General features: G+C 69.6%; 49 protein-coding genes, 1 tRNA gene and 2 pseudogenes (1 of these 52 running past the window's edge). 28 read left to right on the top strand and 24 right to left on the bottom strand.

The window, feature by feature from the left end:
- Positions 1 to 1,545, bottom strand: partial view of a bifunctional metallophosphatase/5'-nucleotidase gene (locus ACNPQM_RS12880; protein WP_418084082.1) — the 5' portion only. Its footprint begins 255 nt before the window's first position; 1,545 of the gene's 1,800 nt are visible here — the first part of the coding sequence; the start codon lies at positions 1,543 to 1,545; the stop codon falls past the left edge of the window.
- A gap of 157 nt (positions 1,546 to 1,702) precedes the next feature.
- Here ACNPQM_RS12880 and ACNPQM_RS12875 point away from each other — a divergent pair.
- The 4 genes and pseudogenes from ACNPQM_RS12875 to pyk all read left to right on the top strand — a co-directional run.
- Positions 1,703 to 1,894 (top strand): annotated as a pseudogene (locus ACNPQM_RS12875) (SIMPL domain-containing protein); the annotation flags it as partial.
- A gap of 580 nt (positions 1,895 to 2,474) precedes the next feature.
- Entirely contained in the window at positions 2,475 to 3,305 is an 831-nt protein-coding gene (locus ACNPQM_RS12870) for an SAM-dependent methyltransferase (protein WP_418084081.1), read from the top strand.
- 471 nt (positions 3,306 to 3,776) lie between these two features.
- Positions 3,777 to 4,087, top strand: a pseudogene (locus ACNPQM_RS12865) (SIMPL domain-containing protein); the annotation flags it as partial.
- 132 nt (positions 4,088 to 4,219) lie between these two features.
- A complete protein-coding gene (gene pyk, locus ACNPQM_RS12860) occupies positions 4,220 to 5,653 on the top strand; it encodes a pyruvate kinase (RefSeq protein WP_418084080.1) in 1,434 nt (477 codons plus the stop codon).
- 8 nt (positions 5,654 to 5,661) lie between these two features.
- Here pyk and ACNPQM_RS12855 read toward each other — a convergent pair whose 3' ends face one another.
- Positions 5,662 to 6,438, bottom strand: coding sequence for a transcriptional regulator (locus ACNPQM_RS12855; protein ID WP_418084079.1), 777 nt, complete (start codon positions 6,436 to 6,438; stop codon positions 5,662 to 5,664).
- 110 nt (positions 6,439 to 6,548) lie between these two features.
- Positions 6,549 to 6,623 (bottom strand) — tRNA-Leu (locus ACNPQM_RS12850).
- A 97-nt stretch (positions 6,624 to 6,720) separates the two neighbouring features.
- Between ACNPQM_RS12850 and ACNPQM_RS12845 the strand changes: the two genes are divergently transcribed.
- Positions 6,721 to 7,380, top strand: coding sequence for an ANTAR domain-containing response regulator (locus tag ACNPQM_RS12845; RefSeq protein ID WP_418084078.1), 660 nt, complete (start codon positions 6,721 to 6,723; stop codon positions 7,378 to 7,380).
- Positions 7,381 to 7,459: 79 nt separating this feature from the next.
- Here the strand turns inward: ACNPQM_RS12845 and ACNPQM_RS12840 are convergent, their stop codons facing one another.
- The 7 genes from ACNPQM_RS12840 to ACNPQM_RS12810 all read right to left on the bottom strand — a co-directional run bounded on the left by ACNPQM_RS12840 (position 7,460) and on the right by ACNPQM_RS12810 (position 16,756).
- Entirely contained in the window at positions 7,460 to 8,176 is a 717-nt protein-coding gene (locus ACNPQM_RS12840; protein ID WP_418084077.1) for an ABC transporter ATP-binding protein, read from the bottom strand.
- Positions 8,173 to 9,075 (bottom strand): ABC transporter ATP-binding protein, encoded by a 903-nt coding sequence (locus tag ACNPQM_RS12835; RefSeq protein WP_418084146.1) that lies wholly within the window; start codon positions 9,073 to 9,075, stop codon positions 8,173 to 8,175. The genes ACNPQM_RS12840 and ACNPQM_RS12835 overlap by 4 nt, the downstream gene beginning before the upstream one ends.
- A gap of 5 nt (positions 9,076 to 9,080) precedes the next feature.
- Positions 9,081 to 10,874, bottom strand: coding sequence for a branched-chain amino acid ABC transporter permease (locus tag ACNPQM_RS12830; RefSeq protein ID WP_418084076.1), 1,794 nt, complete (start codon positions 10,872 to 10,874; stop codon positions 9,081 to 9,083).
- 5 nt (positions 10,875 to 10,879) lie between these two features.
- Positions 10,880 to 11,809 (bottom strand): branched-chain amino acid ABC transporter permease, encoded by a 930-nt coding sequence (locus ACNPQM_RS12825; RefSeq protein WP_358860792.1) that lies wholly within the window; start codon positions 11,807 to 11,809, stop codon positions 10,880 to 10,882.
- 110 nt (positions 11,810 to 11,919) lie between these two features.
- Positions 11,920 to 13,128 carry a branched-chain amino acid ABC transporter substrate-binding protein gene (locus ACNPQM_RS12820; RefSeq protein ID WP_418084145.1) on the bottom strand — a complete coding sequence of 403 codons (1,209 nt, stop codon included), beginning with the start codon at positions 13,126 to 13,128 and terminating at the stop codon, positions 11,920 to 11,922.
- Between the two features lie 635 nt (positions 13,129 to 13,763).
- Complete coding sequence (locus ACNPQM_RS12815; protein WP_418084075.1) at positions 13,764 to 14,234, bottom strand: PaaI family thioesterase; 471 nt, start codon at positions 14,232 to 14,234, stop codon at positions 13,764 to 13,766.
- A 245-nt stretch (positions 14,235 to 14,479) separates the two neighbouring features.
- Positions 14,480 to 16,756: an FdhF/YdeP family oxidoreductase gene (locus ACNPQM_RS12810; RefSeq protein ID WP_418084074.1), complete on the bottom strand. Its 2,277-nt coding sequence runs from the start codon at positions 16,754 to 16,756 to the stop codon at positions 14,480 to 14,482.
- A 158-nt stretch (positions 16,757 to 16,914) separates the two neighbouring features.
- On the opposite strand from ACNPQM_RS12810, the gene polA reads away from it, so the two are divergent.
- Positions 16,915 to 19,626 carry a DNA polymerase I gene (gene polA, locus ACNPQM_RS12805; RefSeq protein ID WP_418084073.1) on the top strand — a complete coding sequence of 904 codons (2,712 nt, stop codon included), beginning with the start codon at positions 16,915 to 16,917 and terminating at the stop codon, positions 19,624 to 19,626.
- A 34-nt stretch (positions 19,627 to 19,660) separates the two neighbouring features.
- Here the strand turns inward: polA and ACNPQM_RS12800 are convergent, their stop codons facing one another.
- Complete coding sequence (locus ACNPQM_RS12800) at positions 19,661 to 20,530, bottom strand: DUF4184 family protein (RefSeq protein WP_418084072.1); 870 nt, start codon at positions 20,528 to 20,530, stop codon at positions 19,661 to 19,663.
- A 209-nt stretch (positions 20,531 to 20,739) separates the two neighbouring features.
- Here ACNPQM_RS12800 and ACNPQM_RS12795 point away from each other — a divergent pair, with 209 nt between their 5' ends.
- The 3 genes from ACNPQM_RS12795 to ACNPQM_RS12785 all read left to right on the top strand — a co-directional run bounded on the left by ACNPQM_RS12795 (position 20,740) and on the right by ACNPQM_RS12785 (position 23,814).
- Positions 20,740 to 22,413, top strand: coding sequence for a lytic transglycosylase domain-containing protein (locus ACNPQM_RS12795; RefSeq protein ID WP_418084071.1), 1,674 nt, complete (start codon positions 20,740 to 20,742; stop codon positions 22,411 to 22,413).
- A 240-nt stretch (positions 22,414 to 22,653) separates the two neighbouring features.
- Positions 22,654 to 22,791 carry an SPW_0924 family protein gene (locus ACNPQM_RS12790; protein WP_266986840.1) on the top strand — a complete coding sequence of 46 codons (138 nt, stop codon included), beginning with the start codon at positions 22,654 to 22,656 and terminating at the stop codon, positions 22,789 to 22,791.
- A gap of 12 nt (positions 22,792 to 22,803) precedes the next feature.
- Positions 22,804 to 23,814 carry a DUF3068 domain-containing protein gene (locus ACNPQM_RS12785; protein WP_418084070.1) on the top strand — a complete coding sequence of 337 codons (1,011 nt, stop codon included), beginning with the start codon at positions 22,804 to 22,806 and terminating at the stop codon, positions 23,812 to 23,814.
- Here ACNPQM_RS12785 and hrpB read toward each other — a convergent pair.
- On the bottom strand, positions 23,801 to 26,311 hold the full coding sequence (gene hrpB, locus ACNPQM_RS12780; RefSeq protein ID WP_418084069.1) for an ATP-dependent helicase HrpB: 2,511 nt from the start codon (positions 26,309 to 26,311) through the stop codon (positions 23,801 to 23,803). The two genes, ACNPQM_RS12785 and hrpB, sit on opposite strands and share 14 nt — an antisense overlap.
- A 90-nt stretch (positions 26,312 to 26,401) precedes the next feature.
- Positions 26,402 to 27,214 carry a class I SAM-dependent methyltransferase gene (locus ACNPQM_RS12775; protein WP_418084068.1) on the bottom strand — a complete coding sequence of 271 codons (813 nt, stop codon included), beginning with the start codon at positions 27,212 to 27,214 and terminating at the stop codon, positions 26,402 to 26,404.
- 396 nt (positions 27,215 to 27,610) lie between these two features.
- On the opposite strand from ACNPQM_RS12775, the gene rpsA reads away from it, so the two are divergent.
- From rpsA to ACNPQM_RS12755, 4 genes are all read left to right on the top strand, one after another.
- Complete coding sequence (rpsA, locus tag ACNPQM_RS12770; protein ID WP_358860801.1) at positions 27,611 to 29,116, top strand: 30S ribosomal protein S1; 1,506 nt, start codon at positions 27,611 to 27,613, stop codon at positions 29,114 to 29,116.
- A gap of 254 nt (positions 29,117 to 29,370) precedes the next feature.
- A complete protein-coding gene (locus tag ACNPQM_RS12765) occupies positions 29,371 to 30,309 on the top strand; it encodes a PAC2 family protein (protein WP_358860802.1) in 939 nt (312 codons plus the stop codon).
- Positions 30,310 to 30,373: 64 nt separating this feature from the next.
- Complete coding sequence (gene coaE / locus ACNPQM_RS12760; RefSeq protein ID WP_418084067.1) at positions 30,374 to 30,988, top strand: dephospho-CoA kinase; 615 nt, start codon at positions 30,374 to 30,376, stop codon at positions 30,986 to 30,988.
- 91 nt (positions 30,989 to 31,079) lie between these two features.
- Positions 31,080 to 31,448, top strand: a complete 369-nt coding sequence (locus ACNPQM_RS12755; protein ID WP_037691838.1) for a tetratricopeptide repeat protein — start codon at positions 31,080 to 31,082, stop codon at positions 31,446 to 31,448.
- A gap of 70 nt (positions 31,449 to 31,518) precedes the next feature.
- On the opposite strand, the gene ACNPQM_RS12750 is transcribed toward ACNPQM_RS12755, so the two are convergent.
- Entirely contained in the window at positions 31,519 to 31,797 is a 279-nt protein-coding gene (locus ACNPQM_RS12750) for a DUF6343 family protein (RefSeq protein WP_358860804.1), read from the bottom strand.
- Positions 31,798 to 31,873: 76 nt separating this feature from the next.
- On the opposite strand from ACNPQM_RS12750, the gene ACNPQM_RS12745 reads away from it, so the two are divergent.
- The 3 genes from ACNPQM_RS12745 to ACNPQM_RS12735 all read left to right on the top strand — a co-directional run bounded on the left by ACNPQM_RS12745 (position 31,874) and on the right by ACNPQM_RS12735 (position 34,304).
- Complete coding sequence (locus tag ACNPQM_RS12745) at positions 31,874 to 32,992, top strand: ADP-ribosylglycohydrolase family protein (RefSeq protein ID WP_418084066.1); 1,119 nt, start codon at positions 31,874 to 31,876, stop codon at positions 32,990 to 32,992.
- 83 nt (positions 32,993 to 33,075) lie between these two features.
- Positions 33,076 to 33,771 (top strand): class I SAM-dependent methyltransferase, encoded by a 696-nt coding sequence (locus ACNPQM_RS12740; protein ID WP_358860806.1) that lies wholly within the window; start codon positions 33,076 to 33,078, stop codon positions 33,769 to 33,771.
- Between the two features lie 89 nt (positions 33,772 to 33,860).
- Positions 33,861 to 34,304, top strand: a complete 444-nt coding sequence (locus ACNPQM_RS12735; RefSeq protein WP_418084065.1) for a DoxX family protein — start codon at positions 33,861 to 33,863, stop codon at positions 34,302 to 34,304.
- Positions 34,305 to 34,400: 96 nt separating this feature from the next.
- On the opposite strand, the gene ACNPQM_RS12730 is transcribed toward ACNPQM_RS12735, so the two are convergent.
- On the bottom strand, positions 34,401 to 34,745 hold the full coding sequence (locus tag ACNPQM_RS12730; protein ID WP_358860808.1) for a hypothetical protein: 345 nt from the start codon (positions 34,743 to 34,745) through the stop codon (positions 34,401 to 34,403).
- Positions 34,746 to 34,950: 205 nt separating this feature from the next.
- Between ACNPQM_RS12730 and ACNPQM_RS12725 the strand changes: the two genes are divergently transcribed.
- The 3 genes from ACNPQM_RS12725 to ACNPQM_RS12715 all read left to right on the top strand — a co-directional run bounded on the left by ACNPQM_RS12725 (position 34,951) and on the right by ACNPQM_RS12715 (position 40,199).
- Positions 34,951 to 35,904, top strand: coding sequence for a slipin family protein (locus tag ACNPQM_RS12725; protein WP_418084064.1), 954 nt, complete (start codon positions 34,951 to 34,953; stop codon positions 35,902 to 35,904).
- Between the two features lie 99 nt (positions 35,905 to 36,003).
- Positions 36,004 to 38,910 (top strand): DEAD/DEAH box helicase, encoded by a 2,907-nt coding sequence (locus tag ACNPQM_RS12720; RefSeq protein WP_418084063.1) that lies wholly within the window; start codon positions 36,004 to 36,006, stop codon positions 38,908 to 38,910.
- On the top strand, positions 38,907 to 40,199 hold the full coding sequence (locus ACNPQM_RS12715; protein WP_418084062.1) for an SWIM zinc finger family protein: 1,293 nt from the start codon (positions 38,907 to 38,909) through the stop codon (positions 40,197 to 40,199). Before ACNPQM_RS12720 ends, ACNPQM_RS12715 begins: the two co-directional genes overlap by 4 nt.
- A gap of 32 nt (positions 40,200 to 40,231) precedes the next feature.
- Here the strand turns inward: ACNPQM_RS12715 and ACNPQM_RS12710 are convergent, their stop codons facing one another.
- The gene (locus ACNPQM_RS12710) at positions 40,232 to 40,831 is read right to left on the bottom strand and encodes a TetR/AcrR family transcriptional regulator (RefSeq protein ID WP_418084061.1); all 600 of its coding nucleotides are present in this window, start codon (positions 40,829 to 40,831) and stop codon (positions 40,232 to 40,234) included.
- Positions 40,832 to 40,911: 80 nt separating this feature from the next.
- On the opposite strand from ACNPQM_RS12710, the gene ACNPQM_RS12705 reads away from it, so the two are divergent.
- Positions 40,912 to 41,460 (top strand): HXXEE domain-containing protein, encoded by a 549-nt coding sequence (locus tag ACNPQM_RS12705; protein WP_418084060.1) that lies wholly within the window; start codon positions 40,912 to 40,914, stop codon positions 41,458 to 41,460.
- A 34-nt stretch (positions 41,461 to 41,494) separates the two neighbouring features.
- On the opposite strand, the gene ACNPQM_RS12700 is transcribed toward ACNPQM_RS12705, so the two are convergent.
- Positions 41,495 to 41,926, bottom strand: coding sequence for a DUF3574 domain-containing protein (locus tag ACNPQM_RS12700; RefSeq protein WP_418084144.1), 432 nt, complete (start codon positions 41,924 to 41,926; stop codon positions 41,495 to 41,497).
- A gap of 183 nt (positions 41,927 to 42,109) precedes the next feature.
- Here ACNPQM_RS12700 and ACNPQM_RS12695 point away from each other — a divergent pair, with 183 nt between their 5' ends.
- On the top strand, positions 42,110 to 42,613 hold the full coding sequence (locus ACNPQM_RS12695; RefSeq protein ID WP_418084059.1) for a RidA family protein: 504 nt from the start codon (positions 42,110 to 42,112) through the stop codon (positions 42,611 to 42,613).
- Positions 42,614 to 42,730: 117 nt separating this feature from the next.
- Here the strand turns inward: ACNPQM_RS12695 and ACNPQM_RS12690 are convergent, their stop codons facing one another.
- Together ACNPQM_RS12690 and ACNPQM_RS12685 are read right to left on the bottom strand one after the other, a co-directional pair.
- A complete protein-coding gene (locus ACNPQM_RS12690) occupies positions 42,731 to 43,384 on the bottom strand; it encodes a C39 family peptidase (protein WP_418084058.1) in 654 nt (217 codons plus the stop codon).
- Positions 43,381 to 44,592: a pyridoxal phosphate-dependent aminotransferase gene (locus tag ACNPQM_RS12685; RefSeq protein WP_418084057.1), complete on the bottom strand. Its 1,212-nt coding sequence runs from the start codon at positions 44,590 to 44,592 to the stop codon at positions 43,381 to 43,383. Before ACNPQM_RS12685 ends, ACNPQM_RS12690 begins: the two co-directional genes overlap by 4 nt.
- An 85-nt stretch (positions 44,593 to 44,677) precedes the next feature.
- Between ACNPQM_RS12685 and ACNPQM_RS12680 the strand changes: the two genes are divergently transcribed.
- From ACNPQM_RS12680 to ACNPQM_RS12670, 3 genes are all read left to right on the top strand, one after another.
- Positions 44,678 to 45,364: a winged helix-turn-helix transcriptional regulator gene (locus tag ACNPQM_RS12680; protein WP_418084056.1), complete on the top strand. Its 687-nt coding sequence runs from the start codon at positions 44,678 to 44,680 to the stop codon at positions 45,362 to 45,364.
- A 187-nt stretch (positions 45,365 to 45,551) separates the two neighbouring features.
- Positions 45,552 to 46,004 carry a cupin domain-containing protein gene (locus tag ACNPQM_RS12675; protein WP_358860818.1) on the top strand — a complete coding sequence of 151 codons (453 nt, stop codon included), beginning with the start codon at positions 45,552 to 45,554 and terminating at the stop codon, positions 46,002 to 46,004.
- 290 nt (positions 46,005 to 46,294) lie between these two features.
- Positions 46,295 to 46,942: a uridine kinase gene (locus ACNPQM_RS12670; RefSeq protein WP_418084055.1), complete on the top strand. Its 648-nt coding sequence runs from the start codon at positions 46,295 to 46,297 to the stop codon at positions 46,940 to 46,942.
- A 1-nt stretch (position 46,943) separates the two neighbouring features.
- On the opposite strand, the gene ACNPQM_RS12665 is transcribed toward ACNPQM_RS12670, so the two are convergent.
- Positions 46,944 to 47,840, bottom strand: a complete 897-nt coding sequence (locus tag ACNPQM_RS12665) for a carbohydrate kinase family protein (protein WP_418084054.1) — start codon at positions 47,838 to 47,840, stop codon at positions 46,944 to 46,946.
- Complete coding sequence (locus ACNPQM_RS12660; protein ID WP_418084053.1) at positions 47,837 to 48,817, bottom strand: pseudouridine-5'-phosphate glycosidase; 981 nt, start codon at positions 48,815 to 48,817, stop codon at positions 47,837 to 47,839. The genes ACNPQM_RS12665 and ACNPQM_RS12660 overlap by 4 nt, the downstream gene beginning before the upstream one ends.
- Before the next feature lie 239 nt (positions 48,818 to 49,056).
- Between ACNPQM_RS12660 and ACNPQM_RS12655 the strand changes: the two genes are divergently transcribed.
- A complete protein-coding gene (locus ACNPQM_RS12655) occupies positions 49,057 to 49,419 on the top strand; it encodes a cupin domain-containing protein (protein WP_358860822.1) in 363 nt (120 codons plus the stop codon).
- 87 nt (positions 49,420 to 49,506) lie between these two features.
- Here ACNPQM_RS12655 and ACNPQM_RS12650 read toward each other — a convergent pair whose 3' ends face one another.
- From ACNPQM_RS12650 to ACNPQM_RS12640, 3 genes are all read right to left on the bottom strand, one after another.
- A complete protein-coding gene (locus ACNPQM_RS12650; RefSeq protein ID WP_418084143.1) occupies positions 49,507 to 50,760 on the bottom strand; it encodes an MFS transporter in 1,254 nt (417 codons plus the stop codon).
- A 138-nt stretch (positions 50,761 to 50,898) separates the two neighbouring features.
- A complete protein-coding gene (locus tag ACNPQM_RS12645) occupies positions 50,899 to 51,468 on the bottom strand; it encodes a methylated-DNA--[protein]-cysteine S-methyltransferase (protein ID WP_358860823.1) in 570 nt (189 codons plus the stop codon).
- 57 nt (positions 51,469 to 51,525) lie between these two features.
- Positions 51,526 to 52,452: a glycerophosphodiester phosphodiesterase gene (locus ACNPQM_RS12640; protein ID WP_418084052.1), complete on the bottom strand. Its 927-nt coding sequence runs from the start codon at positions 52,450 to 52,452 to the stop codon at positions 51,526 to 51,528.
- A gap of 214 nt (positions 52,453 to 52,666) precedes the next feature.
- On the opposite strand from ACNPQM_RS12640, the gene ACNPQM_RS12635 reads away from it, so the two are divergent.
- The 3 genes from ACNPQM_RS12635 (at position 52,667) to ACNPQM_RS12625 (ending at position 56,431) form a co-directional block, all read left to right on the top strand.
- Positions 52,667 to 53,554 carry an MHYT domain-containing protein gene (locus ACNPQM_RS12635; protein WP_418084051.1) on the top strand — a complete coding sequence of 296 codons (888 nt, stop codon included), beginning with the start codon at positions 52,667 to 52,669 and terminating at the stop codon, positions 53,552 to 53,554.
- 40 nt (positions 53,555 to 53,594) lie between these two features.
- Entirely contained in the window at positions 53,595 to 55,724 is a 2,130-nt protein-coding gene (uvrB, locus tag ACNPQM_RS12630) for an excinuclease ABC subunit UvrB (RefSeq protein ID WP_418084050.1), read from the top strand.
- Positions 55,725 to 55,852: 128 nt separating this feature from the next.
- Positions 55,853 to 56,431 carry a TerD family protein gene (locus tag ACNPQM_RS12625; protein WP_358860827.1) on the top strand — a complete coding sequence of 193 codons (579 nt, stop codon included), beginning with the start codon at positions 55,853 to 55,855 and terminating at the stop codon, positions 56,429 to 56,431.
- Positions 56,432 to 56,504 lie beyond the last annotated feature (73 nt).

Here is a 56,504-nt window from a genome sequence, read left to right as displayed (position 1 = left end):
ACCATTCGGCTTCGCAATGTCGATCTCATACGTCAGACCCGACACCGCGTCATAGTTGTAGTCCGGCGTATTGCCCGCATTCGTCAGCTTCGCCGTATCCACCGGAGCACCCGCAGCCGTCTGCACGTAATACCGCGCCGAGAACTCCAGATAATCCTTCAGCTGCGCACCCGTCAGCAACCGTGCCTCAAGCGTGTTCTCGAACGGATACAGCCCCGCAGCATCCTTGATCGTCACATTCCCCGCCGGTATCTGCGCCGTACGGGAGAAACACGACGCCTGCGACAGCACCGGCAGCGACGCGTACGCACCACCCGCCAGAGCCGCCTTCACCGTCTCCGCCTGAACCACATTGATCAGATCAATGATCGGCTCGTCCTTCCAGGCCGCCTCCGCCGTCGTCATCGCCGCCGTCGACGTGCCGATCACCTGATTGACGTACGCCACAACCTTCTTGTGCTCATCCGCCAACAACCCCGTGATCTTCGGATCCTCAGCCACCGTGTTCGAGTTCAACACCCGCGAACCCGCACGCTCCACCACCCAGCGGCCCTTCTCCCACACCAGATCGAAGTCGAACAGCGTCAACCGCTGCCCCCACTTCAACGGCTCGGAGAGCACCACCTTCTTGCCCGTCTCCTTGTTCTCCACGAAGTACTCGGGGATCTCCAGGTGAGCATGACCGACCAGAATCGCATCGATACCCGGCACCTGCTCCGCCACCAGCGCCGCCGCGTTCTCCACGTACGGAACCTGATCACCGTACGACGACGTCCCGCTCGTCCCCGAGTGCGCCGACACGATCACGACATCCGCCCCCATCGACCGAAGCCGCGGCACGAACTTCGCCGCCTGCTCCTCCAGCCCCGGGAACACCATCTTGCCGCTGACATTCGCCTTGTCCCAGATCGCGATCCCCGGGTTCGTCAGACCCAGAATCGCCACCTTCACATCCGGACCGTACGGCGTACGCATCCGCTTGATCACATAAGGGGCGAACGCCGGCGTCAACGTCTTCGCGTCCAGCGCGTTCGCACCCAGCAGCGGAAAATCACACTGCTCCTCGAACTTCCGCAGCACCGGAATGCCGTAGTTGAACTCATGGTTGCCCAGCGCCGCCGCGTCATACCCGATCGCGTTCATCGCCTGCGCCATCGGATGCACCGGACCACGCTTCGCCGTGATCGGATCGACCTTCGCGTAGTAATACGACAGCTGCGTGCCCTGGATCGTGTCACCCGCATCGATCATCAGGGTGTTGTGACGGCCCTTCTCCGCACGGACCTGCTCCACCAGCGTCGAGATCTTCGCCAGACCCACATCGTTGTGCGCCTTGTCGTCGAACTCCTTGTCCGTGAAGTAGTCCCAGTTGAAGACATTCCCATGCAGATCGGTCGTGCCCATCACCGTGAACGCATACCGCTTCGGCGGACGCCCAGGACCAAGACCCTGAGCCTCGGCAGGCACAGTCACACCCCCAGCCATCACCACACCGGCCCCGGCCGCAGCCGATGTGCCCAGGAACGTCCTACGGTTCAGCGGCATCTCGTCTCCCACAGATCAGATCTCGCAGTACACAACGCGCGTAGATGCAGTACACGACGCGCGTAGATAATGACCCACCGGCCGCGCCGCGCAACACCCCTTGCAGGTTTCTATCTGATGACCACACGGGTCACACCCCCGATGCGACAGTGAACCCATGACCCACACACCGGCCCCCTACGGCACCCCCGACCACCCCCGCGTCGCCGTCCGCGGCGAAGCCCGCCTCGAAGTCGACCCCGAAACCGCCCAGATCGCCATCACCATCACCACCCGGGACAAAGACCGCAGAACAGCCCTCGACGACCTCACCCGACGCAACACCGACGTCCTCGAACTCGCACGCACCTAAGACCGACCGGCACATGGGAGGCGGCGGAGCGGGGCTGGGCCGCACATCTGCGGCGTTGTCGTCGGTCGACAACTCCCCCATAGCCCTGAAGGCATGGGGGGACCCCCTTCGCGTTGCCTCCCTCCTCCGCCTTGCAGCTGCACGCACCCAGCCCCGCTCCTTCTCCCACCCCCCATGTGCCGGTCGGTCTAAGTCAGGTGGCGGACCGGGCTGCTGGACCGCCTGGCCGAGGTTCCGGATCTGCGCGCGGGGAGAGGAACGGGCTGGTCATCGTCCTTGCGCTGACGGCGTGCGCGGTACTGGCGGGCGCGACCTCGCTGCTGGCGGTCGACGAGTGGGTCGCCGACGCTCCGCCGCAGATCCTGGACCGGCTCGGTATACGCCCTGATCCTCTGACGCTGCAGCGCGTCCGCCCGGCCGGCGCCCACTCGGGCTGCCGATCCTGCGAGCCAACGGCGGTCAAAGAAAGGTAGGTTGACCCTCACCAGGATCACACTGACGCGTGGCGGACCACCCGCCCAGGTTGCCGGGCGACCGGCCCACGACCTCGTCATGACCGCCTTCGAAGGAGGAACGAGTGACCGCCGACGACCCACGCCACGAGCCCGCCGAACTGATCCGCAGCAGAATCGACACCAGCAGACCGCACACCGCCCGGATCTGGAACTATTGGACGGGCGGCAAGGACAACTACGAGGTCGACCGTGAGGCCGGCGACCAGATCCGCAAGCTTCACCCCGGCATCGGCGACTACGCCCGCGCCGACCGGCTGTTCCTCGGCCGTTCGGTGCGTTATCTGGCCGACGAGGTCGGTATCCGGCAGTTCCTCGACATCGGTACCGGTCTGCCCAGCGCGGACAACACCCACGAGGTCGCCCAGCGCTTGGCTCCAGAATCCCGCATCGTGTATGTGGACAATGACCCCCTCGTACTGGTGCACGCCCGCGCCCTGCTCACCAGCACGCCCGAGGGCAGGACCGACTATCTCGACGCCGACTTGCGGAACGTGGACACGATCCTGGAGCGCGCGGCGAAGACGCTGGACTTCAGCGAGCCCGTCGCGTTGATGCTGCTGGGTGTGGTGATCTTCATCGGTGAGGAAGAGGACTCCTACGGCCTCGTCCGGCGCCTCATGGACGCCCTGCCCTCCGGCAGCCATCTCGTGCTGTCCCACACCATCACCAGTCCCGCGATGCCCGACGTGGACGCCGCGGTGGCGTTCTGGAACGAGCACGGCACCCCGAAGCTGACTCAGCGCACTCCGGACCAGGTCGCCCGCTACTTCAACGGCCTGGAACTGCTGCAGCCCGGAGTGGTGTCCTGTTCGCGGTGGCGCCCCGAGCCGACCGAGGACGGCATCGAACCCGACGAGGTGGCGATGTTCGCCGGCGTCGGACGCAAGGCCTGACGCCGGCGGGGGCACCGGCCGACCGTAGACCCGTCCCCAGGGATCCCGCGTCGGCCCGGTTCGGGCCGAGAACGTGCCGCTAGCTCCGGTCACGTCGACTCGCGCTGCCCGGCGCGGGTCGCCGACCCGAATGGTGGCGGCCGGGACTCCGTTTCTGAAGATCTACTACACGAATGTCCACGGCCCCAGGTCATTTACGTCTGAGGCCGGAACAACGGCGAGTCGGAGCTCCAGCCGAACGAATTGCTGCGCTTCGTGAAGAACATGCACTTCTCCATCTGCAACACCGGCCCCAGGGCCGCATGCAAGCAGCTTTCGAGGGCCTGACACCGTCAGGTGAGCCGTCTCATCACGGGCTGAGTGATCCCGGGGCCTTTCGAAGACCCGCCGCCCGGCCGAGGAGTGATCACCGCAGACCGGGGTCCGATCTTGTCGGAGCGCGTGCCAAGGCCGCACCACCGTTCTCACAACTGGTGGAGCCTCCGCCCCGACTCACCCGCCCACGCAAGGGCCCGCCGCCAAGTCGTACAAGAAGCCCTCAAACGCGCCCGCGAATACGCCGACGTCCTCGGCACCCACCTCACCGCCCTCCTCGAAATCGCCGACCTCGGAGCCGAGAACGCCGCCCCCTCCCACCCATGCCCTGCGCACCCGGCAGCCCCCGCGGCCGCGCCGCATACGGCGGAGCGGAACCCGAAACGCCCACCGTCCTCGACCTCGAACCCCAACGGCAGACCGTCTACGCCCAGGTGAACGCCCGCTTCACCATGGCACCCCCAAAATCTCTGAAAACAATGCTCATCAGAGCACCCCGCTGCACAATTCAACACTTGTCAATAACCCTTCACTCAAAGGTTGTTGAGACGACACGCAGACCCAAATCGCTACCCGCAGGTAAGGTCTAGGGTCAAACCATGCGCCGAGCAAAAATCGTCTGCACCCTGGGCCCAGCCACCGACACATACGAGCAGATCAAGGCACTCGTCGAAGCCGGAATGGACGTCGCCCGCCTCAACCTCAGCCACGGCTCCTACGTCGAACACGAACAGCGCTACCGCCACGTACGCAAAGCCTCCGACGAAACCGGACGCAGCGTCGGCATCCTCGCCGACCTTCAAGGCCCGAAGATCCGCCTCGGCCGCTTCCGCGAAGGCCCCGTACTCCTTGAACGCGGCGACACCTTCACCATCACCGTCGAACCCATCGAAGGCGACCGCGACACCTGCGGCACCACCTACGAAGGTCTCCACACCGACGTCACCACGGGCGAACGCATCCTCGTCGACGACGGCCGCGTCACCCTCGAAGTCACCGACGTCGACGGCCCCCGCGTACACACCACCGTCATCGAAGGAGGCATGGTCTCCGACAACAAAGGCCTCAACCTCCCCGGCGTCGCCGTCTCCGTCCCCGCACTCTCCGACAAAGACATCGAAGACCTCCGCTGGGCCCTGCGCACCGGCGCCGACATCATCGCCCTCTCTTTCGTACGCAGCGGCCGCGACATCGAGGACGTCCACCGCATCATGGAGGAGGAGGGCCGCCGCCTCCCGGTCATCGCCAAGGTGGAAAAGCCCCAGGCCGTCGAGAACATCGACGACATCGTCGCCGCATTCGACGGCATCATGGTCGCCCGCGGCGACCTCGGCGTCGAAATGCCCCTGGAGCAGGTGCCGATCGTCCAGAAGCGCGCGATCAAACTCGCCAAGCGCAACGCCAAGCCGGTCATCGTCGCCACCCAGATGCTCGACTCGATGATCGACAATTCCCGGCCCACCCGAGCAGAAGCGTCCGACGTCGCCAACGCCGTCATCGACGGCACCGACGCCGTGATGCTCTCCGGCGAGACCAGCGTCGGGAAATACCCGATCGAAACGGTCCGCACGATGTCCCGCATCGTCGAAGCAGCCGAGGAAGACATCCTCGCCAAGGGCCTGCCCCCGCTCACCGACCGCAACAAGCCCCGCACCCAGGGCGGCGCGGTCGCCCGGGCGGCCGCCGAGATGGGCGACTTCCTCGGCGCGAAGTTCCTTGTCGCCTTCACCCAGAGCGGCGACACGGTCAAGCGGCTCTCCCGCTACCGCTCACCCATCCCACTCCTGGCCTTCACCCCGGACCCGGCCACCCGCTCCCAGTTGAGCCTTACGTGGGGCGTCGAGACCTTCCTCGGCCCGCACGTCGACTCCACGGACGCGATGGTCGCCCAGGTCGACGAGGAACTCCTCCGGATCGGCCGCTGCGAGAGGGGCGACATCGTGGTCATCACGGCCGGCTCACCGCCGGGAGTCCCGGGCTCGACGAACCTGGTCCGAGTCCACCACATCGGCGAGGACGACAGGCCCAAGTAACCCGGTCGTCAGTACTTCGGCCCGACGTGAGCGTCCATGAGAGCGACGGACGCCCGTCGGGCGACGGAGATGTTGAGCGGGCTGCAGCCTCGTGCGAGAGTCGTCCACTCGACGCCGACAGCGGTGAGTGTGTCGCTGAACAGCTTGCGGATGTCGTCCGACTTGTTGGTGAAAAAGTACCGGGGATACTCGTAGCGCTTCCGTTCACCACCGACGAGGCGTGTGGCCCAGTTGATGATCCGGCATCCGTCGGAGTGGATGAGGCCGCGGATGAATTCCCACGGGTGGGCATCCACGATCCTCTGTTGCCAGGGTTCGAGTGCGATCTTGCGGTCGTGTTTCCTGCCGGGACCGTGCTGGGGGAAGAGGCAGGGCCAGTGCTTGCTGTGGCACGTCACGTTCTGGCAGCCCTGACGCTGAACCCGGAACACCTTGTTTCCGGGACGCACGATCTGCATGGCCTCGGCACAGGCGTCGATGAGGCCGGGCCAGGCATCGGCGCAGGCGATACGGAGAAAGTACACGCCCCGTCTGGCGGAGCTGATGCAGCCATCTCCGAGGTAGAGGCCCAGTAAGTAGGCGTATGCGGCGGGGGTTTCGGGATCTCGCGGCAGGTCACAGCACCTCGGACAGGGCGAAGCGTGGCTCCGGCCGAGGGGTTCTATTCGTGTCTGCCACGAGCGGATGGCGGCACGAGAGATCCCGGTCTGCTTGCTTACGGAGTTCTGACTGAAGCCCTGTGCAAGGAGTGCCAGAGCGCGCTTCCGCGTATCAATGTCGTACACAAGTCTGAGCCTGGCTGGATCTTGATGACCCGCAGGTGGAATGAGTCAGCATTCACACGTTCATGTGAAGTTCTGCAATTTCCTCAGTGGCCTTGGAATCGAAGGAAAAGTGCCCCGAGTCGGACTCGAACCGACACTGTATGGGTTTTGAATCCATTGCCTGCTGCCAATTGGGCTACCGGGGCTCACAGAATCGAAGGTGCTCTTCGACCCGCTGCGCGACCACCATACCGCAGGTGGGTAGGCTCAAGGGAGCTGCACCTGCCCTGACCGAGGAGCCCCGTGACCACGCCCGAGTCGCCCCAGCCCGTCGCCGACGACGACAAGTCGCACGTCCCGCCGCTGACGACCCGCGTCGTCATCGCCGAGGACGAGGCCCTCATCCGCCTCGACCTCAAAGAGATGCTCGAGGAAGAGGGCTACGCGGTCGTCGGCGAGGCCGGTGACGGCGAGAAGGCGGTCGAACTCGCCCGTGAGCACCGGCCCGACCTCGTCATCCTCGATGTGAAGATGCCGATCCTCGACGGCATCTCCGCCGCCGAGCGCATTGCGGAGGAGTCCATCGCGCCCGTTCTGATGCTCACCGCGTTCTCGCAGCGCGACCTGGTCGAGCGGGCCCGGGACGCCGGGGCGATGGCGTATCTCGTGAAGCCGTTCAGCAAGAGCGACGTGGTGCCGGCCATCGAGATGGCCGTGTCCCGGTTCGCGGAGCTGAAGGCTCTGGAGACCGAGGTCGCGGACCTCGCGCAGCGGTTGGAGACGCGGAAGCTGGTGGACCGGGCGAAGAGCATTCTGCAGACGGATTACGGGCTGTCGGAGCCGGCGGCGTTCCGTTGGATTCAGAAGACGTCGATGGATCGTCGGCTGTCGATGCAGCAGCTTGCCGAGGCGTTGATCGAGGATGCCGAGGAGAAGAAGCGGGCGGCGAGGGACGGCGAGTAGCCGCGTAGGTACGTATGGATGAGGCCCGCACCCCGGATCGATCGGGGGTGCGGGCCTCATCCGTATGGGGTGGTGTCGGTCAGTCCTCGCCGAGGTAGGCCTTGCGGACGGACTCGTCGTGGAGGAGGTCCGCGCCGGTGCCGGAGAGGGCGATCTTGCCGACCTCCATGACGTGGCCGTGGTCGGCGAGGGAGAGCGCGGCCTGGGCGTTCTGCTCGACGAGCAGGATGGTGGTGCCCTGTGCCTTGAGTTCGACGATGGTCTCCATGATCTTCTGCATCATGATCGGGGAGAGGCCCATGGAGGGTTCGTCGAGCATCAGGAGCTTGGGCTGGCACATCAGGGCGCGGCCCATGGCGAGCATTTGCTGTTCGCCGCCCGAGAGGGTTCCGGCGGCCTGCTTCCTTCGTTCTCCGAGGATGGGGAAGAGGTCGTAGGCGCGCTGGATGTCCTTTTCGATGCCTGCCTTGTCGTTGCGGAGGTAGGCGCCGAGCTGGAGGTTCTCGGTGATCGTCAGCCGGGGGAAGATGTGGCGTCCCTCGGGGGAGTGGGCGAGGCCCAGTGAGACGATCTTGTGGGCGGGGATGTTGGTGAGCGGTTTGCCGTCGAAGAGGATGCTGCCGCCGACGGGCTTGAGGAGCCCGGAGAGAGTGCGCAGGGTGGTGGTCTTGCCTGCGCCGTTGGTGCCGATGAGGGTGACGACCTGGCCGGCTTCGACGGTGAAGGAGATGCCTTTGACGGCTTCGATCTTGCCGTAGGCGACGCGGAGGTCTTCGACCTGGAGCAGTGCGGTCATGGGGTGTCCTCCTCTTCGGTGCGGGTGGTACTGGTGTCGTCGTCGGTGGCGGCTTCGGCGTGTGCTTCGGCTTCCGCTGCTTCGACTTCGGCGACTTCTTCGGCGCCGGGGGCGCCTTCGAAGGGGGTGCCGAGGTAGGCGGCGACGACGCGTTCGTCGCTCTGGACGACGTCGGAGGTGCCTTCGACGAGCTTCTCGCCCTGGACGAGGACGGCGACGCGGTCGCAGAGGTTGAAGATGAACCGCATGTCGTGCTCGATGACGAGGACGGCGATGCCTTGGTCGCGGATGGCGAAGATGAGTTCTTCGGTGACGCGGGTTTCCTGCGGGTTCATGCCGGCGGTGGGCTCGTCGAGGAGGAGGAGTCCGGGGTCGCTGGCGAGGGCGCGGGCGATTTCCAGCTTGCGCTGGTCTCCGTAGGGGAGGTTGCGCGCGAGGTGGTCGGCCTTGTCCTGGAGGCCGATGAATTCCAGGAGCTCCATGGCGCGTTCGCGGCTGGCGTTCTCGGCTTTGGTGAAGCCGGGGAGGCGCAGGAGGGCGGACCAGAGGCCTTCTTTGGTGCGGGTGTGGCGACCGACGAGGACGTTCTCCAGGACGGTCATGTTGGCGAAGAGCCGGATGTTCTGGAAGGTGCGGGCGATGCCTGCCTGGGTGACGAGGTGGGGCTTGGGCGGCAGGACGGTGCCCTTGTAGCTGACCTTGCCCTCGGTGGGGACGTACAGACCGGTGAGGCAGTTGAAGAAGGTGGTCTTGCCTGCGCCGTTGGGGCCGATGAGGCCGACGATTTCGCCCGCGTTGACGGTGAGGTCGACGTTGCGTACGGCGGTGAGGCCGCCGAAGCGCATGGTGACGCCGTTCGCGTCGAGGACGGTCGTGGCGGTTTTCGTGGTGGTGGTCATGGTGGTCACGCCCCCGCCTTGGCGATGCCGACGCCGGTCTCTTCGGTCTGCCGTGGTTCTGGTACGTCGATCGGGTCGTTCTCGTGGAATTCGAGCTGCTTCCTGCGGTCGGCGACGAGGCCTTCGGGACGCAGGCGCATCAGGAGGATGAGTGCGACGCCGAAGAGGAAGAGCTGGTAGTCCTGCATGAACTGCAGCTTGGCCGGGATGAGGTAGAGCAGTGCGGCGCCGACGAGGGGTCCGCTGAGGGTTCCCATGCCGCCGAGGATGACGGCGGCGAGGAGGAAGGCGGAGTTGGGTGGTACGGAGCCGGCGAACTGGTACTGCTCGGGTGTCACGGTGTAGTTGACGTGTGCCTGGACGGTGCCGGCGAGGCCGGCGAGGGTGGCGCCGAGGGCGAAGGCCAGCAGCTTGAGCCGGAAGGCGTTGATGCCCATGGCGGTGGCTGCGGTCTCGTCCTCGCGGATGGCGACCCAGGCGCGGCCGATGCGGGATTCTCCGGAGCGGCGGAAGACGAGGACGACGACGGCGGTGAAGACGAGCATCAGCAGGTAGTAGTTGGCGGACCTGCCGAGGTTGAAGCCGAGGATGTCGTGCTTGAGCCCGAAGTCGAATCCGAAGAAGTTGAGGTCGGGGATGCTCGGGATGCCCTGGGAGCCGTTGGTGAGGTCGGGTCCGCTGTTGCCGTTGAGGTTGTTCACGGTCAGGCGGAAGATCTCACCGAAGCCGAGGGTGACGATGGCGAGGTAGTCGCCGCGTAGTCGCAGGGTCGGGGCGCCGATGAGGACGCCGAAGACGAGCGAGGCGCCGGCGCCGGTCAGGACGGCGGCCCAGAAGGGGAATTCGACGCCGATGGCCGACATGGTGGAGCCGGAGACCAGGGCGGCGGCGTAGGCGCCGACGCCGAGGAAGGCGACGTATCCGAGGTCGAGGAGGCCGGCGAGGCCGACGACGACGTTGAGGCCGAGTGCCACGGTGCCGAAGATGAGGATGTTGGCGCCGATGAGCGCGTATTCCTCCTTCTGCTGGGTGAAGGGGAAGCAGACGGCTGCGACGAGGGCGGCGGCGAGGGTGATGTTGCGGTGTTTCGCGGTCAGCGCGGTGAGGCGGGAGACGAGTCCGGCCCGGTGGAGGGCGGTGAAGGCGAAGCCGACGGTGATGAGGAAGCCGATGAAGAGTTCGGTGTAGTCGGTGTCAATGCCGTAGGCGAAGATGTAGAGGCCGATGCCGAACGATACGACGATGATGAGGATTTCGGCCCAGTCGGGGAGGGCCTTGGCCCGGGGGGCCGACGGTGCGCGGAGGCTGTCGCGGAAGCGTTCCCAGGCGGTGGTTGCGGTGGTGGTGTGCAGCTGGTCGCCGGGGAGTCCGAGTGCGGCGACGGCGGCGATGAGTGCGCCGATGCCGCTGACCCAGGCGCCGGGCTCCAGGTTGACGACGCCGCCGAGGTCGTACGCGATGGCGCCGATGGTGTAGCCGGTGGTGCCGAGGGTGCCGAGCGCCAGGAGGCGGACGGGGCTGTTGGTGCCGCCGGGGGTGAGCAAGCCGAGGCCTCGGATGCCGTACCCGGACAGTGCGAAGAGCAAGGTGAGTGCGGCGCTGATGAGGGTGAGGACCTGGAGGCCGCCGGGGTAGCCGGTGACGGTGAGGTCGCCGGGGAATTCGCTGGTCCAGGTCCAGGCGAGGAAGGTGCCGGCGAGTGCGACGGCAGCGCCCGCTAGGGTGCCGATGCGGGCGGCGTTTGCGGGGATCGCGAGGAAGGGGGCGGCCCCGGGTGCGGTGGTGTGGTTGGTGGTCATCCGTATCACGCCCGATCCGCGACGCGTTCGCCGAGCAGGCCCTGGGGCCGGATCAGCAGGACGACGATGAGGAGGACGAAGGCCCATACGTCCTTCCAGGCGCCGCCGCCGAAGAGTTCCATGCCGGGGACGTCGCTCATGTAGCCGATGGCGAGGGATTCGGCGACGCCGAGGACGATGCCGCCGAGCATGGCGCCGTAGATGTTGCCGATGCCGCCGAGCACGGCTGCGGTGAAGGCCTTGAGGCCCATGAGAAAGCCCATTCTGAAGCCGATCACGCCCTGCTTGAGCCCGTAGGCGACGGCGGCGATGGCGGCGAACGCGGCACCGATGGCGAAGGCCATGACGATGATGCGGTCGGTGTTGATGCCCATGAGCTTTGCGGTGTCGGGGTCCTGGCTGGTGGCTTGCATGCCGCGGCCGGTGCGGGTCTTGGAGACGAAGAGGCCGAGGGCGATCATGCAGATGGGGGCGGTGATGAGGACGAAGAGGTCACCGCGCTGGATGTGGGCGCCGAAGATGTCGATCGCTTCGCCCTTGAACTGGGGGAAGGAGCGGTCCTTCTTGGCGTCGGGGTACCACTTCCAGATGGCCTGCTGGAGTGCGAGGGAGAGTCCGATGGCGGTGATCAGTGGGGCCAGTCGGGGGGCGTTACGCAGGGGCCGGTAGGCGAAGCGTTCGGCGGCTGTTCCGACGGCGACGGAGCATATGACGCCGCCGATGATCATGAGTGGGATGATTGCGAGGAGGGAGACGCCGGCCGGCATCCAGAGGTACACGGTGAGAGCTCCGAAGCCTCCGATCATGAAGATCTCGCCGTGGGCGAAGTTGATGAGCTGGATGATTCCGTAGACCATCGTGTAGCCGATCGCGATGAGACCGTACATCGCGCCGAGGATGAGTCCATTGGCCAGCTGTTGCGGCAGTTCGTTCACCGCAGGGCCTCCGTGGAGTGGTTCGGATATGGCACCGCGCGGGAGCGCTGGTAGCGCTCCCGCGCGGTCTGGGTGTCAGTTCAGTGCGTGCCCGGGAGGGCCTGCGGGGGTCAGGGCTTGTAGGCCTCGCTGAGCTTGGAGGTCCACTTGCCGCCGTCGACCTGGTAGGCGGTCATCATGGTGTTGGTGGTGTCGCCGAACTCGTCGAAGGAGACGGGGCCGGTGACGCCGTCGAACTTGACCTTGGCCATGGCGTCGAGGACCTTGACGCGGGCGTTGTCGGGGAGCTTGCCATTGTTCTCGGCGACGGCGAGCTTGACGGCCTCGATGATCGCCCAGGTGGCGTCGTAGGTGCCGCCGCCGTACGCCTCGTAGGCGTCCTTGTATCCGGCCGTCTTGTAGTCCGCGATGAACTTCTTGGCGGAGTCGAGCTCCTCGACGGGCTTGCCGACGGAGGTGGCGATGTCGCCCTGGGCCTTCTTGTTGAGCTTGATGAAGTCGGCGCTGTACATGCCGTCGCCGCCCATGAGGGGGATCTGGACGCTGTCCTTGAGCTGCTGGCTCAGGGGCGCGCCGGCGGGGTACTCACCGCCGTAGTAGACGGCCTTGGCGCCGGACTTCTTGACCTTGGTGACGACGGCGTTGAAGTCGCGGTCGTCGGGGTTGACGTGGTCGGTGCCGACGATCTTGCCGCCGAGGGTGGTGAAGGTCGCCTTGAAGGAGGCGGCGAGACCGGCGCCGTACGGCTTCTGGTCGTCGATGAGGTAGACCTGCTTGATCTTCGCGTTGTTGAAGAGGTACTTCGCTGCGAAGGCGCCCTGGATCTGGTCCGTGGTGGCGGTGCGGAAGTAGGTCTTGTAGGGGCGCTTCTTGTCGCCGGTCTTCCAGTTGTCGCCCTGGGTCAGCTCGGTGCCCGTGTTGGCGGGGGAGATCTGGGTGAGGGAGGCGTCGTTGAGCGGCTTCTGCATCGACTGGGAGACGCCGGAGTTCAGCGGGCCGACGACGCCGACGACGGTGTCGTCGTCGATGAACTTCTGGGCGTTCTGCTGGCCGACGGAGGGCTGTGCCTGGTCGTCGAGCGGCTTGACCTCGAACTTGATGCCGGGGACGGTCTTTTCCTTGTTCGCCGTCTTGGCGGCGAGGTCCGCGGAGTTCTTGATGCCGAGGCCGAGGGCGGACAGGTCGCCCGTGATGGGCGCGTCGACGCCGATGACGACGGTCTGGGTGTCGCCGCTGCTGCTCTTCTTGCTGTCGTCGCGCGACCCGCAGGCGGTGAGCGTCAGGGCTCCGGTGGTGAGCACTGTGGTGAGGATGAGCAAAGAACGGTGTCGCACGAAAGGTCCTTTCCCTGGCGCGGCCTCCTCTGCTTGAGGTGCCGTGTCGTTCGCCGGGCCGTACTGGGTTGGTACAGGGCCGTGCTGCAGACGCGCCCGGCGGCGCGGTGACTGGCCGTGACTCTAGGCGCAGGTGGCGGAGTCGGGGATGGGTCGGCGGAGGATGTGACTGTCTTGTTATGCCGTTGAGGAAGGCTTGAGGTGGCTGTGCGGACATGTACGGCTTTTTACTGGACGGCAAAGTGACCGCATTCTGAGAACGCGCAGCTCTGCTAAGGGGCTTGAGGCGATCTTGGTGCTGTCGCGTCATTGGGGGTGTGAGGGCGCGACGGAGTGCCCGGTGTCTGCGGGGCCGGGTTCTTTGTGCTGCCCGGCGGCGCTCCGGGATCGGGTGCTTGTTACACAGTGTTATGCCGGGTGGTGTGTGGTCCACGCCCTGTGGTGTCGGTGAGCTGTGTGTGGCTGCCGAGTGGGCCACACAATGGGTTTCGGGGTCAAGGGTGTTGGGTGTGGAAATTGTTCAACGGTCTTGTGCGGGCGGCTTGTTGTGCGTGGATATGACTCTGCCCGGCCGGATTTTTCATCCGGCCGGGCAGGGGGTGTGTTCTGGTGCCGGCGGGTCAGGCGGCTGCAGTCTTGGGGGCGTCGCGGAGCAGGCAGGTGAGGCGGGCGGTGCAGACCCTCTTGTCCTGTTCGTCGGTGATGGTGATCTCGTAGGTGGCGGTGGAGCGGCCGCGGTGTACGGGGGTGGCGGTGCCGGTGACGAGTCCGCTCCGTACCCCTCGGTGATGGGTGCAGTTCAGGTCGACGCCGACGGCGATCTTGGTGGCGCCGCCGTGGAGCATGGTGCCGATGGAGCCGAGGGTTTCGGCGAGGACGGCGGAGGCGCCGCCGTGCAGGAGTCCGTAGGGCTGGGTGTTGCCTTCGACGGGCATGGTGCCGACGACGCGGTCCGCGGAGGCTTCGACGATCTGGATGCCCATGCGTTCGCCGAGGTGTCCGGCGGAGAAGAGTGCGGGCAGGTCGACGCCGAGGGCGGCGTACTCGTCGATGATCTCCTGGGGGAACTTGGGTGCGGTTTGCTCGCCCATGGGGTCCGGCTCCGATCGTCTGCGGTGGTTCGTCGTTCTCTTGTCGTGTGCGTCGTTCTTATCAGACGGCTGAGCGAACGCTTAGGGCGTGTTCCGGAAGGAGCGTCGTCCGCCTGCAGGGCGGCCCGGCCGCCGCCTGGCAGGCGGGACTTTCGAAACACGCCCTGGTGGGCTGGGTGTGCGGATCGTCTCCGGATGCTCTGCTCCCGGACGTCCTGACTGCGGGCGTCCTGACCTCGGACGTTCTACTCCTTGATGTTCTCGAAGCGGACGACGACGGACTTGCTCGCGGGGGTGTTGCTGGTGTCGGCGGTGGAGTCGAGCGGGACCAGCACATTGGTCTCGGGGTAGTAGGCGGCGGCGCAGCCCCGGGCGGTGGGGTAGTGGACGATGCGGAAGCCGGGGGCGCGGCGTTCGACGCCGTCCTTCCATTCGCTGACTAGGTCGGTGAAGGCGCCGTCGGTGAGGCCGAGGGTGCGGGCGTCGTCCGGGTTGACCATGACGATGCGGCGGCCGCCCTTGATGCCGCGGTAGCGGTCGTCGAGGCCGTAGATCGTGGTGTTGTACTGGTCGTGGGAGCGCAGGGTCTGCAACAGCAGTCTGCCTTCGGGGAGTTCCGGGTATTCGACGGGCGCCGCGGTGAAGTTGGCCTTGCCGGTGGCGGTGGGGAATCGGCGGGAGTCGCGCGGGGCGTGCGGGAGGGTGAATCCGCCGGGGCGGGCGATGCGGGTGTTGAAGTTCTCGAAGCCGGGGACGACGCGGGAGATGCGGTCGCGGATCGTTGCGTAGTCCTTCTCGAACTCTTCCCAGGGGGTGGTGGATCCGGGGCCGAGGACGGCGCGGGCGAGGCGGGCGACGATGGCGGGTTCGGAGAGCAGGTGGGGGCTTGCGGGGGTGAGGTTGCCGCGGGAGGCGTGGACCATGCTCATGGAGTCCTCGACGGTGACGAACTGCTTGCCGCTCGCCTGGATGTCCTTGTCGGTGCGGCCGAGGGTGGGCAGGATCAGGGCGCGGGTGCCGGTGACGGCGTGCGAGCGGTTGAGCTTGGTCGACACGTGGACGGTGAGGCGGGCGCGGCGCATGGCGGCCTCGGTGACGTCGGTGTCGGGGGTGGCCGCGACGAAGTTGCCGCCCATGGCGAAGAAGACCTTGGCGTCGCCGTCGCGGAGGGCCTGGATGGAGCGGACGACGTCGTAGCCGTGGTGGCGTGGTGAGGTGATGCCGAATTCCTTGTCGAGGGCGTCGAGGAATGCGGGGGCGGGGCGTTCGAAGATCCCCATGGTGCGGTCGCCCTGGACGTTGGAGTGGCCGCGGACGGGACAGACTCCGGCGCCGGGCCGTCCGATGTTGCCGCGGAGCAGGAGGAAGTTGACGACTTCGCGGATGGTGGGGACGGAGTGTTTGTGCTGGGTGAGGCCCATGGCCCAGCAGACGATGGTGCGCTTCGAGGCGAGGATCATGGTGAGGGCCTGCTCGATGGTGGCGCGGTCGAGTCCGGTGGCGGTGAGGGTCTCGTCCCAGTCGGCGGCGCGGGCGGCGGCGGCGAATTCCTCGTACCCGTGGGTGTGTTCGCGTACGAAGGTGTCGTCGACGGCGCCTTCGGTCTCCAGGATCATCTTGTTGAGGAGCCGGAAGAGGGCCTGGTCGCCGCCGATGCGGATCTGCAGGAAGAGGTCGTTGAGGGCGGTGCCCTTGATCATGCCCTGGGGTGTCTGCGGGTTCTTGAACCGTTCCAGGCCGGCTTCGGGCAGCGGATTCACCGAGATGATCCTGGCGCCTGCGGATTTGGCCTTCTCCAGGGCGGAGAGCATCCGGGGGTGGTTGGTGCCGGGGTTCTGTCCGGCGACGATGATCAGGTCGGCCTGGTGGAGGTCCTCGAGGGAGACGCTGCCCTTGCCGATGCCGATGGTCTCCGTGAGGGCGGAGCCGGAGGACTCGTGGCACATGTTGGAGCAGTCCGGCAGGTTGTTGGTGCCGAATTCGCGGGCGAACAGCTGGAACAGGAACGCGGCCTCGTTGCTGGTGCGGCCAGAGGTGTAGAAGAGCGCTTCGTCGGGGGAGCCGAGGGCGCGCAGTTCCCCGGCGATGATCTCGAAGGCCTGTTCCCAGGTCACTGCCTCGTACCGGTCGGCGCCTTCGGGCAGGTACATCGGCTGGGTGATGCGGCCCTGCTGGCCGAGCCAGTAGCCGCTGCGGGTGGCCAGGTCGGCCACGGGGTGGGCGGCGAAGAATTCGGGGGTGACGCGGCGCAGGGTGGCTTCTTCGGCGACGGCCTTGGCGCCGTTCTCGCAGAATTCGGCGGTGTGCCGTTTGTCGCCCTCGGGCCAGGCGCAGCCGGGGCAGTCGAAGCCGTCCTTCTGGTTGACCTTGAGGAGGGTCCGGGCGGTGCGGCGGATGCCCATCTGCTGGTGGGCGATGCGCAGGCTGTGGGCGACGGCGGGCAGTCCGGCGGCGGCGTGCTGGGCCGGCTCGACGTGCGGTGCGTCCTGGACCGGGTCACCGGTGGGCGGCTTGGTGGCCATGTCTGCTCCCCTTTGAGCCAGCTGCGAACCTGCGCGGTGTCGCTTCGTGTGTTTCCGGGTTCTTCTGTCTCCGGCGATGGTGTCACGCGGCGTGGGACGGGTGCCGGGCGAGTGGTGTGCGGTCCGGATTGTCGGTGGTCCGTGGCAGGATCGGGGGCGTGGCTGAGACGGCATCGAAGAAGACGGCAGACAACCGACCGCGCCTGCTCCTGATGGACGGGCACTCCCTGGCGTACCGGGCGTTCTTTGCGCTGCCTGCGGAGAATTTCACGACAGGGGCGGGGCAGCCGACGAACGCGGTGTACGGCTTCGCGTCGATGCTGGCGAACACGCTGCGTGACGAGGCGCCCACGCATTTCGCGGTGGCTTTCGACGTCTCGCGCAAGACGTGGCGGTCGCAGGAGTTCCCGGAGTACAAGGCGACCCGTTCGAAGACGCCGGACGAGTTCAGGGGGCAGGTCGAGCTGATTGGCGAGCTGCTGGACGCGATGCATGCCGATCGTTTCGCGGTCGACGGTTTCGAGGCGGACGATGTGATCGCCACGCTGGCGACGCAGGCGGAGGCGGCCGGGTTCGAGGTGCTGATCGTCACCGGTGACCGGGATTCGTTCCAGCTGATCACGGACAACGTCACGGTGCTGTACCCGACGAAGGGCGTGTCGGAGCTGACGCGGTTCACCCCGGCGAAGGTCGAGGAGAAGTACGGGCTGTCGCCGCAGCAGTACCCGGACTTCGCGGCGCTGCGCGGGGACCCGTCGGACAATCTGCCGGGTATTCCGGGGGTCGGTGAGAAGACGGCCGCGAAGTGGATCAATCAGTTCGGTTCGTTCGACGAGCTGGTCGCGCGCGCCGACGAGGTCAAGGGGAAGGCCGGGCAGAATTTCCGGGACCATCTGGAGTCCGTGAAGCTGAACCGGCGGCTGACCGAGATGGTCCGGGATGTGGAGTTGTCGAAGGCTCCGCAGGATCTGGAACGTGCGCCGTACGACCGCTCGGCGGTCACGGGTGTGCTCGATGTGCTGGAGATCCGTAACCCGAGCCTGCGCGAGCGCCTGCTCGCCGTGGACCCGGGGGCTGCGGAGGTCGAGGCCCCGGCGCCGGCCGCGGGTGTCGAGCTGGACGGTGCGGTGCTGGGTGCCGGTGAGCTCGCGCCGTGGCTGGCCGAGCACGGCGGGCAGCCGCTCGGTGTCGCCACGGTCGACACCTGGGCGCTGGGCACCGGCAGTGTGACGGAGGTCGCACTGGCCGCCGGCGGCGGGGCGGCGGCGTGGTTCGACCCGGCGCGGCTCGACGAGGCGGACGAGCGGGCGTTCGCCGCCTGGATCGCGGATGCCGGGCGGCCGAAGGTCATGCACAACGCGAAGAGTGCGATGCGGGTCTTCCCGGAGCACGGCTGGCAGGTCGACGGCGTCACGATGGACACGGCGCTGGCTGCGTATCTGGTCAAGCCCGGCCGGCGGTCCTTCGCGCTGGACGCCTTGTCGGTGGAGTATCTGGGCCGGGAACTGGCCCCCGCGGCGGCGTCCGACGGGCAGCTGGCGTTCGGTGCGGACGACCAGGCGGAAGCCGAGGCGCTGATGGCGCAGGCCCGTGCGGTCCTTGATCTGGGCGAGGCGTTCACCGTGCGGCTGCAGGAGGTCGGCGCCGCCGAGCTGCTGCACGACATGGAGCTGCCGACGTCCGCGCTGCTGGCCCGCCTGGAGCGGCACGGCATCGCAGCGGACCGGGAGCACCTGGAAGGCATGGAGCAGCAGTTCGCCGGCGCGGTGCAGCAGGCGGTGAAGGAGGCGCACGCCGCGGTGGGCCGTGAGTTCAACCTCGGGTCCCCCAAGCAGCTTCAGGAGGTTCTCTTCGGTGAGCTGGGGCTGCCGAAGACGAAGAAGACGAAGACGGGTTACACGACGGACGCGGACGCGCTGGCGTGGCTGGCGGTGCAGACGGAGCACGAGCTGCCGATCATCATGCTGCGCCATCGCGAGCAGGCGAAGCTGCGTGTGACGGTCGAGGGCCTGGTCAAGACGATCGCGGCGGACGGCCGCATTCACACGACGTTCAACCAGACGGTCGCGGCGACCGGCCGGCTCTCGTCGACCGACCCCAATCTGCAGAACATTCCGGTCCGCACGGACGAGGGCCGGGCGATCCGGCGCGGTTTCGTCGTCGGTGACGGGTTCGAGACGCTGATGACGGCGGACTACAGCCAGATCGAACTGCGGGTGATGGCCCACCTGTCGGAGGACGCGGGCCTGATCGAGGCGTTCACGTCCGGTGAGGACCTGCACACGACGGTGGCCTCGCAGGTTTTCGGTGTCGAGAAGTCCGCTGTCGACGCGGAGATGCGCCGCAAGATCAAGGCGATGAGTTACGGGCTCGCGTACGGGCTCTCCGCGTTCGGTCTGTCGCAGCAGCTGAACATCGAGGCGGGTGAGGCGCGCGGTCTGATGGACACGTACTTTGAGCGGTTCGGCGGGGTCCGTGACTATCTGCACCGGGTGGTTGAGGAGGCCCGGGCCACCGGCTACACGGAGACGGTCTTCGGCCGTCGCCGCTACCTCCCGGACCTGAACAGCGACAATCGGCAGCGCCGTGAGACGGCTGAGCGGATGGCGCTGAACGCACCGATCCAGGGGACGGCGGCAGACATCGTCAAGGTCGCCATGCTCCAGGTCGACCGGGCGCTCACCGAGGCGCAGTTGAAGTCCCGGATGCTGCTCCAGGTCCACGACGAAATCGTGCTGGAGATCGCCAAGGGTGAGCGGAAGCAGGTGGAGGAGATCCTGCGCCACGAGATGTCGACGGCGGTGCAGCTGCGTGCCCCGCTGGATGTGTCGGTCGGTGTGGGTGCGGACTGGGAGTCCGCCGCGCACTGACGTGAGCGGGGCGGTCCCGGCGGTCGTACGGTGCTCAGTCGCCGGGCGGGCTCGATGCGAAGTCCGTCCGGCGGCCGGGGTCCGCGGCCCCGGTGGCCGGCCGGTTTCGTCTCCGTTCGCGGAGGCGGATCCACACCCCGTACAGCACCAGTCCGACGGCGAGGCCGGCTCCGGCGCCGAAGCAGGCGGTGGGGATGATGTCCAGTGGTGTGTCGATGTGCCCGAAGTACGTGTACCAGCGGGCGCACCGATGGACGATGCCGAGCAGCACGCAGAGGCTCAGCAGGGTGCCCGCGTACCACAGGTCCCGGTGGCCGAGGGCGGGTAGGGACGGCGGGGCGGGGCGGGCCCCGGTCCGCCGCAGCCCCGACGCGGTGAACCAGGTGAGGACGGTCAGCGCCACGGCCGAACTGCCGTACTGCACGTACTGGAACACCGGAAGGCCGCCGATGCTCTCGCCCAGCACCGGCACCAGCCGGGTGCCCCACCGGTCGTGATGGGTGAACGCGTCCCACACCACATGGCTGCCCGCCCCGAGGACCGCCGACAGCACGAACCACGCACCGTCGCGCACCCCCCACGGGCCGCGCCGCTCTCCCCGTACGAAGGTGTACACGCGCCCCTGCCCGGACTGCGGGATCAGTGTCACCAGTGGTTCGCGCAGCAGCAGCCACAGGGCCACCACGGCCGCGGTGATCAGGACATCCACCGTGAACACACCCCATACCGCGTGGGTGACCGCTCCGAACTCCATCGCGCCCGGGATTGCCGTGTCCGCGTAGTACGTCATGTCGGGGGCGAACGAACCGGCGACGAGCGCCGAGGCGACGAGGGGTCCGCGCCCGGTGCCGTTCCGGCGGATCACCGGGAGGACGGCGGCGGCATGGCTCAGGGTGAACGGCATGGCGGCAAGTATGTGTGAGCACGCCGGTGGCGACCCGGTGTTCTTGCGATGCACAGGCGACGCCCGTCGTACAACTTGCGGTATGCAACGTGAAATACCGGTAAGAAGCAGTCAGGTCACTGTGTTCGAGCGGCACAAGTTGCCGTAGGGTCGCCTGAGTCCTTGCGCTGGGGAGCGCGGGCAGTCGTCGACGGGGAGGGACCAGACATATGGCAGCGCAATTCGGCCGCCGACTGCGCCGAGGGGCGACCACCACTGCGGTGGCCGCAGTTGCTGTGGCGGCGCTCGCCGCCTCGCAAGGCCCCGGTGCGGTACTCGCATCGTCCGGCGCCGACAGCGGTGGTGACCAGCCGTCCGTCGGTTCCACACCGCCCGACGATCCCGCGGCCAGCGGCAACTCGCCGTACTACACGGACCTGCCTCCGCTGGTCAGCCCGAACAAGCCCGGTACGTCGACGAATCTGCCGATAACCGGCAGTGCGCAATCAGGCATACCGGCTTCGGTTCTGGCTGCGTACAAGAAGGCCGAGCGGTCTCTCGCGGACAGCGACGCGGCCTGCCGGCTGCCGTGGCAGCTCCTCGCCGCGATCGGGAAGGTCGAGTCCGGACAGGCCCGCGGCGGCCGGGTCGACGCGAACGGCACCACGTTCTCCCCGATTCTCGGCCCGGTCCTCAACGGTCAGGGCTTCGCCATGATCAAGGACACCGACAACGGGGTGTACGACGGGGATTCGACGCACGACCGTGCGGTCGGCCCGATGCAGTTCATCCCGTCGACGTGGGCGACGTGGGGCCAGGACGGCAACGGCGACGGCCGCAAGGACCCCAACAACATCTACGACGCGGCGCTCGCCGCCGGGCACTATCTCTGCGCCGGGTCGCGCGACCTGGCGGTGGCGGCTGATCTCGACCGGGCGGTCCTCAGCTACAACCACTCGAACGAATACCTCCGTACGGTCCGTTCCTGGTTCGACTACTACAGGCGCGGCACGCACGAGGTGCCCGACGGCACCGGCGTCGTCCCGCCGCCCCTCGGCGGCGGCACGGACCCGAGCCCGAACCCCGGCACGTCGCGGACGCCTTCGCCATCGCCGTCGCCGACCCCGCCCCCGAGCCGAAAGCCGGACTCGAAGCCCACGAAGCCGGGCGGCGGTTCGAAGAGCCCTGTGCCGAGTCCCGAGCCGACACCGTCGCAGACCCTCGGCGCCGTGGAGAACGCGGGAACCGGCAAGCTGACCGCCACCGCGGGCGACGCGTTCGCCGAACGGATCAAGGTGCGGGCGAAGAACAGTCTGGGCGGTCCGCTCGCCAAGGTGTCCGTCACCTTCACCATCGCCGGTGACACCGACGCCCGCTTCGAGGGCGGGAAGACCGCGGTCACCCTGGCCACCGGTGCCGACGGCACGGTGACGGCTCCGGTGCTGCAAGCGGGCGAGAAGACGGGCCGGTTCACGGTCCGGGCCATCGCCACCGGACGTTCGCTGCCCGCCGTCCCGTACACCGCGACCGTGACGGCCCGGCAGGCCGACGCGATCGCCAGGACCGACGACAAGGCACTGACCGCCGCCCCCGGAGCCGAGTTCGCCGACACCGTCGCGGTCAAGGCGACGTACCGGGGTGCGGTCGCGTCCGGTGTCGCCGTCACCGCGACGATGATCACCGACGGGGGCACGCCGGTGGAGAACGACAAGGGCCCGTACTTCAAGGACGCGGGCGGCAACCCGGTCCGCACCCTGACGGACCTGAAGACCGGCGCCGACGGTACGCTGACGCTCCCGAAGATCTACGCCGACGACACCACGGGTACGTACAGGCTCCGCCTGACCACCGAGGGCGGCGCCACCGTCGTCATCGAGCTCGACGTCGAGGCGCCCGCCGCCTGACGGCAACCCCGGAGCCGTACCGCGTTCTCAAGCAGCCCCTGTGCCACCACCCGGCACCGGGGCTGCTTCAGTCCGACCGGCAATAGGGGGCGTCACGGGGCCGGGGCGCGCACCCCAGCCCCGCTCCTTCACCCACCCCCCATTGCCGGTCGGTCTTACGTGTTCTCATCTCGCGTCTCCATTGCTACGGTGCCGCAATCTTGACGATCTGTCAGATCTGCGCTCTCCAGGAGGCCGAGCATGCGTGCCGTCATCGCCGCCGCCATCGGGCTGGCCGCGGCCCTCGCCCTTGTGTTCACGGTCACCGCGATCGGCGCACCACCCGGCGAGACCTCGCCCAAACCTCTGCTGACCACCGTCCCCGGACCCAAGAAGTAGAGGGAGGGTGCCATGCGCCGCCGAGCCGGACTCGTACTCCTGGCCTTCGCCGTCTTCTTCGCCGCGCTGTCGCCACTGCTGCGCTGGTACGCCTTCCCGCGGCTGGCGAAGATCCCGCCCGGCCAGTACCAGGAGATGGTTCTGGAGGCGAAGCCCGCCACGCTCCTCGACTACAACGACGGCATGAAGGTCAAGGAGGTCCCCAAGGTCACCATCGTGCAGACCCTCAAAGGAAATGTGGAGGAGTCCGAGAAGATCGAGCGCAGCGCCGGCCGCGACGTCGTCGTCTGGGACACCCTCAGCTACGTGGCCGGCCCGAACGGCGCGATGGTCTCGCAGATTCCCGAGCGCTACATCTTCGACGCGCACAGCCAGGCCCCCGTCCACGCCACCGGCGAGAGCGTCGACGGCGACCCCGTCGAGCGCGAGGGCATCGAGTTCAAATGGCCGTTCCTCACCGAGAAACGTGACTACGAGTACTTCGACGCCCAGACCCGCACCAGCTCGCCGATCCACTACCGGGGCACCCGGACGTTCCGCGGCATGGACGTCTACTACTTCGAGCAGACGATCCCGTGGACCAAGGTTCCGATGCCGAAAAAGATGCCGATCGAGGGCGTGACCGCCGCGCAGGTCGCCAAGACGGGCATGACCCGCTGGTACACCACCAAGCGGATGTTCTGGGTCGACCCGGTCACCGGCGCGCCCGTCAACGGCGAGGAGATCCACAAGGAGGAGCTGCGCAACGCGAAGGCGATGGGGATGCCCGAGGACACGGTCACCGCGTTCGCCGGACACGTGAAGATGCGCGAGGACTACGTCGAGTCCACCGTCGCACTGGTCTCGTCCCAGCGTGTGCTGATCCTGCTGCTCACCTCGTACCTGCCCCGGGGTTTCCTGATCCTTGCCGCCGGGCTGCTGGCGCTCGCGCTGTGGCTGGAGGCCCGGTCCCGGCGGCCGGGCGGCCGGGAGCCGGAGGCGGCGACCGCGCCCGCCCCGGATCCGGCGTCTACCCCCGTCTGAGCCGCGCCGAGGTGTACCGGGTCGCCGCGACCGTCGTCGGGTCCTCCGGCCATGGATGCTTCGGATAGCGGCCGCGCAGCTCCGCCCGCACCGCCCGGTAGCCGTCCTGCCAGAACGATGCCAGGTCGGCGGTGACCGCCGCCGGGCGGCCGGCGGGGGAGAGCAGGTGCACGAGGACCGGCACCCCGGCCACCTCCGGTGTCTCGGTGAGACCGAACAGCTCCTGGAGCTTCACTGCGAGCACGGGCTGCACCCCGCCGTACTCGACCCGGATCCGGGACCCGCTCGGCACCTCGATCCGCTCGGGCGCCAGCTCGTCCAGCCGGGCTGCCTCGCCCGTCGCCCACGGCAGGAGCCGCCGCAACGCCTGCCCGGCGTCGATGCCGGCCAGGTCGGAGCGGCGGCGGGCCCGTGACAGCTCGGGCTCCAGCCATTCCTCGGTACGCGACAGCAGCGCGACGTCCGACACATCGGGCCACGGGGCCCCCAGCTCCCGGTGCAGGAAGGTGAGCCGCTCGCGCAGCTGCCCGGTCTCCCGGGTCCAGCGCAGCAGGCCCAGCCCCTCGCGCCGCAGCCCGTCGACGAGCGCTGCCCGCACCAGCGCGGGGTCCGGCTGCTTCAGCGCGCGCACGGACAGTTCGACAGCGCCCAGGCGTTCCACGGAGCGGGCCACCACGTCCTGGCCGTCCCACCTGACTTCCTCGCCCGCGAACCGCAGATGCCCGGCGGCCTGCCGCGCCGTGTCCTCGTCGATGACGGCTGCGAGCCGCACCCGTGCGGACGCCGCGTGCGCCGGGCGGTCGGCGACCGCGACGGCCAGCCAGGGTGCGCTGCGCAGCCGCGATCCGTCCCGCAGCTCCGCGCCCGTCCCCGACGCCATCAGGAACGTTCCTTCGCCCCGGGCCCGCGCCACCCGCTCCGGGAACGCCAGCGCGGCCACCAGGCCGACGGCGGCATCATCCGTGCCGGAACCCGTGCCGGAACCGCCGCGGGCGCCTTCCAGGGCCGACGACAGCCGCCGTACCTCCTGCCGCCAGCGTGCCGCGTAGCCGTCGCCGCCCCGCCGGGCGGTACGCAGCGCCGCCGCCAGGTCGTCCCCGTACTCCCGTGGCGGCTCCTCGCTCAGCAGCGCCACCACCTCTGCCGCCCGGCGCCCGCCCACCTCGGCCGCGCCGTCCAGCAGCGCGCGGGCGAGCCGGGGATGCAGGCCGAGCCGTGACATCCGTACGCCCCGGTCGGTCACCCGGCCGGCCGTGTCCACCGCGCCGACGGCCGTCAGGACCTCGCGGGCTGCCCCCATCGCACCGGCGGGCGGCGGGTCGAGCAGCGCCAGCCCCGACGCGTCCGGATCGCCCCAGCAGGCCGTCTGCAGGGCGAACGCCGCCAGATCGGCCACCTTGATCTCCGGTGACGGGAACCGGGCGAGCCGCCCGTCCTCCACCTGTTCCCAGCACCGGTACACCGCACCCGGCGCCTCACGCCCCGCCCGGCCCGCCCGCTGCTTCCCGGTGGCCTGCGAGGCCCGCACGGTCGTCAGCGCGCTCAGTCCCCGGGCATGATCGGTACGCGGCTCCCTGGCCAGGCCCGAGTCGACGACGATCCGCACCCCCGGCACCGTCAGCGACGACTCCGCGACGGAGGTCGCCAGTACCACCCGGCGCCCCTCGGACGAGCCCGCCAGCACCGCGTCCTGCACCGCCGCCGGTGCCCGCCCGTGCACCTGCAGCACCTCCGCGGGCACCCCCGCCAGCTGTCCCGCCACCCGGCCGATCTCCCCGACCCCGGGCAGGAAGCAGAGCACGTCGCCGTCCCGCTCGGCGAGCGCCCGGCGCACCACCGAGGCGACATGCGTCAGCAGCGCCGGGTCGACCCGCATCCCGTGCGGCGGCCCGACCGGTCTCACCGGCGGCGCCCACACCACCTCCACCGGGTGCGACACGCCCTGCGCCTCGACCACCGGCGCATCGCCGAGCAGCCGCGCCCACCCCTGTGCGTCCGTCGTCGCCGACGCGGCGACCAGCCGCAGATCGGGCCGGATCGCCTCCCGTACGTCGAGGAGGAAGGCGGCGACCGTGTCCGCGTCCAGATGCCGTTCATGACACTCGTCGATGATCACCGCATCGACCCCGGCGAGCTCCTGGTCGCGCTGGAGCCGTTGCAGGAGCACGCCGGTGGTCACCACCTCCACCACCGTGTCGCGCCCCACCACGCGCTCCCCGCGGACCGTGAACCCCACCCGCTCCCCGGTCTGCTCCCCGAGGAGCCACGCCATGCGCCGCGCCGCCGCGCGGGCCGCGATCCGGCGCGGTTCGGCGACCACCACGCGTCGCGCGGGGCCGTCGCCGACCAGGCCGGCGAGGACCAGCGGGACCAGCGTCGTCTTGCCGGTGCCGGGCGGTGCGCAGAGCACCGCGACACCCCGGTCGTCGAGCGCCTGCCGGAGCGCGGGCACGGCGGTACGGACGGGCAGCCGGTCGAGTGCGTCGGTACGGATCACGCCCCCAGTGTCGTACGACGGGTGCCCGGGCCCGTACGGCGGGAGCGGCCGGTCGCGCACGGCCAGGGCTCAGCCGTGCCGGCCGGAGCTTCAGTCCCGTACGCAGACGAAGATCGCCGTGCCCGGGATCAGGTTTCCGCGCAACGGGGACCAGCCGCCCCACTCCTGGTGGTTCCAGGCGGGCCACTCCGGCTCGACCAGGTCGACCAGACGGAACCCGCCGGCCACCACGTCCCGCACCCGGTCGCCCACGGTCCGGTGGTGCTCGACGTACACGGCGTTGCCCTGCTCGTCCTGCTCGACGTACGGGGTGCGGTCGAAGTAGGAGGCCGCGACGGACAGGCCCTCGGGCCCGGGCTCGTCCGGGAACGCCCAGCGGATCGGATGCGTCACCGAGAAGACCCAGCGGCCGCCCGGGCGCAGCACCCGGTGCACCTCGCGGAAGACCTGTACGGGGTCGGCGACGAACGGCACCGCGCCGTAGGCGGAGCAGGCCAGGTCGAAGGAGCCGTCCCGGAACGGCAGCTGCCCGGCGTCCGCCTCCACCAGGGGCACCTCGTCGCCGATCCGCAGCGCGTGCTGGAGCTGGCGGTGGGAGAGGTCGAGGGCGACGGCACGGGCACCCCGGGCGGCCAGCCAGCGCGAGCACTGCGCCGCGCCCGCCCCGATCTCCAGGATGTCCAGGCCGCTCAGCGACTCCGCAGGGCCGAGCAGGCCGGCCTCGGCCTCGTCGAGGCCCTCCGGGCCCCAGACGAAACGGTCGTCGCCGAGAAAGGCGCCGTGGTCGCTCTGGTACTCGTCGGCGTTCCGGTCCCACCAGCCGCGACTTGCCCGGCTGCTCTCCGCTTCGCCGGCGCTGCGGCGGGTCGCTTCCGGTTCGGTGGTGCAGATCTCTTGGCTCATCGTGTCCGTCGTTGTAGTTTGCCTTCACCCCACCGCACGCGGTACGTACCTGGGGTACCCCTGAGTACGGAACCGTACTCACGCAACGCGGCCGGAACCGATGTGGCCTCGGGGAACAGGAATTGTGCCGGATATGGGCCCTTGCGTCCCCCGTGTGCGCCTTCGCGCATTGACCCTGCCCGGCCACGCCCGTATGCTACAAGTTGCGCTGCGAGCCTGCGCGCCTCAGACCTAGCAGGCCGCGCTTGCGTCTGTTGCATGTCCCCTCGGTTCACGAGGCGCCTCCGGCTCGCCGGGTCGGGTGCTTCCTCGGCTGTCCGGCTTCTGCAGAGGCGATACGGGCTCTCGGCGTAGCAGTACCTACGACTCACTGTCCGTACCGGAGCCCTTTCCCACATGACGAGCAGCACCGAGACCACCGCCACCACTCCGCAGGTTGCGGTCAACGACATCGGCGACGCGGACGCGTTCCTCGCGGCGATCGACGAGACGATCAAGTACTTCAACGACGGCGACATCGTTGACGGTGTCATCGTCAAGGTTGACCGGGACGAGGTTCTCCTCGACATCGGTTACAAGACCGAAGGTGTCATCCCGAGCCGCGAGCTCTCGATCAAGCACGACGTCGACCCGAACGAGGTCGTCAAGGTCGGCGACGAGATCGAGGCCCTGGTTCTCCAGAAGGAGGACAAGGAAGGCCGCCTGATCCTCTCGAAGAAGCGCGCTCAGTACGAGCGTGCCTGGGGCACCATCGAGAAGATCAAGGAAGAGGACGGCATCGTCACCGGTACCGTCATCGAGGTCGTCAAGGGTGGTCTCATCCTCGACATCGGCCTCCGCGGCTTCCTCCCGGCGTCGCTCGTCGAGATGCGTCGTGTCCGCGACCTCCAGCCCTACGTGGGCAAGGAGCTCGAGGCCAAGATCATCGAGCTGGACAAGAACCGCAACAACGTGGTCCTGTCCCGCCGTGCCTGGCTCGAGCAGACCCAGAGCGAGGTCCGTCAGACCTTCCTCACGACCCTGCAGAAGGGTCAGGTCCGCTCCGGCGTCGTCTCCTCGATCGTCAACTTCGGTGCCTTCGTGGACCTCGGTGGCGTCGACGGTCTCGTGCACGTCTCCGAGCTGTCCTGGAAGCACATCGACCACCCCTCCGAGGTTGTCGAGGTCGGCCAGGAAGTCACCGTCGAGGTTCTCGACGTCGACATGGACCGCGAGCGCGTCTCGCTGTCGCTCAAGGCGACGCAGGAAGACCCGTGGCAGCAGTTCGCCCGTACGCACCAGATCGGGCAGGTCGTTCCCGGTAAGGTCACGAAGCTCGTTCCGTTCGGTGCGTTCGTGCGCGTCGACGAGGGCATCGAGGGTCTGGTCCACATCTCCGAGCTGGCCGAGCGCCACGTGGAGATCCCGGAGCAGGTCGTCCAGGTCAACGACGAGATCTTCGTCAAGGTCATCGACATCGACCTCGAGCGCCGTCGCATCAGCCTCTCGCTGAAGCAGGCCAACGAGGCGTTCGGCGCCGACGCCGCCTCGGTCGAGTTCGACCCGACCCTGTACGGCATGGCCGCGTCCTACGACGACCAGGGCAACTACATCTACCCCGAGGGCTTCGACCCCGAGACCAACGACTGGCTCGAGGGCTACGAGACCCAGCGCGAGGCGTGGGAGACGCAGTACGCCGAGGCGCAGGAGCGCTTCGAGCAGCACCGCGCCCAGGTCATCAAGTCCCGCGAGGCCGACGAGGCCGCTGCTGCCGAGGGTGCTGCCGCCCCGGCCGGTGGCGCCCCGGCTGCCTCCGGCGCCGGCGGCTCGTACTCCTCGGAGTCCGCGGACAACTCCGGCGCCCTGGCGTCGGACGAGGCCCTGGCTGCCCTGCGCGAGAAGCTGGCGGGTGGCCAGAGCTGACGCTCTGACCCTCCGGCCGGTCATCGGCTGCAGTAGTTGACAGTGAGGCCCGCTCCCTTCGGGGAGCGGGCCTCACTCGTTTCCGCGGCCGGACGGAAGGCGGTCACCGCACCGCACCGCACACGCGCGTTCCGGCTGAGACCGACCGCCCCCATGTGCCGGTCGGTCTTGACCACCCTGTGAAAGGGCGCAGACCGGGAATGCCCGTGTCCCGCAGGGCGTTCTTCCCCAGGAAACGAGGAGGAGCGGTAACCGTGCCTGATCCGCAGAGTTTGTACGAATGGGAGCCGAAGGGCCTGGCCGTCGTCGACATGGCGCTCGCCCAGGAATCGGCCGGCCTGGTCATGCTCTACCACTTCGAGGGGTACATCGACGCGGGTGAGACCGGCGAGCAGATCGTGGACGGCTTGCTCGAGACGCTGCCGCACCAGGTCGTGGCCCGCTTCGACCACGACCGGCTCGTCGACTACCGCGCACGGCGCCCGCTGCTGACCTTCCGGCGTGACCGCTGGGCGGCGTACGAGACCCCGACGCTGGACGTCCGGGTGGTCCAGGACGCCACCGGGGCGCCCTTCCTGCTGCTCTCCGGGCCCGAGCCGGACGTGGAGTGGGAGAGGTTCGCCTCCGCCGTCGAGCAGATCGTCGAGCGGCTGGGGGTGCGTCTCGCCGTCAACTTCCACGGCATCCCGATGGGTGTCCCGCACACCCGGCCGGTCGGCATCACGCCGCACGGCAACCGCACGGACCTGATGCCCGGCCACCGCAGCCCCTTCGACGAGGCACAGGTCCCCGGCTCCGCCGAGGCACTGGTGGAGTACCGGCTGATGGAGGCCGGACACGACGTCCTCGGCGTCGCCGCCCATGTGCCGCACTACGTCGCCCGCTCCGCGTACCCGGACGCCGCGCTCACCGCACTGGAGGCGATCACGGCCGCGACCGGCCTGGTTCTGCCGGCCGTCGCGCACTCCCTGCGCACGGAGGCCCACCGCACGCAGACGGAGATCGACCGCCAGATCGACCAGGGAGACGAGGAGCTCGTCTCGCTCGTCGAGGGGCTTGAGCACCAGTACGACGCGCTCGCGGGCTCCGAGACGCGCGGCAACCTGGTCGCGGAACCGGTCGACCTGCCGTCCGCCGACGAGATCGGCCTCGAATTCGAACGGTTCCTCGCCGAGCGGGAGGGCGACGGCTGACCGCCGGCCCGGACGGCGTGACCGGGCCATGACGGCGCCCGGAGGCGGCGCTACTCTCTCGACCATGCTGAAAGTGGGCCTGACCGGCGGAATCGGTGCCGGCAAGAGCGAAGTGTCACGACTGCTCGTCTCGTACGGAGCGGTACTGGTCGACGCCGACCGGATCGCGCGCGAGGTCGTCGAGCCCGGAACCCCCGGACTCGCGGCCGTCGTCGAGGCCTTCGGCGAGGGCATCCTCACCGCCGACGGCACCCTGGACCGGCCGAAGCTCGGCTCCATCGTCTTCTCCGACGCCGACCGGCTCGCCACGCTCAACGCGATCGTCCACCCGCTGGTCCGCGCCCGGTCCGCCGAACTGGAGCGGGCGGCGGGTCCCGACTCCGTCGTCGTCCACGACGTCCCCCTCCTCGCCGAGAACGGACTTGCCCCGCTCTACGACCTGGTCGTCGTCGTGGACGCCGCCCCCGGGACCCAGCTCGACCGGCTCGTACGGCTGCGCGGCATGACGGAGGCCGAGGCCCGCGCCCGGATGGCCGCGCAGGCCACCCGTGAGCAGCGACGGGCCGTCGCCGATCTGATCGTCGACAACGACGGACCGCTGGAGGCGCTGGAGCCACAGGTCCGCAAGGTCTGGGAGGAACTGACGCAGCGGGCCGCCGCCGTCCCCGGGCGGGACTGACACGGCGGGCCGCCGCGGGCCGCTCCACCGACCGGAATACCGGCACCCGGCCGGACGTTGGAAACGGGTTGACGAAGGGAAGGATGCGACCGTGCCCGAGAGGACCCCGGAAACCCATGTGATCGACTTCCGCGCGGCCGAACGCCTGCTGGCCGCGCGCGACCCGCGGGGCGCGGTCAAACTACTGGACTCGGTGATCGCGGCCCATCCGGAGAACACGGCCGCCCGTCTGCTGCGCGCACGCGCCTTCTTCGCCGCCGCACAACTGCGCCCGGCCGAGCTGGAATTCGAACTCGTCCTGGAGCGCGAACCGGACAACGCGTTCGCGCACTTCGCGCTGGCCCGTACCTTCCAGCGCTCCGGCCGTTCGGAACAGGCCGTGCGACACTTCCGGCTGGCCGCCGCTCTCGACCCGAACCCGGAGTATCTGCGGGCGGCCCGCTTCGACACGGACGGCTGACGCCACGGGTCGCGTCTGCCCCGACCGACCTGTGCCTGACGACCGGCCGGGCCCCGCGCCGGGACGGAGCTCAGTGCCCGTACCGGCCGCGTCCACCGTGGTCCGGTTCGTACGGGGGGATGTTGCGGCCCGGCTGGTAGTGCGGGCCCTGGTGGATGTGGTGGACGATCACTGCCAGATCCACCAGCGTCAGCAGCAGGAGCAGACCGCAGGCCGCGGCCCAACCCGGGCGGTCGACCAGGCTGAAGGCTGTCAGGCCGAAGACCGCCCAGGCCATGCCCCATAGACTCAGGCACAGCCGCAGGCGCAGCGGGCTACGTGCGGTCAGCGGTTCATTACCGGTACGCATGGTGATCGCCTCTCCTCCCAGGATGGACCCGCGACGGCGGTTTTGAGTAACGACGACAGAATGTGGGGGACCGTCCGTGAACGGCACACCATGGGGGCACAGCGCCACTCGCCGGGCCCGGGTCCGCGGGTCGCTGCTCGGCGGCGCGATCGGGGACGCCCTGGGGAACCCGGTGGAGTTCCTGTCGCTCTCCGGTATCCGCCGGGCGTACGGGAAGCAGGGCGTCCGGGAACCTGTCGCGGACGAGGACGGGGTCGTCGGCCGGGTCACCGACGACACGCAGATGACCCTGTTCACCGCGGAAGGGCTGATCAGGGCGCACTCCCGGGCCATGTCCACAGGGATGGGCGGCGCCGAGACCGCGATGGTCCGCAACGCCTATCTGCGCTGGCTCGACACCCAGAGCCATCCGGCACCGCCCGCCCGCGGCAGGGACGACCTCATACGGACCGGGTGGCTGCGGCAGCAGCGCTTCCTGTACGCCCGCCGCGCCCCCGGCAATGCCTGTCTCACTGGACTCGCGGCCGGCCACATCCCCGACCCGACGGGACCGATCGGCCTGCCGGGTCCGGTCAACACCGGGTCCAAGGGATGCGGCACGGTGATGCGGTCCGCGCCCTTCGGCCTGATCGGCGAGGGAGCGGCGACCGGCTTCGCACTCGCCGCCCGCTGCGCCCAGATCACCCATGGGCATCCGACCGGTGCGTTCGCCGCCGGGGCCCTCGCCGCGATCATCGCCCATCTGCTGGAGGGCGATTCGATGGCGGGCGCCGTGCTGCGCGCCATGGAGCTGCTGGCCCGCCACCCGGGGCACGAGGAGACGACGGCGGTGCTGCGCGCGGCCGTCGACCTGGCCGCGCAGGGGGCGCCGACCGCCGAGAAGGTGGAGTCGCTGGGGGCGGGCTGGGTGGCCGAGGAGGCCCTCGCCATCGCCGTGTACTGCGCCCTGGTGCTGCCCGGCGCCGACGAGGTGGCGGAGTCGCTGCTGCTCTCGGTCAACCACTCCGGCGACAGCGACTCCACCGGCTCGGTCTGCGGCAATCTACTCGGCGCCCAGCACGGTGACGTGCAACTCCCGGCTCCCTGGCTCGTGCTGACGGAGGGGCGGTCCGTGATCGCCGAGCTGGCGGATGATCTGTGCCTGGAGTTCGAGCAAGCGGTGGCGTGGCCGCAGGAGCGCTATCCGGGGTGCTGACGGACACCGGGCGGCGAGGAGCCCGGCGAGGGAAGGCGCCGCGTGCCGGGAACCGTTCCCAACACCCCTTCGTTCAGCTGCATATGAGCGGACAACGGGTGCGTGAGGGATATTCAGGGACGGGACCCGGCTCGATCACTCCGGACGGTTGCGCGGTCGAGCTGTACAGACGGCTCTCCGTCGGGGGCGAACCGGATGTGATCGAGGCGGCGGTACCCGCCGGTGCGAGCATTCTCGAACTCGGCTGTGGGGCGGGCCGCGTGACCCATGCGCTGGTCGAGCGCGGCTTCGATGTCACGGCCGTGGACGAATCGCCGGAGATGCTGGAACACGTACGGGGCGCGCGCACGGTGCAGAGCCCCATCGAGTCCCTCGACCTCGGCGGCGAGACCTTCGACGTGGTGATGCTGGCGTCGTTCCTGGTGCATGCGAGCGAACACCGGGTGCGCGACGGAATGCTGCGCGTCTGCCGACGGCACGTCAGGGAGGGTGGCGTCGTGCTGCTGCAGCGTGAGGGCATCGATTACCACACCGATCTGCCGCGGGAGCGTGTCGACGCGTCCGGCTGCACCGTGCGGATCGTCTCGGCGGACCCCGTCGGCGACGAGGTGTGTGCGGTGCGCGCGGAGTACGTCTTCGACGATGCGCGATGGACCCAGACCTTTCTGTCACGTCAGCTGACGAAGGAACAGTTCGAGGGGCATCTGGAGGTGGCGGGACTGGCCGTCGACCGGTATCTCACGGCTGACGGGGTGTGGGTGCGGGCCCTGCCCGTGTAAGACCGGGGGAGGAGCGATGAGTTTCGGACGGCGGTGGGGTCTACCCCTGTGTACGCGACACCACGCGACGCTTCTTCGAGGAGACCCCGATGTCCGAGACCACGACGGCGACGAACACGACGACCACCGACGCCACGACGGAGAACAACGCACGCAGCCGCGGTGCGGTCGCGCTGACCGTCGCGCGGGTTGTACTCGCCCTGTTCTTCGCCTTCAGCGCGTTCGCCAAGCTGATCGCCCATGAAACCGCGGTCGAGTCCTTCGACCGCATGGGCTGGAGCCATGGTGCGATGTACCTCATCGGCGCCCTGGAGATGGCGGGCGCCATCGCCCTGCTGGTTCCCCTGCTGTCCGGCGTCGCGGCGATGGCCTTCGCCGGACTGCTGGCCGGCGCCTCCATCGTCCAACTGACGCTGCTCGACCCGGCGAACGCGATCATGCCCGCACTGCTCATCGGGCTGGTCGTCCTGATCGCCCGGGAGCGGCGGGACAGAACGGCACGGCTGGTCGCGCTCATCCGCAGGCGCGCGTAGGGCGAGCGGCCCCCGCACGTGCACCGCCGCAGCCCGGCACCGAACAGCGCCCCGCGGATGCACCTCGGTGCCGGGCTGCGGCGGCTCGCGCCGCGGTCAGTGGACCGTGCTGAAGCTGCGCCAGGGGAGGGAGGACGCTGCGTTCACATCGGTGAACGTGGTGGCGAGATACGTCGTCCCCGGGCCGGTGCAGTCCTGTGTCCGGTACAGGACGATGTCGATCAGGGTCCCGTTACTCACAGCTTTGGCACCCGGGAAGAGCCGGTGGCAGCCCTTCACCAAGGGGCTGTTCAACATGACCACGTTGTTCCGCTCGGTGACGTAGGTGACCGGCCCGACCGCGGTGCGACCAAGGCCGGAACAGCCGGCGACGGTGAGGGTCAGCAGCGCGGTCCCGGCTGCGATGCCGAGACGGCGGCGTCGTTGATCGATCACGGGCATGGGCGGGTCCTCGTCTGTCTCGTCCGGCTCGTCCGTACATCAGGTGCTGACGATGGTCACCCTGCCCGCTCCCGGCCGCCCCGGCATCCGGTGCAGGGCCTGCCGGGTGATCATCGCGTGGGTCGAGGTTCGCCTTGTGTACTTAATGGGCATAACGTGATAATAGCGGCGCGAATCAGGCGTTTCCGGCTTTCAGGGGTCCGTCATGGTCGAAGAACTGGTGGTCGCGATAGCGGCGACGGCGTCCGTGGGTGTGGTCTACGCGTTGGCCGCTGCGCGGATCGTGAAGCAGTACGAACGGGGCGTCGTGCTGCGGCTCGGCAGGCTGCGCAACGATGTGCGCGGCCCCGGATTCACCATGATCCTGCCCGGCGTCGAGCATATGCGGAAGGTCAACATGCAGATCGTGACGATGCCCGTGCCCGCACAGGACGGCATCACGAGGGACAACGTCACGGTGCGGGTGGATGCGGTCATCTACTTCAAGGTGGTCGACGCCGCCAGCGCGGTCGTGGAGGTCGAGGACTACCGGTTCGCGGTGTCGCAGATGGCGCAGACATCCCTGCGGTCGATCATCGGCAAGAGTGACCTCGACGACTTGCTGTCCAACCGGGAGAAGCTGAACCAGGGACTGGAACTCATGATCGACAGCCCTGCGGTGGGCTGGGGCGTCCAGATCGACCGGGTGGAGATTAAGGACGTATCGCTGCCGGAGACGATGAAGCGCTCCATGGCGCGTCAGGCAGAGGCCGACCGTGAGCGGCGCGCGCGGGTCATCAACGCGGACGCGGAGCTGCAGGCATCGAAGAAACTGGCCGAAGCGGCTGCCCAGATGTCCGCCCAGCCGGCCGCGCTGCAGCTGCGACTGCTGCAGACCGTGGTCGCGGTCGCGGCGGAGAAGAACTCCACACTGGTGCTGCCGTTCCCGGTGGAACTGCTCCGCTTCCTGGAGCGGGCGCAGCAGCCCGGACAACTGCAGCAGCAACCACAACCACAACAACAACCGCAGCAGCAGCAACAGCAACTGCAGCCGGAGCAGCAGCCGCAACAGATGCCGCCCGTGGTGCCTCCGGCCGCGCCGCCGCCTGCACCGGCCGCCGCGCCGGTGGCCTCCGGGCCCACACGGGTCGCCCGCCCGAAGCCACTCGCCAGGCACTGACCTGAGCGAATGCCGGCCGAGGACCGGCTGTCAGACCCCCCGCCTAGACTCGCGGAGTCAGTGAGATCAGACGATTGAGCGCGGGACGGGAGGGGTGCGATGACCTCGGCAGGGCGTGTGCAACAGGACGCGCAGGGCGCGGCCACGGCTCGCTTCCTGCGGTGCGCTGCCGTCTTCCTGCCCGCCTCGCTGCCGAGGGGCGGGCGAGTCGCTTTCTGGGACCCGGACGACGGCCCGCTTCCGGAGGCCGGGCCGGCCGAGGGTGCCGAGATCACCGTCGTGCGACGCGGGCAGCAGGGTGAGGTCGGTGTCCGCGCGGTGCCCGCTGTCCTGCTGCCCGTCGCCGACGCCCTGCCCCTGCTGGTCCGCGCCCGGCACCGGCAGTCCGCTCATCCGGCCGCCCGTTGCTGGGGAGCGGCCGCACTCCATGGACTCAACCTGGTGGCGCGTGGCCGGCTCGTCCCCGGTCTGACGGCCGAGGACCACGACGCCTGGCGGGCCGGTCCGCGCGACGCCGAGGACATCGCCCATCTGCGCGCGATCGCCGCGGCCATGCCGCCCGAGGCGCATGCCGTCCCGCTCCCGGGCCGCACACCGCTTCAGCTCCCGGACCCCGAGTGGCTGGTCGGTGCGTTCCTCGACGCGGTCGCCGACACCCTGCCCCGGACACCTGCGGCGGCGTACGCGATGGGGGCGCCCTTCGCGGCCCGCGAGGCCCAGCATCTGCCCCGCGCCCGCGACTGGGCCGCCGAGGTCGCTGCCGGTCTGGACGCGGGGGTGCGGGTGTCGCTCCGGCTCGACCTGTCGGCGTACGAACTCTTCGACACCGCCGACACGCACGGCGGCCCCGACGCCGATTCCACCGAAGACGCCGCGGACATCCACCGTGGCACCGCGCGGCATGCCGCCGCGGCGATCACGCAGGTGCACAGCCTGGCCGACCCGACGTACGTCATCGATGCCGCCGCACTGTGGAACGGCGGTGGCGGAGAACCGTTCGGGCCGCGGGCCAGGATCGACGCCGTGCTCGCACTGCGCCGCGCCGCCCGCGTCTGGGCGCCGCTGGGCCGGCTGCTGGACCAGCCGGTCCCCGACGTGCTCGCCCTCACCGAGGACGAGCTGTACGAGCTGCTGAGCGACGCCGGGACGCGGCTGGCGGCGGCAGGCGTGAGCGTCCACTGGCCGCGCGAACTCGTCCGCTCCCTGACGGCCGCCGCCGTCGTACGGCCCGCGCCCGGCTCGGCCACCGACGGCACCTCGTTCTTCGACGCCGAGCAGCTCTTCTCCTTCAACTGGCAGCTGTCGCTGGGCGCCGAGCAGCTCACCGAGCGGGAGATGGACATCCTTGCGGAGGCCCACCGCCCGGTGGTGCGCCTGCGGGACCAGTGGGTCGTCGTCGATCCCGCGCTCGTACGCAAGGCACGCAAGCGTGAGCTCGGCCTGCTCGACCCGGTGGACGCCCTCGCCGTCGCGCTGACCGGCAGCGCGGAGGTGGACGGCGAACAGGTCGAGGCGGTGCCCGCCGGTGCCCTCGCCGAACTCCGCACCCGCATCCTCGCCGACGACGCCACTGTCGAGCCGCCGCCCGGGCTGGAGGCCACGCTCCGCGACTACCAACTGCGCGGCCTGGCCTGGCTCGACCGGATGACATCCCTCGGCCTCGGCGGCTGCCTCGCCGACGACATGGGACTCGGCAAGACCATCACCGTCATCGCCCTGCATCTGCGCCGCGCGCATCCCGCACCCACCCTGGTGATCTGCCCCGCCTCCCTCCTGGGCAACTGGCACCGGGAGATCAACCGGTTCGCCCCGGGTGTTCCCGTCCGCCGCTTCCACGGCACCGACCGCACGCTCGACGACCCCGACGACGGCTTCGTCCTCACCACGTACGGAACGATGCGGTCCAGCGCCGCCGAACTCGCCCAGCACAGCTGGGGACTTGTCGTCGCCGACGAGGCGCAGCACGTGAAGAATCCGCACTCGTCCACCGCGAAGGCGCTGCGTACCATCCCGGCCCCCGCCAGAATCGCCCTCACCGGCACCCCCGTGGAGAACAACCTTTCCGAGCTCTGGGCCCTGCTGGACTGGACCACCCCCGGGCTGCTCGGCCCCCTCAAGGCGTTCCGTGCCCGGCACGCCCGGATCGTCGAGAACACCGGCACCGCGGCAGGACTGGGGAACGAGGAAGCGATCGAGCGCCTCTCCCGGCTGGTCAGGCCGTTCCTGCTGCGCCGCAAGAAGTCCGATCCAGGCATCGCCCCGGAGCTGCCGCCCAAGACGGAGACCGACCACCCCGTCTTCCTCACCCGCGAACAGGCCACGCTGTACGAGGCTGCGGTGCGCGAGACCATGGCGTTCATCGAGGCCTCCGAAGGCATCGCCCGCCGCGGACTGATCATGAAGCTGCTGGCCTCGCTCAAGCAGATCTGCAACCATCCCGCGCAGTACCTGAAGGAGGAGCCGACCCGCCTCATCGGCCGCTCCGGCAAGCTTGCCCTGCTGGACGAACTCCTCGACACGATCCTCGCCGAGGACGGCTCCGTGCTGATCTTCACCCAGTACGTGACGATGGCCCGGATCCTCTCCGCCCACCTCGCCTCGCGCGCCGTCCCGTCCCAGCTCCTGCACGGCGGTACGCCGGTGGCCGAACGGGAACGGATGGTGGACCGCTTCCAGTCCGGCGAGGTACCCGTCTTCCTGCTCTCCCTCAAGGCGGCGGGCACCGGACTGAACCTCACCCGCGCCGCTCACGTCATCCACTACGACCGCTGGTGGAACCCGGCGGTCGAGGAGCAGGCCACCGACCGCGCGTACCGCATCGGCCAGACCCAGCCCGTCCAGGTGCACCGGCTGATCGCGGAGGGCACCGTCGAGGACCGGATCGGCGAGATGCTGGCGGCCAAGCAGGCCCTGGCCGACGCGGTGCTCGGCACCGGAGAGACCGCACTGACCGAACTCAGCGACCGTGACCTCGCCGATCTCGTCTCGCTCCGGAGGCCGTCATGAGCCCCCGTTCCGGGCCCGCGTCGTATGTCCGCGCCCGCCCGGGCCCCGACGACCTGCGGCGCACTTTCGACGCCGTGCCGCCCCGCACGTCCGACGGCGGCGCACCGTTCGCGGACAGCTGGTGGGGCCGGTCCTGGGTGGCGGCGCTGGAGTCCCTGTCGATGGACGAGGGGCGCCTCGCTCGCGGCCGTACGTACGCCGACAGTGGCCATGTCGCCGCGATCACCGTGACTCCCGGCCGCGTCGTCGCCTACGTCCAGGGCAGCCGCCCCCGCCCGTACCGGACCGAACTGCGGCTGCGGACCCTCACCGACACCTGCTGGGACACCTTCCTCGATGCCGTCGCCGAGCGGCCCGGTCATCTCTCCGCGCTGCTTGCCAAGGAGATGCCGCACGGACTGGTCGACACGGCCGCCGAGGCCGGCGTCGGACTGCTGCCCGCCGCGGACGACCTCGACCCGAGCTGCTCCTGCCCCGATCACGGCTGGCCCTGCAAGCACGTCGCCGCCCTCTGCTACCAGATGGCCCGCCTGCTCGACACCGACCCGTTCGTCCTCCTGCTGCTGCGCGGCCGGGGCGAGCGCGAACTCGTCGAGGAACTGGGCCGGCGCAACGCCGCGCACTCCGCCCGGGAACGGCCCACGGCCGTCGCCATCCCTTCCGTGCCGGCGCGTGACGGGTTCGCCGGCCGATTCCTGCCGCCGCTGCCCTCCCCGCTCCCGGAACCCGCGCATCCCGGCCAGCCACCCTCGTACCCCGAACTGCCCGGCGCCCGCGACCCGCTCGCCCTCGACCACCTCGCCACTGACGCGGCGGCCCGCGCGCTCACGTTCCTCACCAGCGGAAACGATCCGCTCGCCGGGCTCACCCCCTGGCAGGACGCCGTCCGGCTGGCCGCCGCCCGCCCCACCGCCGGGCTCACCGCCACCACCCGCGCCCTCTACCGCGAGCTCGCCTACGCCACCGGCCGTACCACCACCGACCTGGCCCGCGCCGTCGCCGCCTGGCGCCAGGGCGGTGCCGAAGGGCTGGACGTCCTGGAAACTCCCTGGGACCCCCCGGCCGGCCCCTTCGACCGGGCCCGCCCCGCGCTCGCAGCCACCGACTTCCCCCGCTTCCACCCCTGGCGCAACCGCCTCACCCACCCCGGCGGCACCCTTCAGCTCCGCTTCGGGCACGACGGCCGTTGGTACGGCTACGAATCGGACCGGGACAAGGACGACTGGTGGCCTCGCGCGATGCCGGACACCGACCCGGTGGGCGCACTCATGGCCCTGCTCGGCCGCTGACACCGCCTCCGCCCGGACTCCCTGGCTGTCTGTCAGCTGCGCACGGGGTAAACACTGCCGGTCACGGCATCGACGACATCGCGGGCGAAGTCCGGGGGTGCCGGTTCGCGGCGGAGCAGCACCCGCATCCAGACCGCCCCCGCGATCAGGTCCATCAGCAGCATCGGGTCGGCGTCCTTCGGGAGTTCACCACGGGCGACGGCGCGGGCGAAGACCGGCTGCTCGCGGGAGAACCGGTCGGCGAAGAAATCGCGGGTGAGCGCGGCGAGTTCGTCGTCCGGCAGGCCGGTGCCCGCGGTCATGGCGCGGGCGACCGGTTCCGTACGCTCGTCGGTGAGCAGGCCGACGATCTGTTCGGTGAGGGCGATCAGGTCACCGCGGAGACTGCCCGTATCGGGGATGTCGAAGTCGAGGACCCGGGCATGGAGCATGGCCGCCCGCAGCAGCGCCGGTTTCGAGGGCCACCAACGGTAGATCGTTGTCTTGTTGACCCCGGAGTCCTGAGCGACGGCCTCGATGGTGAGACGGGCGTATCCGCGTTCCGCGAGATGGCGCAGCGTGGTGTCGAAGATCGCTTCGGCGGCACGAGGGCCCTTGCCCGGGCGGCGGTTCACGGTCTGATCGGCGGCCATGGGCGCTCCAGAGAAAAGCAACGCAACGTTGCGTTGTGTTGTAACGTGCTGTCATCGTACTGCGACGCCGGGGGGCTGGTATGACGGAGACTGAGGTTTCCAAGGCGGTGACCTGGGGGCTGCTCGCCGCCTGGGTGGCCAACGATCTGGAGGAGCTGGCCACCATGGCCGGCTGGGCGCGGCCCGCCCGGTCGCGGCTCCAGAAACGATTCCCGAGAGTGCCCGAACGGGTCTGGGCGCGAATGGAGCTCTCGCAGCGGGACGCCAATGTCGCCATCGGCCTCATGGGCGGAGTCATGGCGGCGGCGTCGGCCGACGGGGCGCGCACCGGCGGTCGCAGCCCGTTCTTCCGGACCGTACTGGTCGGATTCGGGCTGCACGGTGTCGTGCACATCGCGCAGGCGGTGGCGTACCGCGGCTACACACCGGGGGTCGCCACGTCGCCGACCGTTGTCGTCCCGTACTCGCTGTGGGCCCTGCGGCGGTTGAAGGCGGCCGGTATCGACAGCGGCGGCGTCGGTACAGCGGCTGCGGCGCTGGCGTTTTTCCCGGTGGCCGTCGCGGGAGCGCACGGGCTGGCGCGCCGGATCAATCGGCCGCACAGGCGCGGGGTCCGTACGGCCACATGAGCGGGGTGCGGCGCGGCAGGGCGTCGGGGCGGGGTCAGAAGTCGGCGGTCGCACGCTCCTCGATCCGGGCCACCGATTCCTGGGCGTACGCCTTCTCGTAGGCGTTCCGGATCCGCTCGATCTGGACGTCGCGCACGCGCGCCTCGGACGCCGGGTAGAGCAGGGTCAGTTCGTAACGGCGCTCACGTTCGATCGCCCCGTGGGAATCCCGCCACTGCCCGCGGCCGTCCTGGATGGTCAGGCCGTTCGGGAAGCGCGGCGTGACCTCCTCGTCGATGAACGCCGAAAATTGACTGTCCGTCACAACTGGTCCACCGTCGGGACGCTCGGTGCCGAAGAACAACCGGGTCTCGATGTAGGCCTTCCCGCGAACGGCGCCGACCGATGTCGCCGACCGTGAGGCGGAGGGGGCGTCGTTGCCGAGTGTGGCGTACGCGACGGGCGTGCCCACGGCCAGTACGGCCAGGGCCGCGGTGAGTGCGGTGTGGTGCGTCGGGCCGGTGAGACCCTTCGTGCTGGTGAAGTGAGGGAAGCGGGGCACGGCGGTGACCTCCGTTCGGAGCCGGTGAGGGCGGAGTCTGCGTGGGTCTGCGACGCGGATGCGCGCGGCTCACTGTGACAAGCGGTCCCCGCCGGACGGCGGCAGGACATGGTCATCCGCCGGAAACCACCCGTACGGATCGGCCTGCGGGCTGTCGAGATCCCGGTGCGCCCCGTGGCCCGGGCTGTCGGACTCGGCTGCACGACTGCAGAGATCAGCCGGCTCAATCCGGACAAACTGCATGCCGCGTCCGGCTATCACCACATCACTGTGGTGGAGGCGGGCCGGGCCGCGTACCTGGCTGGGCAGTGTCCGCTCGGCCGTTCCGGCGCGCTGGTGGGACCGGGCGGCCTCGACGCCCAGATCGATCAGGTGGCGTCCGATGCACTCGTCGCCCTGGCGGCCGTGGGTGCCGAGCCCTCCCGGGTCGTCCGGTCGGTCATCTACGTGGTCAGCGACGATGTCACGGACCTTGGAGCCGCCTGGCGCCGGCTCACCGGCTCGGTCATCGGGTCCGCGTTCACCACCGCGAGCACGCTGCTCGGCGTCGCGCGCCTCGGTTTCCCCGGACAGCTGATCGAGGTCGACCTCACCGCGGCACTGCCCGGCTGAATTCCGCTGCGCCCCGTGGCTCGGGCCGGCGCCGCGAAAACCCGTGGCTCCGGGCAACTTCGATCTGTGGTCGTCCGAAGGAAGGGCGCGGCGACATCAAGCACCTGCATGGGACGGCTACGCCCCCGGGCCTGCGCCCGTCCGTGGCCCCCGCCGCGCGCCGTCGGCGAGCGATACCCCGCGCCCCGCGAAGAACCGCTCGAAGTCGGGCAGCGAAAGCTCCGCGGCCCGCGTCGTGGCCGTCGTGCCCGACGGGTTGTGGAAATGGACTCCCTTGCCGTCCGGCGTGCGGGACGTCAGCAGCACCAGATGTCCGCCCCGCCCCGGAGCGGGCTGCTCCGGATGCCGGATCGCGTAGTGCACCGACGCCATCACCGTCCGCCCCTCGTCCAGCAGGGCCACGATCTCGTCCGTCGACAAGTGGCGGTGGACGGTGGCATCGAGGCCGTGCACTTCCCGCACGTACTGTGCGAAGGGCGCGTAGACCAGGCCCCGGATCGACCCCTCGGCATCCTCCGTGTACGCGCCGTACTTGAGCGCTCCGTCACGCAGGGCGAACAGCGGCGGGGAGCCGGCACCGAGCGCCATGCGCAGACAGGTCACACCGCACAGGTGACCTGCCCAGCGCGCGTACTCGGCGGGCGATTCCGCCCCCGAGTCCGCCCAGCCCGGGTCGGCGGCCGGATCGAGTCCGCCCTCGACGATCGGTCCCACGAGTTCGGGTGAGGCGAACTGCGTATGGACGGCGAACCGGCAGGCGGGACAGGTCACTGGCGGTATCCGTTCAAGAAGCGGCCGATGCGGCTGATCGCCGCGTCGAGATCGTCAGCGTACGGGAGGGTCAGGATCCGGAAGTGGTCGGGCCGCGGCCAGTTGAAGCCCGTGCCCTGAACCACCTGGATCTTCTCCCGCAGCAACAGATCGAGGACGAACTTCTCGTCGTCGACGATCGCATGCACCTTCGGGTCGATGCGCGGGAACGCGTACAGCGCGCCCTTCGGCTTCACGCACGACACTCCGGGGATCTCGTTGAGCTTCTCCCAGGCCCGGTTGCGCTGCTCGTACAGCCTGCCGCCGGGGGCCACCAGTTCCCGGATGGACTGCCGGCCGCCGAGCGCGGCCTGGATGGCGTACTGCGCGGGGGCGTTCGGGCACAGCCGCATGGAGGCGAGCATCGTCAGGCCCTCCAGATAGTTGCTGGCGTGCTGCTGCGGGCCGGACACCACCATCCAGCCGGAGCGGAACCCCGCCACCCGGTAGGTCTTCGACAGACCGCTGAAGGTGAGACAGACCAGGTCGGGGGCGAGGACCGCCACGCTGTGGTGCTCGGCGTCGTCGTAGAGGATCTGGTCGTAGATCTCATCGGCGAGGACCAGCAGACCGTGCCTGCGCGCCAGGTCGAGGATGCCGTCCAGGATCTCGCGCGGATAGACGGCGCCGGTCGGGTTGTTCGGGTTGATGATCACGACGGCCTTGGTGCGGTCGGTGATCTTCGATGCCATGTCGGCGAGGTCCGGATTCCAGTCCGACGCCTCGTCGCACGTGTAGTGCACGGCCTTGCCGCCCGCGAGGGTCACCACCGCGGTCCACAGCGGATAGTCGGGCGACGGGATGAGCACCTCGTCGCCGTCCTCCAGCAGCGCCTGCACGGACATGGAGATCAGCTCGGACACCCCGTTGCCGAGGAAGATGTCGTCCACCCCGACATCCGTCAGCCCCATCGCCTGGTAGCGCTGGGCCACCGCGCGGCGGGCGGAGAGGACGCCGCGCGAATCGCTGTAGCCGTGGGCCTGCGGAAGCATCCGGATCATGTCCTGGACGATTTCCTCCGGCGCCTCGAATCCGAAGAGCGCGGGGTTGCCCGTGTTGAGGCGGAGCACGCTGTGACCCGCCTCCTCCAGGGCGTTGGCGTGCTCGATGACCGGGCCGCGGATCTCGTAACAGACCTCGTTGAGCTTGCTGGACTGCCGGAATTCCATGCGGTGCCTCCCCGACCCGATTGCGATACTTGGTTTTACCAAGCTTGGGCTTGGAAAGTCCAACAACATGTCTAGACTGCGTCGCATGCCACGTCAGCAGCAGCCATCCGCACGCCCCGCGCGCCGCCGAAGTTACGACCAGTTCTGCGCCACCGCCCGGGCCCTCGACTCCGTGGGGGACCGCTGGACCCTGCTGATCGTCCGTGAACTGCTGGCGGGGCCACGCCGTTACACCGATCTGCACGCCGACCTTCCCGGCGTCAGCACGGACGTCCTCGCGTCCCGGCTCAAGGACATGGAGCAGGGTGGCCTGGCCGTCCGCCGCAGGCTGCCGCCGCCCGCCGCCGCGTCGGTGTACGAACTGACCGAGCGCGGCCATGGGTTGCTGCCGGTCCTCGCCGCGCTCGCCGAGTGGGGCGCGCCGGCGATCGGCGAGCGGCGGCCGACCGATGCCGTGCGGGCGCACTGGTTCGCGCTGCCGCTGCTGCGCGCGCTGGACGCGCTGACCCACGCGGGAGTCGTCGAAGTCCACCTCGATGAGGGGGAGTTCCATGTGCGTGTGAACGGATCGAGCGGACCGGCCGACGGTGCGGGGGTGTACGGGGACGGACCGGCCGCTCACGCGGACGCCCGGCTCGTGCTCGACGGCGAGGTCTGTCTCGCGCTCGGACGAGGCGAATTCACGCTCGCCGAGGCCGTGAAGGACGGGCGGGTCGAGGTCGCGGGCGAGGGGCCGCTGGCCGCTGAGCTGCGCGACGGGGCAATGCTGTGAGCACCTTCGCTGCGGCCTTCTCGACGACCTCTGTGTCCGGGGGGTTCTGAAGTTCAACTCCCGGGTAGCGTCGGGTTATTTGGATGTCAGGGGCGCCGCGGCGGAGGGAATTCGGGTGAGGATCGGCAGACGGCAGGGGCAGCAGGAACAGCTGGGATGGCAAGGACGGCCAGGGCCGAAGGGGCGAGTGGGTAAGACCCTGGTCATCGGCGGCTGTGCGGCGGCGCTCGGCTTCGTGCCGTCGGCGGCACTCGCCACCCCCGGCGGAGGGGTGAGCGGCACGATTGTCGCGAAGGGCACATCGGCCGGCAAGCTGAAGGTGAAGACTCCGAACGGCCGTACGGATGTGACCTTCCGGACGATCACCCTGGAGCCGGGGGGCTCAACCGGCTGGCACACCCACAGCGGCCAGCTGATCGCCGTCGTCAAGTCGGGGACGCTGACGCGCACACTGGACGACTGCTCGGTCGAAGTGACGCCTGCGGGTACCTCGTTCATCGAACCGTCCGGGGCCAAGCACCGCCACATCGGACGGAATCTGGGCACCGAGCCGGTCGTGCTCTGGGTGACCTATCTGCTGCCTGAGGGAAGCGCACTCTCCGACGACGCCGAAGCGGTGGACTGCGGCGCGCAGCAGTGACGTGGCGCGTGACGCTCGCCCGCCGACGGCGCCGGCCGGGCGAGCGTCTCCCTGCACGAGGACAGGGGCGAGGGGCCGTGGACGGGGAGGGGCCGGAGGCGTAGGACAGGGCGAGCACGGGCGGTCTCCTCCCGGCGCGCCGTGCGGCCCTCGCGCAGCACTTGGCGCAGGCGCTCGGCGCATGGTGCCCCTGCTCCCGCTCCGGAGCAGGGGAAGGCATGCCGTCCGCGTGCGGCCATGACGAGGTAACCCGACGGCGGGACGGCCGGCGCCGGGGCGATGATGGTCGGGTGCGATTCGAAGCGATCACCTGGGAACGGCTGGCCGAAACCGTCGCCGCGTACGCCGACGGGCTGAAGCCGTCCGACGGCGGCCCGTGGCTCAAGGTCGGCATCGACGGCGCTCCAGCCGCCCGCACCGGGGAGCCGGCCGAGCGTGTCGCGCAGGAGCTGAGGATCCGTGGCCGTGCCGTGCTCGTCGTGTCCACCGACGGGTTCCTGCGCCCTGCGAGCCTGCGCTACGAATACGGCAAGCGGGACCCCGACTCGTATGTCGACAGCTGGTTCGACACGGGAGCTCTCTGGCGTGAGGTCTTCGGGCCGCTGGAGCCGGGCGGCAGCGGGCGGGTGCTGCCCGATCTGTGGGACCCGGTGACGGACCGGGCCACCCGCAGCCCGTATCAACACCTTCCTGAGGGCGGCGTGCTGGTGATGCATGGGCCGTTGCTGCTCGGGCACTGGTTCCCGTTCGACCTGAGTCTCCATCTGCGGCTCTCGCCGGGCGCGCTGCGGCGGCGCACCGAGGAGAGCGAGCGGTGGACTCTGCCGGCTTTCGCGCGGTACGAGGAGGAAGTGGAGCCCGCCGGGCGTGCGGACGCGGTCGTCCGGGCCGACGATCCGCTCCACCCCGCCTGGACCGGGTTGCCCGGGGGCCGGTAGATCACCCGCCGGGCCGGCCGCCGACCGTTGCGACCGCCTCGGCCCCCGACCGGCAGCCTGCCGCCGCGGCCGTGGCCTCGTCCGCCCCCGCCAGCCGCGCTGCGAGGAACCCTCCGGTGAACGCGTCGCCCGCCCCGGTGGAGTCCACCGCTGCGCGCACCGGAACGGCCGGAACACGTCCGGTCACCGTCCCTCCGGCGGCGAGCAGGGCACCCTCCTCACCCAGGGTGACGACGACCTGAGGGAACATCAGGCTCAGCTTGGCGGCGGCGTCAGCCGGTTCGGGGAGTCCGGTGAGCAGCCGGGCCTCGTCCGCGTTCGGCAGCAGCAGATCCGCTCCCTCCACGGCCGTCAGGAACGTGTCGGCGCCGAGTTCGGCGAGGAAGCCCGCGGAGGCTGGATCCACGCTCGTCGGGATGTGCCGCCGCCGGGCCTCCCGCAGGGCGAGCAGGGCCGTCGCGCGGCTCGTCGGGGCGAAGATGAGATAGCCGGAGAGATGCAGATGTGCGATGCCGTCGAGAAGGGACGGCAACCAGTCGGCGGGGGAGAGGCGCAGTACGGCGCCGCTGTCGGTGAGGAAGGTGCGTTCGGCCGCGGAGTCGACGAGCGCGACGACAGTGGCGGTCGGCGCCCCGTCGTCCACCACCAGCAGAGGACGTACCCCTGCCCGCCGCAGCACGTCCTCGTGCCAGGCCGCGGAGTCCGCGCCCACCCGCGCCACCAGTCGCACGTCCTGGCAGCCCGAACGCGCCGCCCAGCAGGCGGCATTGGCGCCGGCCCCGCCCGGCAGCGTGCTGATCCGGGCCGCCGTGTCCGTGCCGTGGACGAGTGGCGAGACATGCCGGGCCACCACGTCCGTGACCACGTCCCCGACGACGAGAAGGCCGCCGCCGGTCACTGGGATCCTGCCGGGTCCCGCTCCAGCGGTCCCCCGTGGATCGTGGCCCAGGCGACGGCGATCCGCGCCGCAAGCGATACGTTTCCGCGCACCGCCGCGACGTTGGCCTCCAGCGACGCCCCCTCGGTCTGCCGCATCAGATGGTCGAGCAGGAAGGGTGTGACGGCCTGGCCCGCGATGCCGCGCTCCCGGCACGCGTTCAGCGCCTCCGCCAGTACGCGGTCGTGCAGCGCGGGATCCAGCTGGTCCTTCCGAGGTACGGGGTTGGCGACGATCAGCGCCGCGGGGGGACCGCCGAGCGTGTCCCCGGCCCGCATCACTTCCGCGACCTCCTCGGGCGTGCGCACCGTCCAGTCCACCGGCTCCCCCGAACTGCTGAGATAGAAGCCGGGGAAATGCTCCGTGCGGTAGCCGAGCACTCCGACCCCGAGTGTCTCCAGGCGCTGCAGCGTCGCGGGGACGTCCAGGATCGATTTCACGCCCGCGCACACCACGGTGATGCCGGTCCGTGCGAGCAGCCTGAGATCCGCGGACTCGTCCTGGTTCTCGGTCCACCCCCGGTGCACACCCCCGAGGCCGCCCGTCGCGAAGACGCGCAGCCCCGCACGAGCCGCGAGGAACGCCGTCGCGGACACGGTCGTCGCCCCGCTCGCTCCCGCCGCCAGCGCCGGAGCGAGGTCCCGGTGCCCGAGCTTGCGCAGCGTCGGATCTTCGGCGACCCGCTCCAACTCGGACTTGTCCAGGCCGACATGGACCCTGCCGTCCAGCACGGCGATGGTCGCGGGGACGGCCTCCGCGGACCGTACGAGCTCTTCCAGCTCTTCCGCGACCCGTAGATTCCGGGGTCGCGGCAGACCGTGCGCGATGATCGTCGACTCCAGCGCCACGACGGGGCGGTGCGCGGCGAGAGCTTCCTGTACCTCGGTGGAGAGGGCCGGTGCGTACGGGTGGGCGCGCTGCGGCGCGTTCGGTGACATGTCCACATCCCTGTCGCGGGCGGCCCGGCCTCAAACGTGTCCCGGGAGCCGAGCAGCCGCCGACAGGGGGCTCCTGCCTTCCGTGACGCGTCGCTCGACGCCGTCGTCGGCGCCACGAGCGCCATGCCGACACCACCGCGGCAGCCGGACGGCGCACCCCCGCGGGAACGACGGGCCTGGCTTCTTCCAGCCGGTCCTGGTGGCACGACGTCCCGACGCGGTCGCTAGGGTGACCGACCATGACCACAATTGATCAAGTTCCCGCTTCCTTCGTTGTGCACATTCCGGACGCCGACCTCGAACCGGAACCGCTCGACCCTGCTCAGATCGTCTCGGGCGAGCCCGTGGTGACCGGCAAGGTGCTGTGGGAGTCGCCGGACGGCAAGCAGCTGCGGGGCATCTGGCAGATCACGCCCGGCGTGGTCACCGACACCGAGGCCAACGAGCTGTTCGTGGTCGTCAGCGGGCGCGCGACCGTCGTGGTCGAGGACGGCGAGACGCTGGAGATCGGCCCGGGTGACGCCTGCGTCCTGCGCGAGGGCGACCGTACGACGTGGACCGTGCACGAGACGCTGCGCAAGGCGTACCACATCAGCCTCTGAGTACCCGGCGGCTGTCCGGCGGGAGCCTGCGGTCCGGTGCCGCTCCCGGTTCGCGCGGTCCGGTCACGTTCCGGTCCCCCGGCCCGGTCAGGTGGTGGCGGGCCGGGACAGCGCCTGGCGCAGCGCCAGTGCAGCCATCGGCAGCAGGAGACAGGCACCGGCCGCGTTCAGCCAGCCGTAACCCGCCTGGGAGACGATCACTCCGGCGACCGCACCGCCGATGCCCGCCGCCGTGTTCATGGTCAGGTCCGACAGACCCTGCACGGCGGCGCGCGCGGGCTGCGGCACGGAGTCGGTGAGGAGAGCCGAACCTGCCACCAGGCCCGCCGACCAGCCGAGCCCGAGCACGAACAGACCGGCGGCCGTCTGGCCATGACTGGGACCGGCGGTGCCGGCCAGCAGCGCGGCGCAGGACAGCAGCCCGACGGCCAGACCGATCACGGCGAGCCGTCCGAAGCGGTCGGAGAGCCAGCCCATCACCGGTGAGAACGCGTACATGCCCGCGATGTGGCCGCTGATGACCAGGCCGATCAGCTGCAGGTCCGCGCCGTGGTGGCCCAGATCGACCGGGGTCATCACCATGATCGACACCATCGCGGTGTGCGATCCGGCCACCGTCACCAGCGCCAGCCGGGCCATCGGCGAGGCCCGCACCGCCGCGATGCCCGCCCGCAGTGAACGGCCGCCCTCGGACCGGCTGTCCTGCGGCGTCAGCGCACGCGCGGTGAGCAGTGGATCGGGCCGCAGCAGCACCGCGACCACCACCGCGGCGAGCAGGAAGATCCCGGCAGCCCAGAGGAACGGTCCGGCCGTCTCGGGTATGGATGTGGACCGGAAGACCCGGCCAGCCGGAGCCGCGATGTTGGGGCCGAGGACCGAACCGATCGTGGTGGCCCAGATGACGGTGGAGATCGCCCGGCCGCGACGGTCCGGCTCGGCCAGGTCGGCGGCGGCGAACCGCGCCTGCAGATTGGCCGACGAACCGGCACCGAACCCGGCCATGCCGAGCAGCAGCAACGGGAAGCTGCCCACGACGGAGGCCACGACCACCAGCCCCGCGCCCAGCGCACCGATCAGGTACGCGAGAACGAGGCCGGGGCGTCGGCCCCGCGAGGTCATCAGCGCGGCCAGCGGCAACGACAGCAGCGCCGTGCCGGTCACCGACGCGGTCGGCGCAAGACCGGACAGCGCCTCGGAGCCGCTCACTTGTGTTGCCAGCACGGGGGCCAGGGCGATACCGATGGGCACACCGAGCCCGCCGAGGATCTGAGAGGCGATCAGTACCGCGGACGTCCTGCGCCGAAGAGCGGGCAGCTCTGCTGCGGTGACGGGTGCGGCCACGGTAGGTTTGCCCGGTTCGCCGGGGCCGGTGGGTTCGGTGGGCGAGTCAGATGCATCGAGGGTGTTGGTCACTGACGGAGTGTGCCAGCTCGCACGTGGGCACGAAAATGGGGTCCGGGTCGGTCGGGGCACACGGGCTCAGAACAGCGGCTGCGGCAGAACCCCTTCCAGCGCCAGCAGTTGCCGCTTGGTCTCCAGGCCGCCGCCGAACCCGCCGAGTCCGCCATCGCTCTCCACCACCCGATGGCAGGGCACCACCACGGGCAGTGGGTTGGACCCCATGGCCGCCCCGACCGCCTGCGCCGCGCCCGGCTGCCCAGCCCGCTCGGCGAGGTCCCCGTACCCGACGACTGTTCCGTACGGCACACCCGTCGCCAGCTCGCGGAGCACCTGGCGGTTGAAACCCGTGGTCAGCGACCAGTCCAGGTCGAGCGAGAACTCCCGCAACGACCCGGCGAAGTACTCCGCGAGCTGGCGTATCGGCTCGGCGAGGCGGCCGGAACCGGGCGCCTCCACCGGCTCCGCCCCGAGACGGGTGCGCAACTGCGCGACCGCCCTGTCCCGCACCGCGGGCCCGGCGTGGAAGACCACGCTCACCAGCCCCGCGTCGGTGGCGGCCAGCAGCAGCGGCCCGATGTCGCTCCCGACGACGGCCCACTCGACCCTGCCGCCGGCATCGCCTCGGCCGGCACCCCCGTTGCTGTTCATGGAATCCACCGTACGGCCGGCCACTGACAACGGGGGGCGGGATGCGCCCTCCGGTTGTCAGCCGGTCGCCTCGCGCACCACATCAGGGGTGTTGGTGATGATCCCGTCCACGCCGAGGAGTTCCACCTTCGCGGCGGTCGCCGCATCGTTGACCGTCCAGGTGTTGACCCTGAGCTTCTTGCCGTGCGCTCCCTTCAGCGCGTGCACAGCGGCGACGTAGGCGGCGCCGATCGATTTGTACGACGGGTTGATCTGGTCGGTGAACGCCGCGTACGACGCCAGATCGGCGATCGCAGGGGTGCCGAGGAAGCCGGTGGTGACGTCCGGACGCTGCTGATGGACCTTCTTCAGACTGCCGGCGGCGAAACTCTGGATCACGAGTCGGCTCCTGACGTGATCGCGGTCGAGCCACCCCGCCCGGCGCAGTACCCGCAGGATCTCCTTCTCGATGCCCGGATAGAGCTCCGGGCTCTTGATCTCCAGCAGCAGCTTCTGCCGGTTGCGCCCGATCCGGTCCAGGTACTGCGTGAGCGTGGGCACCCGGGTCCCGGTGTACCGCGCACCGAACCAGCTGCCCGCGTCCAGCCGGGCGATCTCCGCGGCCGTGAAGTCCTTGACCGCCCACGGCGCGCGGTCCGGGAAGACGTTCTCGACGTCGGTGGTCCGCTTCAGACCGGTGTCGTGGATGACGACCGGCACACCGTCCCTGGTGAGCTGGACATCGTTCTCCACCCAGTCGAAGCCGAGGCGGTCGGCCCTGTCGACGGCGGCCAGGGTGTTCTCCGGCGCGTACGCCGAGGCGCCCCGGTGGGCGAAGACGACCGGGGCCGCGGCAGGTGCCCCGACCGTCCGGATGCCGGTCACTGCCTTCGTACCCGTGGCCGAGCCGGTGTCCGTGGCCGGTGAACGGGGGGTGGCAAGCAGCAGCGCGCCGACGCCCAGCAGGGCGGCGGCGAGGGAGACGGCTGCGGTGCGTGCGTGCACGTGTACTCCTTGGGGCAGAGTGACGGACGGGCCGAGCGTGACAGCGGCCACCCGACGAGGGGCGGGCGACGAGTGGCCATCACGTGAACGCGGCGGGCAGGACGGAGTCACGGGCCGGTTTCCGGGCCGATAAAATGCAGCTCTTCTGTTTGTTTGCCGGGACGTGCGCCTTAGGGTCACCCCGAACCCGGGCCTCCTCGAAGGGCGTACGAGCATGCAGGGCACAATCGACGGTTTCAGCTATGGAGTGGTGACGCCCATCGCGGCGTTCCTCATGGCGTGCCTCGGGGCGGCCCTCGGACTGCGCTGTACGACGCGGTCGCTGCGCACCGAGCGTTCCTTCAAGGCCGGCTGGCTCGCCCTCGGGGCCACCTCCATCGGATCCGGCATATGGACGATGCACTTCATCGCGATGATGGGCTTCAGCGTCGACGACACCCCGATCGGCTACGACACCCCGATCACGTTCGCCAGCCTGGCCATCGCGATCGTCATGGTCGGTATCGGCATCTTCATCGTCGGCTACCGCGGCGCCACCTCCATGGCCCTGGTCACCGGCGGCACCATCACCGGACTCGGCGTGGCCACCATGCACTACCTCGGCATGGCCGGCATGCGCCTCCAGGGAACACTCGAGTACGACACGCTCACCGTTTCGCTCTCCGTCGTCATCGCCGTGGTCGCCTCAACGACCGCACTGTGGTCGGCCGTCTCCATCCACGGCTTCCTGCCCAGCCTCGGCGCCAGCGTGGTGATGGGTGTGGCCGTGAGCGGGATGCACTACACGGGCATGGCCGCGCTCAGCGTCCATCTGCACCCCGCCGCCGTCGCGCATTCCGTGACCGACAACGGGGCGATCCCAGCCCTGATCCCGCTGATGATCGGCCCGGCCTGCTTCCTCCTGCTCGCCGCGGTGGTCGTCATGTTCGATCCCCTGGTGGTGATGGGTTCCCCGGGCTGGGACGACCCCCGGAACGGAGTCGGCGCCGGCCGGCCCCCCGGCATTCCCGCCCAGCGTCAGGTCCCGCGCTTCGGTACCCACGCCGACCCGGCGTCGTTCCAGTCGCAGCACCGGGACTCCCCGCCGCCCCGGGACTGGTGACCGAGCCCCGGTTGTCAGTGGGGGGTCGTACCGTGGTGGCATGCGGCCCGTTTCGAAGATCGAACGTTCGGTGGCGCCTTTCGAGGTCGTCAGTCCCTACCAGCCCAGCGGAGACCAGCCCGCTGCCATCGCCGACCTGGAGCGGCGTATCCGGGCAGGTGAGAAGGATGTCGTGCTGCTCGGCGCGACCGGCACCGGTAAGTCGGCGACCACCGCCTGGATGATCGAGAAGCTGCAGCGCCCCACCCTGGTGATGGCGCCGAACAAGACCCTCGCCGCCCAGCTGGCGAACGAGTTCCGCGAGCTGCTCCCCAACAACGCCGTCGAGTACTTCGTCTCGTACTACGACTACTACCAGCCCGAGGCGTACATCCCGCAGTCGGACACCTACATCGAGAAGGACTCGTCGATCAACGACGAGGTCGAGCGACTGCGCCACTCCGCGACGAACTCGCTGCTCACCCGCCGCGACGTCGTCGTGGTCGCCTCGGTCTCGTGCATCTACGGCCTCGGTACGCCGCAGGAGTACGTGGACCGCATGGTCCCGCTCACGGTGGGGGAGGAGATCGACCGCGACCAGCTGCTGCGCCGCTTCGTCGAGATCCAGTACACGCGCAACGACGTCGCGTTCACCCGTGGCACCTTCCGGGTGCGCGGCGACACCATCGAGATCTTCCCGGTCTACGAGGAGCTCGCCGTCCGTATCGAGATGTTCGGCGACGAGATCGAGGCGCTCTCCACCCTCCATCCGCTCACCGGCGAGGTGATCAGCGAGGACCGCGAGCTCTATGTCTTCCCCGCCAGCCACTACGTGGCGGGCCCGGAGCGCATGGAGAAGGCGGTCAACGGCATCGAGCAGGAGCTGCAGGAGCGCCTCGACGAGCTGGAGAAGCAGGGCAAGCTGCTGGAGGCCCAGCGGCTGCGGATGCGCACCACGTACGACATCGAGATGATGCGCCAGATCGGCACCTGCTCCGGCATCGAGAACTACTCGATGCACATGGACGGCCGCGAGCCCGGCACCGCGCCCAACACCCTCCTCGACTACTTCCCCGAGGACTTCCTGCTCGTCATCGACGAATCGCATGTCACCGTGCCGCAGATCGGCGCGATGTACGAGGGCGACGCCTCCCGCAAGCGCAGCCTCGTCGACCACGGCTTCCGGCTGCCGTCCGCCCTTGACAACCGCCCACTGAGGTGGGAGGAGTTCACGGAGCGGATCGGTCAGACCATCTATCTCTCCGCCACCCCGGGCAAGTATGAGCTGTCCCGCGGCGACGGATTCGTGGAGCAGATCATCCGCCCCACCGGCCTCGTCGACCCGGAGGTCGTTGTCAAGCCCACCGAGGGCCAGATCGACGACTTGGTGCACGAGATCCGCAAGCGCACCGAGAAGGACGAGCGGGTCCTGGTCACCACCCTCACCAAGAAGATGGCTGAGGACCTCACGGATTACTTCCTGGAGCTGGGCATCCAGGTCCGTTATCTCCACAGCGACGTCGACACGCTCCGCCGCGTCGAGCTGCTGCGCGAACTGCGGTCCGGGGAATACGACGTCCTGGTCGGCATCAACCTCCTCCGCGAGGGTCTCGACCTGCCCGAGGTGTCCCTGGTGGCCATCCTCGACGCCGACAAGGAGGGTTTCCTGCGCTCCGGGACGTCCCTCATCCAGACCATCGGCCGCGCGGCCCGCAATGTGTCCGGCGAGGTCCATATGTACGCGGACAAGATCACCCCGGCGATGGAGAAGGCCATCGACGAGACCAACCGGCGCCGGGAGAAGCAGATCGCGTACAACACCGAGCGCGGGATCGATCCGCAGCCGCTGCGCAAGAAGATCAATGACATCGTCGCGACGATCGCCCGCGAAGAGATGGACACCGAGGAGCTGCTCGGCACCGGCTACCGCCAGGGGAAGGCCGTCAAGGCGCCCGTTCCCGCGCTCAGCGGCAAGGCGGGAAAGGCGGGCAAGGCGGCCGGAGCCAAGAAGGCCGGCGCGGTGGCCACGGACCGGCCCGCCACCGAGCTCGCCGGGATCATCGAGGAGATGACCGACCGGATGCGGGCCGCCGCCGCGGACCTGCAGTTCGAGGTCGCCGCCCGACTGCGTGACGAGGTGGGCGAGTTGAAGAAGGAGCTGCGCCAGATGCGGGAGGCGGGCCTCGCCTGACGCATCGCAGCCGGTGTGTTGCAAGAGCGACACAAAAACGCCCGGAAGCTGCTGCGCCTTCGGCGTGACTGCGTAGGGTGCTGGGCAGCCGCACGGACGGGTGCGGGTCAGCGGAGAGGGGACAGCGCGTGACGGTCAACATGACCAAGGGTCAGGCCATCAGCCTGCAGAAGAGCGACGGGGGGACCCTGACCGCGGTACGGATGGGGCTCGGCTGGCAGGCGGCGCCGCGCCGCGGTCTGTTCGGGTCGCGCACACGGGAGATCGACCTGGACGCCTCGGCGGTGCTGTTCGCCGACAAGCAGCCGGTCGACGTGGTCTTCTTCCGTCACCTCGTCAGCGACGACGGCTCGGTGAAGCACACCGGCGACAACCTGGTCGGCGGCGCCGGTTCCGGTGGCGACGACGAGGCGATCCTCGTCGACCTGCAGCGGGTTCCGGTCCACATCGACCAGATCGTCTTCACGGTGAACTCCTTCACCGGCCAGACGTTCCAGGAGGTGCAGAACGCCTTCTGCCGCATCGTCGACGAGACCAACGGCCAGGAGCTCGCCCGCTACACGCTGGACGGCGGCGGCCAGTACACCGCCCAGATCATGGCCAAGGTGCACCGCGTGGGCGCCGGGTGGCAGATGACCGCCCTCGGCAACTCGGCCAACGGCCGCACCTTTCAGGACCTGATGCCGGCGATCCTGCCGCACCTCTAGGCCCTGGGCACAGCCGGACCGCTCGGGTCCGTATCGGCAGGGGCAGCTCCCGGCGGCGACGGCCGCCGGGAGC

Source organism: Streptomyces sp. NPDC056231 (genome assembly GCF_048270745.1).
Lineage (GTDB): Bacteria > Actinomycetota > Actinomycetes > Streptomycetales > Streptomycetaceae > Streptomyces.
This window is presented reverse-complemented; position numbering and strand designations above follow the sequence as displayed.

Excerpts from the sequence above, each read along its gene's own strand:
- ACNPQM_RS12660 (WP_418084053.1), bottom strand. The coding sequence starts at position 48,817 with ATGTCACCGAACGCGCCGCAGCGCGCCCACCCGTACGCACCGGCCCTC.
- ACNPQM_RS12680 (WP_418084056.1), top strand. The coding sequence starts at position 44,678 with ATGCCACGTCAGCAGCAGCCATCCGCACGCCCCGCGCGCCGCCGAAGT.
- rpsA (WP_358860801.1), top strand. The coding sequence starts at position 27,611 with ATGACGAGCAGCACCGAGACCACCGCCACCACTCCGCAGGTTGCGGTC.
- ACNPQM_RS12740 (WP_358860806.1), top strand. The coding sequence starts at position 33,076 with ATGAGCGGACAACGGGTGCGTGAGGGATATTCAGGGACGGGACCCGGC.
- ACNPQM_RS12835 (WP_418084146.1), bottom strand. The coding sequence starts at position 9,075 with ATGACCACCACCACGAAAACCGCCACGACCGTCCTCGACGCGAACGGC.
- ACNPQM_RS12810 (WP_418084074.1), bottom strand. The coding sequence starts at position 16,756 with ATGGCCACCAAGCCGCCCACCGGTGACCCGGTCCAGGACGCACCGCAC.
- uvrB (WP_418084050.1), top strand. The coding sequence starts at position 53,595 with ATGCGGCCCGTTTCGAAGATCGAACGTTCGGTGGCGCCTTTCGAGGTC.
- pyk (WP_418084080.1), top strand. The coding sequence starts at position 4,220 with ATGCGCCGAGCAAAAATCGTCTGCACCCTGGGCCCAGCCACCGACACA.
- ACNPQM_RS12720 (WP_418084063.1), top strand. The coding sequence starts at position 36,004 with ATGACCTCGGCAGGGCGTGTGCAACAGGACGCGCAGGGCGCGGCCACG.
- ACNPQM_RS12645 (WP_358860823.1), bottom strand. The coding sequence starts at position 51,468 with ATGAACAGCAACGGGGGTGCCGGCCGAGGCGATGCCGGCGGCAGGGTC.
- ACNPQM_RS12655 (WP_358860822.1), top strand. The coding sequence starts at position 49,057 with ATGACCACAATTGATCAAGTTCCCGCTTCCTTCGTTGTGCACATTCCG.
- ACNPQM_RS12685 (WP_418084057.1), bottom strand. The coding sequence starts at position 44,592 with ATGGAATTCCGGCAGTCCAGCAAGCTCAACGAGGTCTGTTACGAGATC.
- ACNPQM_RS12725 (WP_418084064.1), top strand. The coding sequence starts at position 34,951 with ATGGTCGAAGAACTGGTGGTCGCGATAGCGGCGACGGCGTCCGTGGGT.
- ACNPQM_RS12730 (WP_358860808.1), bottom strand. The coding sequence starts at position 34,745 with ATGCCCGTGATCGATCAACGACGCCGCCGTCTCGGCATCGCAGCCGGG.
- ACNPQM_RS12815 (WP_418084075.1), bottom strand. The coding sequence starts at position 14,234 with ATGGGCGAGCAAACCGCACCCAAGTTCCCCCAGGAGATCATCGACGAG.
- ACNPQM_RS12735 (WP_418084065.1), top strand. The coding sequence starts at position 33,861 with ATGTCCGAGACCACGACGGCGACGAACACGACGACCACCGACGCCACG.
- coaE (WP_418084067.1), top strand. The coding sequence starts at position 30,374 with ATGCTGAAAGTGGGCCTGACCGGCGGAATCGGTGCCGGCAAGAGCGAA.
- ACNPQM_RS12705 (WP_418084060.1), top strand. The coding sequence starts at position 40,912 with ATGACGGAGACTGAGGTTTCCAAGGCGGTGACCTGGGGGCTGCTCGCC.
- ACNPQM_RS12785 (WP_418084070.1), top strand. The coding sequence starts at position 22,804 with ATGCGCCGCCGAGCCGGACTCGTACTCCTGGCCTTCGCCGTCTTCTTC.
- ACNPQM_RS12695 (WP_418084059.1), top strand. The coding sequence starts at position 42,110 with ATGGTCATCCGCCGGAAACCACCCGTACGGATCGGCCTGCGGGCTGTC.
- ACNPQM_RS12800 (WP_418084072.1), bottom strand. The coding sequence starts at position 20,530 with ATGCCGTTCACCCTGAGCCATGCCGCCGCCGTCCTCCCGGTGATCCGC.
- ACNPQM_RS12775 (WP_418084068.1), bottom strand. The coding sequence starts at position 27,214 with ATGAGCCAAGAGATCTGCACCACCGAACCGGAAGCGACCCGCCGCAGC.
- ACNPQM_RS12750 (WP_358860804.1), bottom strand. The coding sequence starts at position 31,797 with ATGCGTACCGGTAATGAACCGCTGACCGCACGTAGCCCGCTGCGCCTG.
- ACNPQM_RS12715 (WP_418084062.1), top strand. The coding sequence starts at position 38,907 with ATGAGCCCCCGTTCCGGGCCCGCGTCGTATGTCCGCGCCCGCCCGGGC.
- ACNPQM_RS12710 (WP_418084061.1), bottom strand. The coding sequence starts at position 40,831 with ATGGCCGCCGATCAGACCGTGAACCGCCGCCCGGGCAAGGGCCCTCGT.
- ACNPQM_RS12795 (WP_418084071.1), top strand. The coding sequence starts at position 20,740 with ATGGCAGCGCAATTCGGCCGCCGACTGCGCCGAGGGGCGACCACCACT.
- ACNPQM_RS12790 (WP_266986840.1), top strand. The coding sequence starts at position 22,654 with ATGCGTGCCGTCATCGCCGCCGCCATCGGGCTGGCCGCGGCCCTCGCC.
- ACNPQM_RS12840 (WP_418084077.1), bottom strand. The coding sequence starts at position 8,176 with ATGACCGCACTGCTCCAGGTCGAAGACCTCCGCGTCGCCTACGGCAAG.
- ACNPQM_RS12635 (WP_418084051.1), top strand. The coding sequence starts at position 52,667 with ATGCAGGGCACAATCGACGGTTTCAGCTATGGAGTGGTGACGCCCATC.
- ACNPQM_RS12830 (WP_418084076.1), bottom strand. The coding sequence starts at position 10,874 with ATGACCACCAACCACACCACCGCACCCGGGGCCGCCCCCTTCCTCGCG.